48 protein-coding genes and 1 tRNA gene (2 of these 49 cut by a window edge) are annotated in these 57,007 nt (G+C 68.8%); 23 read left to right on the top strand and 26 right to left on the bottom strand.

Features of this window, described 5'->3' with window-relative positions; genetic code table 11:
- The 3 genes in view from kdpC to BZG35_RS16240 are tightly spaced (at most 6 nt apart) and all read left to right on the top strand, a layout consistent with a single transcriptional unit that may run on beyond the window.
- On the top strand, positions 1–489 hold the 3' portion of the coding sequence (gene kdpC, locus BZG35_RS16250; RefSeq protein ID WP_077357257.1) for a potassium-transporting ATPase subunit KdpC. 90 nt of this gene lie to the left of the window's left edge; only the last 489 of its 579 coding nucleotides appear in the window; its start codon lies off the left edge, out of view; its stop codon occupies positions 487–489.
- Positions 489–3,170, top strand: a complete 2,682-nt coding sequence (locus BZG35_RS16245; protein ID WP_077357255.1) for a sensor histidine kinase KdpD — start codon at positions 489–491, stop codon at positions 3,168–3,170. Before kdpC ends, BZG35_RS16245 begins: the two co-directional genes overlap by 1 nt.
- A 6-nt stretch (positions 3,171–3,176) precedes the next feature.
- Positions 3,177–3,866, top strand: a complete 690-nt coding sequence (locus BZG35_RS16240; RefSeq protein WP_077357253.1) for a response regulator — start codon at positions 3,177–3,179, stop codon at positions 3,864–3,866.
- Positions 3,867–3,927: 61 nt separating this feature from the next.
- Here the strand turns inward: BZG35_RS16240 and BZG35_RS16235 are convergent, their stop codons facing one another.
- Positions 3,928–4,974 (bottom strand): SDR family oxidoreductase, encoded by a 1,047-nt coding sequence (locus tag BZG35_RS16235; protein WP_077357251.1) that lies wholly within the window; start codon positions 4,972–4,974, stop codon positions 3,928–3,930.
- Positions 4,975–5,172: 198 nt separating this feature from the next.
- Between BZG35_RS16235 and BZG35_RS16230 the strand changes: the two genes are divergently transcribed.
- Entirely contained in the window at positions 5,173–6,171 is a 999-nt protein-coding gene (locus BZG35_RS16230; RefSeq protein ID WP_077357249.1) for a class 1 fructose-bisphosphatase, read from the top strand.
- A gap of 76 nt (positions 6,172–6,247) precedes the next feature.
- A complete protein-coding gene (locus tag BZG35_RS16225) occupies positions 6,248–7,543 on the top strand; it encodes a sodium:proton antiporter (RefSeq protein WP_171981989.1) in 1,296 nt (431 codons plus the stop codon).
- Positions 7,544–7,550: 7 nt separating this feature from the next.
- Here BZG35_RS16225 and BZG35_RS16220 read toward each other — a convergent pair whose 3' ends face one another.
- From BZG35_RS16220 to BZG35_RS16190, 7 genes are all read right to left on the bottom strand, one after another.
- Complete coding sequence (locus BZG35_RS16220; protein WP_077357245.1) at positions 7,551–7,985, bottom strand: Na+/H+ antiporter subunit G; 435 nt, start codon at positions 7,983–7,985, stop codon at positions 7,551–7,553.
- Complete coding sequence (locus BZG35_RS16215; protein WP_077357243.1) at positions 7,982–8,263, bottom strand: K+/H+ antiporter subunit F; 282 nt, start codon at positions 8,261–8,263, stop codon at positions 7,982–7,984. The genes BZG35_RS16220 and BZG35_RS16215 overlap by 4 nt, the downstream gene beginning before the upstream one ends.
- The gene (locus BZG35_RS16210) at positions 8,260–8,751 is read right to left on the bottom strand and encodes a Na+/H+ antiporter subunit E (RefSeq protein ID WP_077357241.1); all 492 of its coding nucleotides are present in this window, start codon (positions 8,749–8,751) and stop codon (positions 8,260–8,262) included. The genes BZG35_RS16215 and BZG35_RS16210 overlap by 4 nt, the downstream gene beginning before the upstream one ends.
- Positions 8,748–10,289, bottom strand: a complete 1,542-nt coding sequence (locus tag BZG35_RS16205) for a monovalent cation/H+ antiporter subunit D (protein ID WP_077357239.1) — start codon at positions 10,287–10,289, stop codon at positions 8,748–8,750. The genes BZG35_RS16210 and BZG35_RS16205 overlap by 4 nt, the downstream gene beginning before the upstream one ends.
- Complete coding sequence (locus tag BZG35_RS16200; RefSeq protein WP_077358219.1) at positions 10,286–10,627, bottom strand: Na+/H+ antiporter subunit C; 342 nt, start codon at positions 10,625–10,627, stop codon at positions 10,286–10,288. The genes BZG35_RS16205 and BZG35_RS16200 overlap by 4 nt, the downstream gene beginning before the upstream one ends.
- 5 nt (positions 10,628–10,632) lie before the next feature.
- Positions 10,633–13,491 (bottom strand): monovalent cation/H+ antiporter subunit A, encoded by a 2,859-nt coding sequence (locus tag BZG35_RS16195; protein WP_253189360.1) that lies wholly within the window; start codon positions 13,489–13,491, stop codon positions 10,633–10,635.
- A 228-nt stretch (positions 13,492–13,719) separates the two neighbouring features.
- On the bottom strand, positions 13,720–14,577 hold the full coding sequence (locus tag BZG35_RS16190; RefSeq protein ID WP_077357235.1) for a hypothetical protein: 858 nt from the start codon (positions 14,575–14,577) through the stop codon (positions 13,720–13,722).
- Between the two features lie 89 nt (positions 14,578–14,666).
- Between BZG35_RS16190 and BZG35_RS16185 the strand changes: the two genes are divergently transcribed.
- Complete coding sequence (locus tag BZG35_RS16185) at positions 14,667–15,965, top strand: SLC13 family permease (RefSeq protein ID WP_077357233.1); 1,299 nt, start codon at positions 14,667–14,669, stop codon at positions 15,963–15,965.
- 10 nt (positions 15,966–15,975) lie between these two features.
- Here the strand turns inward: BZG35_RS16185 and acs are convergent, their stop codons facing one another.
- On the bottom strand, positions 15,976–17,883 hold the full coding sequence (acs, locus tag BZG35_RS16180; RefSeq protein WP_253189359.1) for an acetate--CoA ligase: 1,908 nt from the start codon (positions 17,881–17,883) through the stop codon (positions 15,976–15,978).
- A gap of 72 nt (positions 17,884–17,955) precedes the next feature.
- Positions 17,956–19,308 (bottom strand): DcaP family trimeric outer membrane transporter, encoded by a 1,353-nt coding sequence (locus BZG35_RS16175; protein WP_077357229.1) that lies wholly within the window; start codon positions 19,306–19,308, stop codon positions 17,956–17,958.
- Between the two features lie 162 nt (positions 19,309–19,470).
- On the opposite strand from BZG35_RS16175, the gene BZG35_RS16170 reads away from it, so the two are divergent.
- On the top strand, positions 19,471–20,088 hold the full coding sequence (locus BZG35_RS16170) for a response regulator transcription factor (protein ID WP_077357227.1): 618 nt from the start codon (positions 19,471–19,473) through the stop codon (positions 20,086–20,088).
- 22 nt (positions 20,089–20,110) lie between these two features.
- Here BZG35_RS16170 and BZG35_RS16165 read toward each other — a convergent pair whose 3' ends face one another.
- The gene (locus tag BZG35_RS16165; protein WP_171981987.1) at positions 20,111–23,512 is read right to left on the bottom strand and encodes a PAS-domain containing protein; all 3,402 of its coding nucleotides are present in this window, start codon (positions 23,510–23,512) and stop codon (positions 20,111–20,113) included.
- 99 nt (positions 23,513–23,611) lie between these two features.
- A complete protein-coding gene (locus tag BZG35_RS16160) occupies positions 23,612–25,285 on the bottom strand; it encodes an MFS transporter (RefSeq protein WP_077357223.1) in 1,674 nt (557 codons plus the stop codon).
- Positions 25,286–25,623: 338 nt separating this feature from the next.
- On the opposite strand from BZG35_RS16160, the gene BZG35_RS16155 reads away from it, so the two are divergent.
- Positions 25,624–26,793, top strand: coding sequence for an alpha/beta fold hydrolase (locus tag BZG35_RS16155; RefSeq protein WP_077357221.1), 1,170 nt, complete (start codon positions 25,624–25,626; stop codon positions 26,791–26,793).
- Here the strand turns inward: BZG35_RS16155 and BZG35_RS16150 are convergent.
- Entirely contained in the window at positions 26,790–27,191 is a 402-nt protein-coding gene (locus tag BZG35_RS16150; RefSeq protein WP_171981986.1) for an STAS/SEC14 domain-containing protein, read from the bottom strand. The genes BZG35_RS16155 and BZG35_RS16150 overlap by 4 nt on opposite strands.
- A gap of 174 nt (positions 27,192–27,365) precedes the next feature.
- On the opposite strand from BZG35_RS16150, the gene BZG35_RS16145 reads away from it, so the two are divergent.
- Both BZG35_RS16145 and BZG35_RS16140 read left to right on the top strand, forming a co-directional pair.
- Complete coding sequence (locus tag BZG35_RS16145; protein ID WP_077357217.1) at positions 27,366–28,427, top strand: SDR family oxidoreductase; 1,062 nt, start codon at positions 27,366–27,368, stop codon at positions 28,425–28,427.
- 70 nt (positions 28,428–28,497) lie between these two features.
- A complete protein-coding gene (locus tag BZG35_RS16140; protein ID WP_077357215.1) occupies positions 28,498–29,301 on the top strand; it encodes a tryptophan 2,3-dioxygenase in 804 nt (267 codons plus the stop codon).
- Between the two features lie 43 nt (positions 29,302–29,344).
- Here the strand turns inward: BZG35_RS16140 and BZG35_RS16135 are convergent.
- Both BZG35_RS16135 and cpdR read right to left on the bottom strand, forming a co-directional pair.
- A tRNA-Val gene (locus tag BZG35_RS16135) sits at positions 29,345–29,419 on the bottom strand.
- A 243-nt stretch (positions 29,420–29,662) separates the two neighbouring features.
- Positions 29,663–30,022, bottom strand: a complete 360-nt coding sequence (cpdR, locus tag BZG35_RS16130) for a cell cycle two-component system response regulator CpdR (protein WP_077357213.1) — start codon at positions 30,020–30,022, stop codon at positions 29,663–29,665.
- Between the two features lie 57 nt (positions 30,023–30,079).
- Here cpdR and BZG35_RS16125 point away from each other — a divergent pair, with 57 nt between their 5' ends.
- Positions 30,080–31,024, top strand: a complete 945-nt coding sequence (locus BZG35_RS16125) for an N-formylglutamate amidohydrolase (RefSeq protein WP_253189204.1) — start codon at positions 30,080–30,082, stop codon at positions 31,022–31,024.
- A 254-nt stretch (positions 31,025–31,278) separates the two neighbouring features.
- On the opposite strand, the gene BZG35_RS16120 is transcribed toward BZG35_RS16125, so the two are convergent.
- Entirely contained in the window at positions 31,279–31,980 is a 702-nt protein-coding gene (locus BZG35_RS16120) for a DUF599 domain-containing protein (protein ID WP_077357211.1), read from the bottom strand.
- Positions 31,981–32,085: 105 nt separating this feature from the next.
- Between BZG35_RS16120 and ppa the strand changes: the two genes are divergently transcribed.
- Both ppa and BZG35_RS16110 read left to right on the top strand, forming a co-directional pair.
- On the top strand, positions 32,086–32,655 hold the full coding sequence (gene ppa / locus BZG35_RS16115; RefSeq protein ID WP_077357209.1) for an inorganic diphosphatase: 570 nt from the start codon (positions 32,086–32,088) through the stop codon (positions 32,653–32,655).
- A gap of 34 nt (positions 32,656–32,689) precedes the next feature.
- Complete coding sequence (locus BZG35_RS16110; protein ID WP_077357207.1) at positions 32,690–33,691, top strand: LLM class flavin-dependent oxidoreductase; 1,002 nt, start codon at positions 32,690–32,692, stop codon at positions 33,689–33,691.
- 4 nt (positions 33,692–33,695) lie between these two features.
- Here the strand turns inward: BZG35_RS16110 and BZG35_RS16105 are convergent, their stop codons facing one another.
- Both BZG35_RS16105 and BZG35_RS16100 read right to left on the bottom strand, forming a co-directional pair.
- Positions 33,696–35,012, bottom strand: a complete 1,317-nt coding sequence (locus BZG35_RS16105) for a glycosyltransferase family 1 protein (RefSeq protein WP_077358215.1) — start codon at positions 35,010–35,012, stop codon at positions 33,696–33,698.
- A 170-nt stretch (positions 35,013–35,182) separates the two neighbouring features.
- Positions 35,183–36,193: an SIS domain-containing protein gene (locus BZG35_RS16100; RefSeq protein ID WP_077357205.1), complete on the bottom strand. Its 1,011-nt coding sequence runs from the start codon at positions 36,191–36,193 to the stop codon at positions 35,183–35,185.
- A gap of 111 nt (positions 36,194–36,304) precedes the next feature.
- Between BZG35_RS16100 and otsB the strand changes: the two genes are divergently transcribed.
- From otsB to BZG35_RS16085, 3 genes are read left to right on the top strand one after another with little or no spacing between them, the layout of a single operon-like run.
- Complete coding sequence (gene otsB / locus BZG35_RS16095; protein ID WP_077357203.1) at positions 36,305–37,072, top strand: trehalose-phosphatase; 768 nt, start codon at positions 36,305–36,307, stop codon at positions 37,070–37,072.
- On the top strand, positions 37,069–38,871 hold the full coding sequence (locus tag BZG35_RS16090; protein WP_077357201.1) for a glycoside hydrolase family 15 protein: 1,803 nt from the start codon (positions 37,069–37,071) through the stop codon (positions 38,869–38,871). The genes otsB and BZG35_RS16090 overlap by 4 nt, the downstream gene beginning before the upstream one ends.
- Positions 38,868–40,295 (top strand): trehalose-6-phosphate synthase, encoded by a 1,428-nt coding sequence (locus tag BZG35_RS16085; RefSeq protein ID WP_077357199.1) that lies wholly within the window; start codon positions 38,868–38,870, stop codon positions 40,293–40,295. Before BZG35_RS16090 ends, BZG35_RS16085 begins: the two co-directional genes overlap by 4 nt.
- 6 nt (positions 40,296–40,301) lie before the next feature.
- Here the strand turns inward: BZG35_RS16085 and BZG35_RS16080 are convergent, their stop codons facing one another.
- Positions 40,302–40,910: a glutathione S-transferase family protein gene (locus tag BZG35_RS16080; protein WP_077357197.1), complete on the bottom strand. Its 609-nt coding sequence runs from the start codon at positions 40,908–40,910 to the stop codon at positions 40,302–40,304.
- Between the two features lie 102 nt (positions 40,911–41,012).
- Here BZG35_RS16080 and BZG35_RS16075 point away from each other — a divergent pair, with 102 nt between their 5' ends.
- Positions 41,013–41,714: a YafY family protein gene (locus BZG35_RS16075; protein WP_077357195.1), complete on the top strand. Its 702-nt coding sequence runs from the start codon at positions 41,013–41,015 to the stop codon at positions 41,712–41,714.
- Here BZG35_RS16075 and BZG35_RS16070 read toward each other — a convergent pair.
- Together BZG35_RS16070 and BZG35_RS16065 are read right to left on the bottom strand one after the other, a co-directional pair.
- Positions 41,708–42,910, bottom strand: a complete 1,203-nt coding sequence (locus BZG35_RS16070) for an acetyl-CoA C-acyltransferase (protein ID WP_077357193.1) — start codon at positions 42,908–42,910, stop codon at positions 41,708–41,710. The genes BZG35_RS16075 and BZG35_RS16070 overlap by 7 nt on opposite strands.
- Positions 42,911–43,062: 152 nt before the next feature.
- Positions 43,063–43,968 (bottom strand): SDR family NAD(P)-dependent oxidoreductase, encoded by a 906-nt coding sequence (locus BZG35_RS16065; RefSeq protein WP_077357191.1) that lies wholly within the window; start codon positions 43,966–43,968, stop codon positions 43,063–43,065.
- A gap of 195 nt (positions 43,969–44,163) precedes the next feature.
- Between BZG35_RS16065 and BZG35_RS16060 the strand changes: the two genes are divergently transcribed.
- The 5 genes from BZG35_RS16060 (at position 44,164) to aguB (ending at position 52,081) form a co-directional block, all read left to right on the top strand.
- Complete coding sequence (locus BZG35_RS16060) at positions 44,164–45,324, top strand: OmpA family protein (protein ID WP_077357189.1); 1,161 nt, start codon at positions 44,164–44,166, stop codon at positions 45,322–45,324.
- A 463-nt stretch (positions 45,325–45,787) separates the two neighbouring features.
- Positions 45,788–46,423, top strand: coding sequence for a peptide-methionine (S)-S-oxide reductase MsrA (msrA, locus tag BZG35_RS16055; protein WP_077357187.1), 636 nt, complete (start codon positions 45,788–45,790; stop codon positions 46,421–46,423).
- Positions 46,424–46,593: 170 nt separating this feature from the next.
- Entirely contained in the window at positions 46,594–50,028 is a 3,435-nt protein-coding gene (locus BZG35_RS16050; RefSeq protein WP_077357185.1) for a TonB-dependent receptor, read from the top strand.
- A gap of 167 nt (positions 50,029–50,195) precedes the next feature.
- Positions 50,196–51,200, top strand: a complete 1,005-nt coding sequence (locus tag BZG35_RS16045) for an agmatine deiminase family protein (protein WP_077357183.1) — start codon at positions 50,196–50,198, stop codon at positions 51,198–51,200.
- A complete protein-coding gene (gene aguB, locus BZG35_RS16040; protein WP_077357181.1) occupies positions 51,200–52,081 on the top strand; it encodes an N-carbamoylputrescine amidase in 882 nt (293 codons plus the stop codon). The genes BZG35_RS16045 and aguB overlap by 1 nt, the downstream gene beginning before the upstream one ends.
- 8 nt (positions 52,082–52,089) lie before the next feature.
- Here the strand turns inward: aguB and BZG35_RS16035 are convergent, their stop codons facing one another.
- The 5 genes from BZG35_RS16035 to BZG35_RS16015 all read right to left on the bottom strand — a co-directional run bounded on the left by BZG35_RS16035 (position 52,090) and on the right by BZG35_RS16015 (position 56,552).
- The gene (locus tag BZG35_RS16035; RefSeq protein ID WP_077357179.1) at positions 52,090–53,043 is read right to left on the bottom strand and encodes a right-handed parallel beta-helix repeat-containing protein; all 954 of its coding nucleotides are present in this window, start codon (positions 53,041–53,043) and stop codon (positions 52,090–52,092) included.
- An 18-nt stretch (positions 53,044–53,061) separates the two neighbouring features.
- Entirely contained in the window at positions 53,062–53,556 is a 495-nt protein-coding gene (locus BZG35_RS16030; protein WP_253189203.1) for a hypothetical protein, read from the bottom strand.
- A gap of 72 nt (positions 53,557–53,628) precedes the next feature.
- Positions 53,629–53,982, bottom strand: a complete 354-nt coding sequence (locus BZG35_RS16025; RefSeq protein ID WP_216351860.1) for a ribonuclease — start codon at positions 53,980–53,982, stop codon at positions 53,629–53,631.
- A gap of 117 nt (positions 53,983–54,099) precedes the next feature.
- Positions 54,100–55,158 carry a deoxyhypusine synthase gene (locus BZG35_RS16020; protein ID WP_077357176.1) on the bottom strand — a complete coding sequence of 353 codons (1,059 nt, stop codon included), beginning with the start codon at positions 55,156–55,158 and terminating at the stop codon, positions 54,100–54,102.
- 128 nt (positions 55,159–55,286) lie between these two features.
- Positions 55,287–56,552: a type III PLP-dependent enzyme gene (locus BZG35_RS16015; RefSeq protein ID WP_077357174.1), complete on the bottom strand. Its 1,266-nt coding sequence runs from the start codon at positions 56,550–56,552 to the stop codon at positions 55,287–55,289.
- 298 nt (positions 56,553–56,850) lie between these two features.
- Here BZG35_RS16015 and phnC point away from each other — a divergent pair, with 298 nt between their 5' ends.
- On the top strand, positions 56,851–57,007 hold the 5' end (the start) of the coding sequence (gene phnC, locus BZG35_RS16010) for a phosphonate ABC transporter ATP-binding protein (protein WP_077357172.1). Its footprint extends 653 nt past the window's final position; only the first 157 of its 810 coding nucleotides appear in the window; it begins with the start codon at positions 56,851–56,853; its stop codon lies off the right edge, out of view.

Raw genomic sequence — 57,007 nt, 5'->3', positions numbered from 1 at the left:
GCGCAAGGCCTCTTCCCGGCCCAGGCCAACGGCAGCCTGATCCGCGACGCGGACGATCGCATCGTCGGCTCGGCCCTGATCGGCCAGCCCTTCGTCCAGGCCGGCTATCTGCACCCGCGCCCCTCGGCCGCCGGCGACGGCTATGACGCCTCGGCCTCGTCGGGCTCCAACCTGGGACCGCTGAACCCCGGCCTGGCCGACCGCATCCAGACCGACGCCGACGCCCTGCGCGCCGAGACGGGGGCGACGGTCCTTCCGGCCGACGCCGTCACGACCTCGGCCTCGGGCCTCGACCCCCACATCTCTCCGGCCTACGCTCGCCTGCAGGCGGCGCGGGTGGCGCGGGCGAGAGGGATCGACGTGGCGACGGTGCAGCAGGTGATCGATGCGAATACCGAAGGGGCCCTGCTGGGCTTCATCGGCCAGCCGCGCGTCAATGTGCTGCTGACGAACCGGGCGCTAGACGCCCGCTTCCCCGCCGCGACCTGATCTTGGCGGACCAGCCGCCTCCGCCCGATCCGTCCAAGGTCGCCGCCCGACGGCCGAAGCGCGGCCGGCTGAAGGTGTTCCTCGGCATGTCGCCGGGGGTCGGCAAGACCTATGAGATGCTGCGCGCCGCCCGACGCCGAAAGGCCGAGGGCGGCGACGTCGTGGTCGGGGTGGTCGAGACCCACGGTCGGCGCGAGACCGAGAGCCTGCTGCGCGGCATGGAGGTGATGCCGCGCGCCCCCATCGACTACAAGGGTCGGGCCCTGATGGAGTTCGACCTTGACGCGGCCCTGGCGCGCAAGCCTGACCTGCTGCTGGTCGACGAATACGCCCATTCCAACGTGCCCGGCTCGCGCCACCCCAAGCGCTGGCAGGACGTCGAGGAAATCCTGTCGGCCGGCATCGACGTCTGGACCACGCTGAACGTCCAGCATCTGGAAAGCCTGTCCGACGTGGTGCTGCGCATCACCGGGGTGCGCCAGCGCGAGGCCGTGCCCGACAGCGCGCTCAGCGGGGCGGACGACATCGAGGTCGTCGACATCACGCCCGACGAGCTGCGCAAACGCCTGTCCGAGGGCAAGGTCTATGTGCCCGAGACGGCGCGCTTGGCTTCAGAGAATTTCTTCAAGGTCGAGAATCTGACGGCCCTGCGCGAGATGGCGCTGCGCCGGGCGGCCCAGACGGTCGACGACCAGCTGCTGGCGACGCTGCGCGAGCGGGGGGTCGAGGGGCCGTGGGCAGCGGGGGAGCGGATCCTGGTCCTGGTCGGGGGCAACGCCATCGCTACCTCCCTGGTCCGGGCCGGGCGACGCCTGTCCGACATGACCATGGACGCCCCCTGGACCGTGGCCCACGTCGAGCGGCCCAACCGGCCCGTGTCCGGCCCCGGCGGCCGGACCCGGATCAGCGAGGCCTTCGCCCTGGCCGAACAGCTGGGCGGCCGGACTTTGGTCCTGACCGGGGACGACGTCGTCCGGTCGGTGATGGACTACGCCCACCGCAACAACGTCACCCAGATCGTCATCGCCAAGGGCAGGGACAGCCGCCTCAGCGAGATCCTGGGGCAATCCCTGGCCGCCGAGCTGCTGCGCTCCGCCCGGGGCGTCGCCCTGCACATTATCACCGAGCCGGCCGGCGTCGCCACCGAGCGGCCGACCCGGGGCCCCGCGACGGCCCGGCTCGCGCACTGGCCCGGCTATGCCGCCGGCGCGGCCTTCATCCTGATCGCCACCGCCCTCGCGCTCGGGCTCGACCGGGTGTTCGAGCGGGTCGATCTGGGCGTCCTCTACCTGTCCGCGGTGCTGGCGGCGGGGGTTCTGTACGGGCTCAGGCCGGCGCTGGCGGCGGCGACGGTGGCCTTCCTGACCTACAATTTTCTGTTTCTGGAGCCGCGCTACTCTCTCCTGATCGGGTCGCCAACCGATATTCTCACCCTCATCGTCTTCTGGGCCGTGGCCTTGGCGACGGGCGGACTGGCCGGCCGGGTGCGCGATCAGGCGCGCAATGCCCAGCGCCGGGCCGCGGCGGTCTCGGCCCTGCTGGCCGCCAGCCAGGCCCTGGCCGACGCCGAGGACCGGCTGCAGACCGCCCAGGTCCTGGCCGAACAGACCGCCGCCGCCGCGGGCGGGAAGGCCATCGTGTTTCTGCCCCAGGACGACGACATCGTCCCCGTCGCCGGGGCGCCCGACCTCGAAGCGCTGGACGCCGCCACCCTGGCCGCCGCCCGCTGGGCCTGGGAGCGGGGCGAGCCCGCGGGCCGCGGCACCGGAACCCTGCCGCAAAGCGGCTGGACCTTCCGTCCGCTGCAGGGCGTCAAGTCCCGGGCGGGCGTGGCCGGGATCGAGGCCGGGGCCCTGGCCCCCGGATCGGACGAGGAGCGGCTGGCCCTGGCCCTGCTGGATCAGGGGGCGGTGGCGCTGGAGCGGGCTCAGCTGGCCGGCGATGCGGTGGAAACCGAGACCCTGCGCCGCACCGATCGCTTTCGCGGGGCCCTGATGAACTCGGTCAGCCACGACCTGCGCACCCCGCTGTCGACCGTGCTGGGGGCCGCCACCACCCTGATCGACTATGGCCCGACCCTGAAGCCCGAGGTGCGCCGGGACCTGCTGCTCAGCATCCGCGAGGAGGCTGAACGGCTCGGCCGCTACGTCGGCGACCTGCTGGACATGACGCGGCTCGAAGGCGGGGCGCTGAACATCAAGGCCGACTGGACCGACGTCCGCGATGTCCTCAACGCGGCGGCCGAGCGGGTGTCGCGCCGACTGGGCGCGCGCCAGCTGACGCGCGACTTCCCGGCCCGGCTCAGCGCGGTCAGCGTGGATCAGGGGCTGCTGGAACAGGCCCTGGTCAACATCCTGGAGAATGCGATCGCCTACAGCCCCGACGGCTCGACCATCGAACTGGCGGCCTATGAGGACCGGGGCTCGGTGGTCATCAGCATTGAGGACGAGGGCCGGGGCATCCCGACCGCGGCGCTGGAACTGGTGTTCGACAAGTTCCGCCGCATGCAGGAACAGCCCGACCGCTCCAAGGGCGCCGGCCTGGGCCTGGCCATCGCCAAGGGGTTCGTCGAGGCCATGAACGGGAAGATCGCCGCCGCCAGTCCGATCGCGGACGATCGCGGCACCCGGATCCTGATCCGCCTGCCGAAATCGATCTCCACCCATCCGGACCTGCTATAGGACCTCATGTCGGCGACCAGACCCCGCATCCTCGTCATCGACGACGAACCCCAGATCCACCGCTTCCTGTCGCCCGCGCTGGACGCCGCAGGCTATGAGCCCAAGCGCGCCGACAGCGGCCAGGAGGGTCTGCGCGGCATCGCCCTGTGGAGCCCGGACGCCGTGGTTCTGGACCTCGGCCTGCCCGACATGGACGGCAAGGACGTGCTGAAGCGCGCCCGCGAGTTCTACGCCGGCCCGATCATCATCCTGTCGGCGCGCGACCGCGAGGCCGAGAAGATCGAGGCCCTGGACCTGGGGGCGAACGACTATGTCGAGAAACCCTTCGGCGTCGGCGAACTGCTGGCCCGTCTCCGGGCCGGCCTGCGGCGGGGGGCGGACCCGACAGCGCCCAAGGGCCCCATCGTCGCCGGCGACGTGACCATCGACCTGGATCGCCGGCTGGTGACGCGGAACGGCGCGCCCGTGCGTCTGACGCCCAAGGAGTACGACCTGCTCGGCCACCTCGCGCGCCATGCCGGCAAACTGGTCGGCCACGCCGATCTGCTGACCGCCGTCTGGGGCGCGGCCCACGCGGCCGACAGCCAATATCTCCGCGTCGTCATCGGTCAGCTGCGCCACAAGCTCGAAGCCGACCCGGCCCAGCCGATGCTGATCCTGACCGAGCCCGGCGTCGGCTACAGACTCACCACCTGAGCGAACCTCAGCGTCGGCCGATGCCGAGAATGTCCTGAGCGCGGTCGGCCCGGAAGGAAGCCTAGCGCCGCGAGCCTTTGCCGAAGGCGCGGGCGGTCAGGGTCTGTTTCAAGCCGGCCAAGGCCCCCAGACCGGCGACGGCCACCAGGCCGGCGGCCAGCGCAGGATGGGTGTGAGCCCCGGTATAGAGGCTGAAGGGACGACCCTTCTGCTCGCCCTGTTCCAGACGGGCGCCGTCGTTGGTCGATGTATCGAGGTTGTCGGGGCGGGCCGACGGCTCGGGACGGGCGCGGTCCAGCAGGGCCAGGTCGGTGAAGCCGGCCAGTCGGTCGAACAGGTCGGGGGAGAGGGTCGAGGCGATCACCTGCAGCCGCCCCGCGGCGCCGACCGTCAACGCGCGCACCGGGGTCTGCGCCGCGTGAAGCACCGCTTCCGCCACCACGTTGGGGGCATAGAGCGGCGGCGGCAGCCGGGCCTTGGAGCCCGTGAGATTTCGCCCGTGCTGGGGGAAGGGGGTGCCGATGGCGCTGGGCTTGATGAGGCTGACGGAGATCGGGGCTTTCGCCCGCAGCAGTTCGATCCGAAGCGCGTCGGTGTAGCCCTTCACCGCGTGCTTGGAAGCGGTATAGGCCCCCAGCAGCGGCCCGGCGAAGTCCGACTGGATCGATCCCATGTTGATCAGGGCACCGGACCCGGGCCGGGACTGGAAGTGGCGGACCGCGGCTGTGGAGCCGTGCACGACGCCCCAGTAGTTGGTCTGGAACAGGGCCTGATGGTCCGCCAGGGGCGTGTCGATCAGGGGCGCATAGATACCGACACCGGCATTGTTCACCCACGTGTCGAACCCGCCGAACGTCGCCACGGCGAAGGCGCTGATGGCCTCCACCTGGTCCGCATCCCCCACGTCGGCGGCGAAGCCGGCCGCGCGCAGCCCGTTGGCCTTCAGCGCGTCCGCTTCCGTCTCGGCCGCCGCGCCATCGCGCGCGACCAGAACCACGGCGGCTCCGGCCGCGGCCGCGCGGCGCGCCGTCGCCAGCCCGATGCCCGAGGTGGCACCCGTGATGACGATGGTCTGCTCAGCCAGAGGCTTCAGCGTGATGGCGCTCATGATCGCTCCTTGGGTCGCTGAGCAAACGAGGGGTCGCCGGGCCCGTTCCTGCGACACGTTGGCCGCACCGCGGGCATCATGCGGATCAGCGATCGCTCGCATAACCCCGCGACGGATGGCTATAACGACGACCTGGCCTCGGTCCTGACGGGGCTGAGGTCCGCGACGTTCGACCTGTAGCCCCGCGCCGGAGCGATGATGACACAGCCCACGACCCTTGCTGATTTCCTCCAGGACGCCGGAATACCGGCCGCGCTGCGCGAGGGGCTGCTGAGCGTCGCCGACGCGTGCCGCGACATAGCCGACCGGGTCGAACGCGCGCCCCTGACGGGTCATCTGGGGGCCCTGCAGCAATCCAATGTGCAGGGCGAGACCCAGAAGGCGCTGGACGTCATCGCCAACGACATCTTCCTGGATGTGTGCGGAGCCTCGTCCGCCTTCGCGGCCCTGGCGTCGGAAGAGATGGAACAACTTTGGGCGCGGGAGGGCCGGTCCGACGGCCCCTATCTACTGGTCTTCGACCCGCTGGACGGGTCCAGCAACATCGAGATTTCCGCGCCGGTCGGAACGATCTTCTCGATTCTGCCGCGCCTGGACGACCGGATCGGCGGCACCGTGCTGGAGGCCGAGTTTCTTCAGCCCGGATCCCGTCAGGCGGCGGCGGGCTATGCCCTCTATGGGGCCCAGACCCTGTTCGTGTTCAGCGTTGGATCCGGGGTCGCGGGATTCACCCTCGACCGCGCCGATGGCAGTTGGCGGCTGACCCACCCGGACATGCGGGTGCCGCCCCTGAGCGCTGAATACGCCATCAACGCCGCGCACCGTCGGCACTGGGATCCGGGGATCCTGTCCTATGTCGAGGCCTGTGAAGCCGGGGCCTCGGGGCCGCTGGGCCGGGACCGGAACATGCGCTGGAGCGGGGCCATGGTGGCCGACGTCCATCGCATCTTGGTGCGCGGCGGCGTCTTCCTGTATCCGGCCGACCGCCGGCCGGGGCAGGCGGCGGGCAAGCTGAGACTGCTGTACGAATGCGCCCCGGCGGGGTGGCTGATCGAGCAGGCCGGGGGACGCGCCAGCGATAGTCGAACGGCCATCACGGCGATCCGGCCCGGGACGCTGCATCAGCGCGTCCCGATCGCGCTCGGCTCCGCGGATGAGATCGCGACGTTCGAAACCTATGCCGGCGCCGAGGACTGAGGGCCAGCGGGATCGTCGCGCGTAACCTCTCGGCCGCTGGCGCATTGAGCGGGGTCTGAAGCCTGTCCGGAACGCCATGCCCGATCCCTATATCCTGATCCTGTTCGTCGTCGGATCGCTGATCGCGCTCGTGGCCTGGCTGCCGCTGGTGTTCCGGCGCGCGCCCCTGTCGCTGCCGATCGTCTGCGTCGCCCTGGGGGCCGGCATCTTCAGCCTGCCGCAGGTGACGATCGACCCCACACCGCAAGCCTATCCGGACATCACCGAGCGACTGACCGAGTTCGTCGTCATCATCGCCCTGATGGGGGCCGGGCTGAAGATCGACCGCGTGTTCAATCTGAAGCGCTGGGGTGTCACCTGGCGCCTGCTCGGCATCACTATGATGATCTCGATCGCCGCCATCGCGGGGTTGGGTTACGGCCTGCTGGGCCTGGGCCTGGCCGGAGCCATCCTGCTGGCCGGCACCCTGGCCCCGACCGATCCCGTTCTCGCTTCCGACATTCAGGTCGGGGCCCCGCAGGAAGGCAAGGAGGACGAGGTCCGCTTCGGCCTGACCTCGGAGGCCGGGCTGAACGACGGCCTGGCCTTCCCGTTCGTCCATCTGGCCATCGCCCTGGCCCTGGTCGCGGCGGGCCAGAAGACGGACTGGTTCGTCGAATGGTTCACGGTCAACGTGCTGTGGGAGACCGGGGCGGGCCTTGTGATCGGCTGGGCGATGGGTTGGCTGTTCGGCCGCCTGACCTTCATGGAGCCGTCCGATACCGGTTTGGCGGCGACGCGCGATGGCTTCATCGTGCTGGCGGCGACCTTCATCTCCTATTCGGTGACGGAGATGCTGCATGCCTACGGGTTTCTGGCGGTCTTCGTCACGGCCCTGGCCTTCCGCCACGCGGACCGGGACCATGAGTTCCACGTCCAGATGCACGACTTCATCGAGCAGATCGAACGCATGGCCATGATGGTCGTGCTGGTGCTGTTCGGCGGGGCCCTGGTGTCCGGCCTGCTGGCCCCGCTGCGCCCGATCGACGTCCTGGCGGCCGTGATCATCGTGCTGGTGGTGCGGCCGGTCGCGGGATTGATCGGCTTCATCGGCTGGCAGGCACCGATGCGCGAGAAGCTGATCATGGCCTTCTTCGGCATCCGCGGCGTGGGCTCGTTCTACTACCTCGCCTATGGGCTGAACGCCGCGCCCTTCGCGGGCGGCGACCGGCTGTGGGCCCTCGTCGGCCTGATCTGCCTGATGTCCATCCTGCTGCACGGCATCACCGTCACCCCGGTCATGCGATGGTTCGACCGCAGCCAGGGGCGCGACCCGGACGCGGACGCGGACACGGACCAGGCGACGAACTCGGGTCGAGGGGCCTCGGCCTGAGGCTGGCCTAGGCTTGGGTCTTGTCGACCGGGTCTCTCGAAGCGGAGTCGAACCGCTCGTCCGCGCCGCCGAAGGTCGCCCAGTCCGATCCACCGGGGGGCGACGGCAGGCTGTCGAGGATGTCGTCGCTCGGATTGGCGTCGATGCCGCGGCCCTGGCGATGGATATGGGCCTTGGCGATCATATTGGCCGACACGGGGGCGGTCAGGAACAGGAACAGAGCGATCAGAAGTTCGTGCGCCGAAAAGTCCCCGCCCCGGGCCGGGAAATAGATCATGGAGGCGATCAGACAGGCCCCGACCCCCAGGGTGGTGGCCTTGGTCGGTCCATGCAGCCGGGTCATGACCGAGGGCAGCTTGGCCAGGCCCCAGGACCCGATCAGGGCGAACGCCCCGCCGACCACTAGCAGCAGCGAGATCACAATTTCGGCGAACAGGTTCATTCGACGATGTCCCCCCGCAGCAGGAATTTGCAGTAGGCCACGGTGCCGACGAACCCGACCATGGCCAGCAGCAGCGCCGCCTCGAAATAGGCCGAGGTCGCATAGGCGATGCCGAACAGCACGATCAGGGCGATGGCGTTGATGGTCAGGGTGTCGACCGCCAGGATCCGGTCCGCCGATAGGGGCCCTCGCCACAGGCGGAACAGGTTCAGCAGGATCGACAGGCTGACGCAGACGAAGGCGAAGCCCAGCGCGACGGGCAGGATCGATCCAATCATGTGAATACCTTCAGGAGACGGCCTTCATATCGGCGTTTCATGCGGGCGACCTCGGCCTCCGGATCGGCCACGTCCAGGGCATGGACCAGCAGGAAGCGGCCGCAGCTCGAGATGTCGCTGGAGACCGTGCCGGGCGTCAGGCTGATGGTGGCCGCCAGGGTCGTGATCGCCTCAGGCGAGCGGAGCGCCAGCGGGATCACCAGCCACTGGGCCCGTAGATCCCGATTGCGTCGTGCCAGAATGATCCCGGCGACGTGGAAATTGGCGATGACGATGTCGAACAGGACGATGCCGACATACCCGATCAGGGCACGGCCGAACCGCACCTTGGGTTGGTCCGGCCAGAAGCGGCTGATGTAGAGCGGCACCAGAACCCCGAAGACAAGGGCGAGGAACAGGGCCCCGAAACTGAAGGCGTTGACCAGCAGCATCCAGACCACGACCAGCATCGCGCTCAGGCCGGGATGAGGGAAGAGGCGGCGGATCATCGGCGGCCTCCGGACTGCGGACTTAGGACGGCCTCGATGTACGGGCCCGGCGCGAACAGCTGCGCGGCGGTCGCCGCCGTGTAGCGGCTGATCGGCCCGGCCAGCATCGTAAGCCCGGCCAGCGTCAGCAGCAGGGCGGCCGCCGCCCCGATCCCCCCGCGCGTCCCACGCAGGGCCCGCAGTTCGATCTCGCCCTCGACCGACGCGCTCTTCCAGAAGATCAGGCTGCCGGCTCGTGCGAAGGCCAGCACGCCGATGACGGTGGTGATCAGGATCACGCCCCAGATCCAGGCCGCCTGCGGTGCGGCCCGCACCCCGTCCAGCACCAGCAGCTTGCCGACGAAACCGGACAGGGGCGGCAGGCCGACGACGGCGATGGCGGCCAGGAAAAACAGACCCGACAGGATCTCGCTCTGGCGGAACCGGGGAGCCAGGGTGATCGCGTCGCCATGCTGGGCCCGCCGCTGGGCGATCAGGTCGACGATCAGGAACAGGGCGGCCCCCACGAGGGTCGAATGCAGGATGTAGTAGAGCGCCGGTCCCATGGCCTGGACGGTGAACACCGACACCGCGCACAGCACCGTCCCCATCGAGCCGACCACGGCCCAGGCGGCGAGATCCCGCAGCCCTCTGGCCGCGAACATCCCGAGGAAGCCGATGACGATGGTCACCAGCGCGGCGGGCAGCAGCCAGGGCCCCGTCAGGAAGGCCAGCCCGCCCGCGTCTTCGCCGAAGATCAGGGTGCTGGTGCGGATGATGGCATAGGCCCCGACCTTGGTCATGATGGCGAACAGGGCGGCGACCGCCCCCGTCGTGGCCGCATAGGTGCCGGGCAGCCAGAAATGCAGCGGCACCAGCGCCGCCTTCAGCGCGAAGACCGTGGTCAGCAGCAGGGCGGCGGCGGCGATCAGGCCCTGATCCCCCGCCGGGGCGGCGGCCACGCGCACCGCCAGATCGGCCATGTTGAGCGTGCCCGTGACCCCGTACAGCAGGCCGACGGCGACGAGGAACAGCGTCGATCCGACCAGGTTGATGATCACATACTGGACCCCCGCCTTCAGCCTCTGGCCGCCCTGGCCGTGCAGCATCAGGCCGTAGGAGGCGATCAGAAGGACCTCGAAGAAGACGAACAGGTTGAACAGGTCGCCGGTCAGGAAGGCGCCGTTCAAACCCAGAAGCTGGAATTGGAACAGGGGGTGGAAATGCCATCCCTTGCGATCCGTCCCGGTGCTGATGGCATAGACCATGACGATCAGCGCCAGGACCGCGGTCAGCAGCAGCATCATCGCCGACAGGCGGTCGAGCACCAGGACGATGCCGAAGGGCGCGCGCCAGTTGCCCAGGGCATAGCTCTGGACCCGGCCCCCATCCGCCTCGTTCACCAGCACGGCGGCGACCAGGATCAGGATCAGGCAGGACCCGATCGAGCCAAACCGCGACAGGGTCAGGCGATGGCGCAGCAGCAGAACCATGCCGGCACCCAGGACGGCGGGCAGAATGAGGCTGGCGACCACCCACCAGGAGACCATCAGGCTCATTGGTCGGCCTCCGCATCCGGGCGGCCGTCGACGCGATCGACGCCGGTCTCCAGATAGCTGCGCAGGGCCAGGACGACGACGAAGGCGGTCATGCCGAAGGCGATGACGATGGCGGTCAGGACCAGGGCCTGGGGCAGGGGATCGGTGTAGCTTTCCGCCGCCTTGTCGTAGAGCGGCGGCCGGTCGATCACCAGCCGCCCCATGGCGAACAGGAAGACGTTGATCGCATAGGACAGGAAGGCCAGGCCCAGCACGACGGGGAAGGTGCGTCGCCGCAGGACCAGATAGACGCCCGCCGCCGTCAGGACGGCGATGGCCGAGGCGATCAGGAACTCCAGGCTGATCATGGCTGCGCCTCGGTCGAGGGCGCGCGCAGCGTCGCGCGGGACGGGTCGACGTCCATCGCCGCATCGGCCGGTAGCGGCTGCTGTTTCTCGGCGCTCTGGGCGACCCGGGACAGCTGCGCCAGGGCCAATATGACGGCGCCGATGACCGTCAGCGCCACCCCGACGTCGAACAGCATCGCGGTGGCCAGCTCGAACGTGCCGATCACGGGCAAACTGAAATAGCCGAAGGCCGTGGTCATGAAGGGGGCCCCGAACAGCAGCGACCCCAGGCCGGTCGCCGCGGCGATCAGCACCCCCAGCCCGATCAGGGTGTGGTGGTCCGCCCGCAGCCGCTGCGCCGCGAACTGGTAGCCCGAGGCCATGTACTGCATCAGGATGGCGATGGAGATGATCAGGCCGGCGATGAAGCCGCCCCCCGGCTGGTTGTGTCCCCGCAGGAAGATGTAAAGGCCGACTATCACCGCCAGCGGCAGCAGCAGGCGGGTGGCGACCACCAGCATCATCGGGTGATGCTCGGGCGAACGCGGCGTCTCCGGCACCCAGGCCAGGATCCGGCGTCCGCTGGCCCCCGTCCCCACGGTTTCGAGCAGGGAGAAGATGGCCAGGGCGGCGATGCCCAGGACGATGATCTCGCCGAAGGTGTCGAAACCCCGGAAATCGACCAGGATGACGTTGACGACATTGGTCCCGCCGCCGCCCGAATAGGCGTTCTCCCAGAAATAGCCGGAGATGCTGTCCAGCGGCCGGGTCATGACGGCCCAGGCCGCGCCCCCCACGCCCAGGCCCGACAGCACGGCCAGACCGCCGTCGCGCAGGCGGCGGGGCAGGCCGCTCTCGCGCGGGCTGGTCTTGGGCAGCAGGTTGAGGGCCAGCAGCATCAGCAGGATGGTGACCACCTCGACCGAGATCTGTGTCAGGGCCAGGTCCGGCGCGGACAGGTGGACGAAACCCAGCGAGATCACCAGGCCGACGATGCCGATATAGATCAGCGACAGGTAGCGCGCGCGGTGATGGCGCAGCACCAGAACCGTCGCCGTGATCAGCGCGGCCCAGGCGACGATCGCCATCGGTGAGGCCGGAGTCGTCGGCCGGTCGCCGGCGACGAATTCGAAACCGGAAAAGCCGGCGAAACCGACCACAACGGCGGTGCCGATGAACAGGGCGATGTAGCGCTCGAGCGAGCCGTTCTGGGTCCGGTCGGTGAAGGCCACCGCCGCCCGGGTCGCGGCCCCGAGCGCGCGATCGAATAGGGCCTTGGCATCCGCCAGCACCAGACGATGCCACACAGCGGCGATCGGTCGATGCGCGGCCAGAATGATCGCCCCAAGCCCGATGGCCGCGAGGCTCATGAACAGGGCCGGGGTCACGCCATGCCACAGCGACAGCGAATAGTAAGGGGTCTCGCCCCCGATGACAGCCCGCGAGACGGCCTCGACCAAGGGGCCGGCGACGACGGCGGGAAACAGACCGATGGCGACGACCAGGCCGACCAGAACAGCGGGCGGGCCCCACAGGCCGATGCCGGGATCATGCGGAGGCTTCGGATAGTCCGTCCGCATTCTCCCGAAATAGACGTGGACGATGTAGCGCAGTGAATAGGCCACCGAGAATGTCGCGCCGAGGGTGGCCAGGGCCGGCACCAGCCAGGGCTGGCTCCACCAGACGGTATGGGCCGCCTCCTCCAGCATCATCTCCTTGGAGATGAAGCCGTTCAGCGGGGGAATCCCCGCCATCGACAGGCCGGCGACGACCGCCAGGGTCGCCGCGATCGGCATCAGGGTCGCCAGACCGCCCAGCCGCTTGATGTCGCGCGTCCCCGCCTCGTGATCGACGATGCCCGCGTTCATGAACAGGGCGGCCTTGAAGGTGGCGTGGTTGAGGATGTGGAACACCCCCACGACCGCCGCCATCGGCGTGCCGAAGCCGAACAGCATGGTCAGGAAGCCCAGATGGCTGATGGTCGAATAGGCCAGCAACCCCTTCAGGTCGTCCTTGAACAGGGCCACGACGGCGGCGAACACCATGGTCACCAGACCCGTCGTCGCCACGAGGTAGAACCATTCTTCCGTGCCTGACAGCACCGGCCACAGCCGCGCCAGCATGAAGATGCCGGCCTTCACCATGGTTGCGGAATGCAGATAGGCGCTGACCGGCGTCGGGGCGGCCATGGCGTGGGGCAGCCAGAAATGGAACGGGAACTGGGCCGACTTGGTGAAACACCCGCCCAGGATCAGCAGCAGGGCCGGCAAGTACAGCGGCGAGGCCTGGATCGCCTCGCGGTTCTGCAGGATCGCCGTCAGGTCGTAGGAGCCGGCGATGTCGCCCAGGATCAGCAGCCCGCCGATCAGCGACAGCCCGCCCGCGCCTGTGACCGCCAGCGCCATCCGCGCCCCCTGTCGCCCCTCGGGCAGATGCCGCCAGAAGCCGATCAGCAGGAAGGACGACAGGCTGGTCAGCTCCCAGAAGATCAGCAGCAGCAGGACGTTGTCCGACAGGACGATGCCCATCATCGCCCCCTGGAACAGCAGCAGATAGACGAAGAACCGCCCCATCGGATCGGCCTTGGCCAGGTAGAACCGGGCGTAGACGATGATCAGCAGGCCGATGCCCAGGATCAGGCCGGCGAACATCAGGCCCAGCGCGTCGAGGAACAGGTTGAGGTTCAGCCCCAGCAGTGGAATCCAGTCAATCCGCACCTGAACCACCTCGCCCGCCAGCACGGCCGGGGTGAGCGTCCCAAGGATCACCAGCGCGGCCAGGGTCACGGTTCCGGCCGCCAGGGCGCTGGCATTGCGACCCGCGCGAATGGCCACGGCCGGTGCGAGGGCACCGATCAGAGGCAACAGGGCAAGCACAAGCAGCAAGGATCGACCTTTTCGGCGCTAGGGTTCGAGTCTGGAGCGCGCTCCGTCCGGAGACGTCGCGGAGACCTTAGGCGAGACGTCCCCGGGGTGGCGACCCCGAAGCCCCCAAAAGGGCCGGCGAGCACCAGCGGGCCGGTGTCATGGGCCCGAGCGGCTGGAAAGCGTCGGCGTTACAACGGGCGGGGACCAAGCCGTTGCGCGCCTTTTCCCCGATCCCGCCTAACCCGGTCGCCACTCGCTCAGGGTCGCCCCCGACGCGTCCTCGAAGGCGACCTTGTCCAGCTGAACGGCGGCGACGCACACGGGGCGCTGGTCGGGTCCGGCGGCACGGCACTGGATCGCGCGCCCACCCGGGAAACCCACGATCCGCCCTTCCAGAAGCAGTCGATAGCCCTGAGACGGAGAGGCGAGAGGCTGATCGCCCTGCGGCCGCACGGTGTGTTCATAGGCCTTGCCGTCGCGCCGGCCCAGGCGGGATCCGCCCGCCTCGAAAACGGCCGCCAGGCCCAGGGTCTGCGGCGAGGGCGCACCCTGGGTTGGCGTCAGCGGATCGAGATGAACCACCGGACAGGCCTCGGTCGTCAACCAGGGGCGGGCCACCCAGAACCCCTCGACCGCTTCCCAGCCGGAAGGCGAGGCCGTCGCGCCCGCTGGCGTGACGAGGTTCGAGCCGGTCCAGTCGGCCGGAGCGAGACGGATGCGGATCGTGCGCTGGTCGGGCCCCCAGGCCCATTGCGCCAGTCCGGTCGCGGGGGCGTCCGGGGTCGAGGGGCCGTTGCAGGCGAAGGCCATGCGGATGGCGAAACTCCGGCCGATCAAGGGATCGGGCTGTGTCTCGACCCGACCCTCGGCGTAGGCCTGCTCGGCCCGTCGCGCGGCGTTCAACAGATCGACGCGGCTCAAGGCGGTCGCCGGAACCGGAACCAGGGCCGGTGCAGGGGCGGCCTCCGGGCTGGGAACCACCTCGGGGCTTTCGGGGGCGGGGCGGTCGCACTGGATCAGCAAAAGGCTGACGGCGATGGCGGCGGCCGTCGTCGAGACGGACCGGCCGCACGCATGCGGGGACTGACGTGCCATGTTGTCTTTCCTAACACGCGGCCCCGCGCCTTTGGGACATTTGACCGGTGACGCTTGACGCAACGCGGTTCGAAGGGTCTGGCAGCAGGATGGAATTCAATCAGATCGCGGCGCTCGTCGTCCTGGTCGCGGTCGTCGGGGTCCTGATCCACGGCAGGATCCGGTCCGATGTCGCGGCCCTGGCGGCTGCGGCCGCCCTGCTGGTGATGGGGGTCATCCGCCCGGTCGAGGTGCAGGCGGCCTTCGCCAGTCCCGCCGTCATCGCCCTGGCCTGTCTGTTCGTCATCGCCTACGCCATCGAGCTGTCGGGCCTGCTCGGTCTGCTGATCCGCCAGGCCACCGCCCTCTGCGCGCGGCTGGGTGCCGCGGGGCTGTGGCTGGTCATCGTCCTGTGCGGCGGGGCCTCGGCCTTTCTGAACAACACCCCGATCGTCGTCCTGGCCGCGCCGGTGGTGAAGGATGTCGCGACCTCGCTGAAGCTGTCGCCCAAGCGGTTCCTGATCCCGCTCAGCTACATCACCATCATGGGCGGCGGCTGCACCCTGATCGGGACCTCGACCAACCTGCTGGTCAACGACATGGCGCGCAATGCGGGCCAGCCGGTCTTCGGCCTGTTCGAGATCACCCCGGTGGGCCTCGTCATCGCCGCCGTGGGCGGCCTGTATCTGTTCCTGATCGGGGGGCGGCTGCTGGCCGGGCGGGCCGATGAGGAGACCGCGCTGCATGGTCCGCATGAACAGACCGGAGACGGCCTGCTGGGGGACGCCCAGTTGTTCGCCATCGACCGGCCCTTCGACCTTCGCAAGGCGGCGATCTCGCTGGCGGTGTTCGTGGCCGTGGTCGCGGCGGCCGCCCTCGGCATCGCCCCGATCGCCGCCGCCGCCTTCGCCGGCGCTGTCCTGCTGATCCTGCTGCGCGTCATCAGTCCGGAGGAGGCCTATGCGGGATTGCGGCCGGAGGTGCTGCTGCTGATCGCCGGCATGGTCGTGGTCGGGCTGTCGATCGAGGTCACCGGACTGGCGGCCTCAGGCACCGCCCTGCTGATCGATGTCATCCGGCCCTATGGCCCCCTGGTGGCCCTGGCCATCCTGTACGGCGTCACCCTGTTCGCCACCGAGTTCCTGTCCAACGCGGCCGTGGCGGTGCTGATCACGCCGGTCGCCGTCGCTCTGGCCGAGAGCCTGGGCGTGGATCCGCGCCCCTTCCTGATCGCGGTGATGATGGCCGCCAGCGCCGCCTTCGCCACGCCGTTCGGCTACCAGACCAATGTGCTGGTCTTCGAGCTCGGCAAGTACAGATACATGGATTTCGTCCGCGTCGGCGTGCCGCTGAACCTCGTCACCTGGGTGGCCGGGGTGATCGCCATTCCGATCTTCTTCCCCTTCTGAACGGACCCGATCAGGCTTTCGGATCGGCCGGCACGGCGCGGTTCCTGACCAGGTCCTCGACCACGCCCGGATCGGCCAGGGTCGAGGTGTCGCCCAGGGAGTCGACCTCGCCCTCGGCGATCTTGCGCAGGATTCGCCGCATGATCTTGCCGGACCGGGTCTTGGGCAGGCCGGGGGCCCAGTGGATCACGTCGGGGGCGGCGATGGGGCCGATCTCCTTGCGGACATGGGCGATCAACTCGCGGTGCAGGTCGTCATGCGGCTCGACCCCGGCGTTCAGGGTCACATAGGCGTAGATGCCCTGTCCCTTGATGTCGTGGGGGAAGCCGACCACCGCCGCCTCGGCCACGGCCCCGTGCAGGACCAGGGCGCTCTCGACCTCGGCCGTGCCCATGCGGTGGCCCGAGACGTTGATGACGTCGTCGACCCGGCCGGTGATCCAGTAATAGCCGTCCGCGTCCCGGCGGCAGCCGTCGCCGGTGAAATACTTGCCCGGATAGGCGCTGAAATAGGTGTCGAAGAAGCGCTGGTGGTCGCCCCAGACGGTGCGCATCTGGCCCGGCCAGCTGTCGGTGATGCACAGGTTGCCGGACGCGGCCCCCTCCAGGACGGTGCCCTCGGCGTCGACCAGCTGCAGCTGAACGCCGGGCAGGGGCCTGGTCGCCGAGCCCGGCTTCAGGTCGGTGGCCCCGGGCAGGGGCGAGACCAGGATGCCGCCGGTCTCGGTCTGCCACCAGGTGTCGACGATGGGGCAGCGACCCTCGCCGACGACCTCGTGATACCAGCGCCAGGCCTCGGGATTGATCGGTTCGCCGACGCTGCCCAGCAGGCGCAGGGACTTGCGGGACGTCGCCTTCACCGGGCCGTCGCCCTCGCGCATCAGGGCCCGCAGCGCCGTGGGGGCGGTGTAGAAGATCTCGACCTGGTGCTTGTCGATGACATGCCAGAAGCGGCTGTAGTCGGGATAGTTGGGCACGCCCTCGAACATCAGGGTCGTCGCCCCGTTGGCGAGGGGCCCATAGACGCAGTAGCTGTGACCGGTGACCCAGCCGACGTCGGCGGTGCACCAGAAGACCTCGCCGGGGCGGTAGTCGAACACCAGCTCATGGGTCCAGGCCGCCCAGAACAGATAGCCGCCCGTGGTGTGCAGCACGCCCTTGGGCTTCCCGGTCGAGCCCGAGGTGTAGAGGATGAACAGCGGATCCTCGGCGTTCATCGGCTCGCACGGGCAGTCGGCGCTGACGCCGTGCTTGGCCTCGCCGTAGCGGACGTCGCGGCCTTCGATCATCGGGATGTCGGCATTGGTGTGGGACACGACCAGCACCTTGTCGACCGCCCCGGCCGGCAGCTTGTCGAGCGCGGCGTCGACATTGGCCTTCAGCGGAATGCGCTTGCCACCGCGCACGCCCTCGTCGGCGGTGATGACGAAGCGCGAGCCGCAGTCCTCGATCCGGCCGCACAGACTGTCGGGCGAAAAACCGCCGAACACGACCGAGTGCACGGCCCCGATCCGGGCGCAGGCCAGCATCGCCACGGCGGCCGCCGGGATCATCGGCATGTACAGGGTGACGCGATCGCCCTTGGCCACGCCCATGCCCTTCAGGACATTGGCCATTCGGCAGACCTCGGCGTGCAGCTCGCGATAGGTCAGGCCGCCGGACTGGGTCGGTTCGTCGCCTTCCCAGATCACGGCCGTCTGGTCGCCGCGCTCGGCCAGATGCCGGTCCAGACAGTTCCAGGCGACGTTCAGCACGCCGTCCTCGAACCATTTGATGCGGAAGTCGGCCTTGTCGAACGACACGTCCTTGATCCGCGTCGGCGCGGTCATCCAGTCGAGACGCGCGGCCTGCTCGGCCCAGAAGGCGTCGGGCGTGTCGCGCGCCGCGACGCAGGCCGCATCATAGCCGGACGCCGTCATGCGGGCGCGGTCGGCCCATTCGGACGGGACGGGGTAGAGGTCAGGATCAGTCAAATCGTCGGCCTTTCAGCCCTAGAAGCCGTATTTCACGAAGACCTGCAGGCGGGTCAGTTCTCCCGATGCGCCCGATTCCAGCTCGCGCTCACCGAACATCAACTCCGCCCCGACGTCCAGCGCGGGCAGGGGGGTCCAGATCAGGTTGCCGCGCACGCTGCTGGCCGACTTGTTGCTGGCCAAGCCGATCAGGGAGCGGTCGTTGTCGACGGTCTGGAACGAATAGGTCAGGTTCGACCGCCACTGTGGGCCCCAGATGTGGCGGTAGCTGGCGAAGCCGGCGACCAGGCCGATCGCTTCCAGCTCGCCCGACGCATCGAGAACGGCGTCGTTGGCGAAGTTCAGCCCGACGTAGCGGCCGATGCCCTCGCCGCCGGACAGCATGACCCGCAGGTCGTCCTTCTCGCCGACCTTGATCTTGGCCGCCGCCGACACGCCCCAGCCGGTGGTCGAGGAATCGATCGCCGCGGTGCCGGTGGTCTCATAGGCCAGCTGGCGCACGATGCCGGCGATCGAGGCCTCACCCCACGGCCTGACCACGGCATAGCGGGCGGTGACGTCGGGCAGGCGGTTGTCGTCGGCGATGATCCGCGTCGCGGCCAGGTTGGGCGTGACGGTGGTCTCGGGGTTCTCGATCGAGATCGAGAACGGGCCGCGCGTGTAGCGGGCCTGGACCTGACGGGCGAAGACCGTGCCCTCGCTGGGGCCGATATAGTCGGCCGTGTCGGGCAGGACGGCGAGGTTCTGGAAATTGGTCCACTCCTGGCCGAACAGCCAGTTGTCGACGGTGACGAAGGCGCGGCGCAGCGACAGGGTCGACGGGCTGGTGGTCCGCTGGTCGCCGGTGCCGGGCAGGACCTGGAAATCCATCTCGACCCGGGTACCGACCTTGCGGCCGCCGAGCATGCCGTCGGTGGTCAGCCAGAACCGGGTCTGACGCGCATTGAAATCGGTCGCCGTGCTCTCGTCCGCGCCCCCGACCGGGATCGAGCCGGGCAGGTAGAAATCACGAAGCAGGTCACCGTTGGCCGGGTCGCCGCCGTCGTAGTTGGAGGCCATGAAGTCGGCCTTGACGAAGCCACCGAACTTGACGGTGTTGTTGCCGATCCGGAAGCCGTCGGCGGGGGTGGGCGCGGGCGCGGGCGGGGCCGCCGCCACCTGTTCGATGCGGAGGATGTCGCGGCTGATCGCCTCTTGCTGCGCCGTCTGCTGGTTGCGCGAGGCGACGATCTCGGATCTCAGCTCGGCCAGCTGCGCTTCCAGCTGGGCGATGCGGGCCTCCAGCGCCTGGCTGTCCTGCGCGAAGGCCATATTCGGCAGGGCCAGCAGCGCCAGGGCAGCGGTGCCGCCCATCAGGGTCGTTCTGATCATGGTGTCCTCCCGGGTTCGTCTGATGCGATCCTCCGAAGACACTCTCTTGCCGCTTGCCCCTGCGCGGCCATTAGCCAATGGTCTACTTTCGACCAAAGTCGGGGGGTGGCACAGTCTCGCGCGACCGCGGCGTCACCTCAGCACGCCCAGGAGAAGCGCCACATGGACCGCATCATCGTGGCCGATGATCATCCCCTGTTCCGCGCCGCCCTCGGTTCAGCCCTGGCGCGGGCCGCGCCCGGAGCGGCGGTGGAAGAGACCCCCAGCCTGGCCGGCGCGCGCGAGGCGCTGGGGCGGGGGCCGGTGGACCTGCTGCTGCTGGACCTGCGGCTGTCCGACAGCGAGGGGTTCGCCGGGCTGGCCGGGGTGCGCGGCGACTTTCCCGCCGTCCCAGTGGTGGTCGTGTCGGCCAGCGAGGACGCGGCGACGATCACCCGGGCCCTGGCCTTCGGGGCCGCGGGCTTCATTCCCAAGTCCGCGACGCTGGAGGTGATGGTCGAGGCCCTGACCGCGATCCTGGCCGGAGAGACCTGGGCGCCGGTGGTCCCCGCCCCGCTGGACAGCGAGCCGATCGAGCAGCGGATCGCCACCCTGACGCCGTCGCAGCTGAAGATCCTGATCGGCCTGCAACAGGGGCGGCTGAACAAACAGATCGCCTTCGACCTCGGGGTCACCGAGGCGACCATCAAGGCGCATCTGACCGGCGTGTTCCGCAAGCTGGGCGTCCAGAACCGGACCCAGGCCGTCATCGCGGCCCGCGCCCTGTCGCTCGAAACCTGATCCCGGACAGGCGCGAGCAGGCTCAGCGATCGCGGACATCCCGCCGGGACAGGAAGGCCTTCAGCGCCGCCGGTTTGACCGGTTTCGACATCAGGGCGGCCCCGCAGGCGGCGGCGCGCGCCGGTATGGTCTCGTCCGCGTCAGCGGTGATCAGGGCCAGATGGCTCAGCCCCCGGGCGCGCAGGGCGGTGATCAGGGCCAGGCCGTCCGGTCCGTCGCCCAGGTGCAGATCGATCAGGGCGGCGTCGAAGGGCCCGGCCAGGGCCAGGGCCGCCTCGGCGTCGGGGGCGGTGACGGGCGTCAGTCCCCACCGGCCCAGCAGGGCGACCAGGCCCTGGAGGATGGCCGGCTCGTTGTCGACGCACAGCACCCGCAGTCCGGTCAGGGCCGTGCGCGGCCGGTCGTCGGCAGCGCCGGGCTCCGTGGTTTGAAGCTCCGCGGGCGCCGCCCTCGGGGCGCTGATGGCGAACCGCGTGCCTCGCCCCGGCTCAGACCACAGCCCGAGCGGATGCCCCAGCAGATCGGCGACCCGTCGCACGATGGCCAGGCCCAGTCCCGCCCCGGGTTCGTCGCCGCCGCGACCGGCCAGCCGGGTGAATTCGGTGAAGATCAGCTCCCGCTTGTCGGCGGGAATGCCCCGGCCGGTGTCGCGGACCTCGATGCGGACATCGGCCCCCGCGCGACGGACCCCGACCACCACCCCGCCCCGGTCGGTATAACGTAGGGCGTTGCCGATCAGGTTCTGCAGCAGGGATCGCAGCAGGTCGCGATCCGACGCCACCCAGACCCGCGACGGCAGGATGCGCAGCTTCAGCCCCTTGGCCGCCGCGACGGGCGTGAACTCCCGCCGCAGGTCGGCGAACAGGGTCTCGATCGACAGCGGGACCACGGTCGGGCGCACGCCGCCGGCCTCCAGACGCGACAGGTTCAGCAGGGCCATCAACAGGCCGTGCGCGCTCTCGATCGAGCGGTCGGCATTGTCGGCCAGGGTGCGAGCACCCAGCGCACTGTCTCCTGCGGGCTCGGCCTTGAGAGCGGCGATGAACAGCCGCGCGGCATGCAGGGGCTGCAGCAGGTCGTGACTGGCGGCGGCGAGGAAGCGGGTCTTGGAGGCGACGGCGTCCTCGGCGGTCTGCAGCGCCTCGTTCAGCCGCTCGGTGCGGTCGGCGACCCGGGCCTCGAGCTGTTCATTGGCCTCTTCCAGGGCCTGGGCCGCGCGGCGCAGCTCGGTGATGTCGGTGTAGGAGGTGACATAGCCCCCGCCCGACATCGGCGCGCCCGTCGACTTCAGGATCCGCCCGTTCGGTTGGGCGCGTTCATGGTCGTGGGGTTCGCGCCGGCGCAGGGCCTCGAGCCGGCGCTCAACCCAGGCCTCCATGTCGGCGGTCTCGACCTCGCCGCGCTCGGCGTTCAGGCGATAGACCGCGGCGACCGGCTGGCCCACGTGGACGAAGCCGGCGGGCAGGTCGAACAGGTCCACATAGCGCGCGTTCCAGGCGATCAGCCTCAGGTCCTCGTCGACCACGCTGACGCCCTGGTCGATGTTGTCCAGCGTGGCCTGCAGCAGTTCGCGGTTGAACTGGACCGCCTGGGATGCCTCGTCCAGCATCCGCACCACGTCCTCGGGCGCGCGACCGCCCCCGGCCAGGGCGGCGGAGATAACGCGGCGGGCGGACGACGCCCCGACCGCCCCGGCCAGCATCCGCTCGGCCGCCCGGGCCAGGCCCGCATCGGCCGGATCGCTGTCGCGGAAGGTCTGACCGGTTTCGCGCGCGAAGGCGTCGAAGGCGCGGTTGGCCCCGGCGTCGCCGACGAACCGCGCCACCAGGGTCCGCAGGTCGCCGATCGAGGCCCCGGACGGGGCCGTGCTCTGGTCGCGCCAGTCCGGGCTGATCCGGTCGACGAAGGCGCGGGCCTGGACCCGGTCGATCAGCCGGGGCCGGACGGCGCGCGACACCAGCACGAAGACCAGGCTGTTGGCGGCCAGGCTGAACAGCACGCCGAACGGCAGGGGGTCGGCCAGCCCAAAGGGGGTGATGGGGCCGCTGCCCAGGGCCGCCCCGATCTGGGGCAGGGCCAGGAAGACCAGCCAGATCAACGATCCGACCACCAATCCGGCGAAGGCTCCGGTCGCATGGCCGCCCCGCCACAGCACCGCCCCGAACAGGGCCGGGGCCAGCTGGGCCAGGGCGGCGAAGGAGGTCAGGCCGATGGAGGCCAGGCCGGACGACCGGTCGATGGCCTGGAAATAGACCCAGGCCAGGAACAGGATCACGCAGATGACGATCCGCCGGACCTGCAGGATCGCGTCGGCCATGTCGGAGGCCCCCTCCCGCGCGCGCCAGCGGTCCCGGGCCAGCAGCGGCAGGATCAGGCTGTTGGAGGCCATGGCGGACAGGGCCACGGTCTCGACGATGACCATGGCCGTCGCCGCCGAGAAGCCGCCGACGAAGACGACGGCGGTCAGGGCCCGCGCTCCCTGCTGGAACGGCAGGCCCAGGACGAACAGGTCCGGATCCCCCACGCTCGCGAACAGCCGGCCGGCCGCGACGATCGGCAGGACCGCGACGCTGGTCAGCAGCAGATAGGCCGGAAAGGCCCAGCGCGCCCGGCGGATGTCGGCCGGCTTCACGGCCTCGACGAAGCCGACGTGGAATTGCCGCGGCAGACAGAAGATGGCCAGGGTCGCCAAAAGGGTGATGGCGACGAAGCGGGCGTCGACCACCGGTGGGGCCCCCAGCTGGCCGAGCGCCGCACCGATCGCCGCGCGATCCGGTACACCCATCAGCAGGATCACGGCGAAGACCGCGACCGCGAGCAGGGCCGCCAGCTTGATCAGGGATTCCAGCGCCACGGCCCGGATCAGCCCGCGATTGTGTTCGGTCAGGTCCGGTCGGCGGGCCCCGAACAGGATGGTGAAGCCGGCCAGGATCACGGCCATGACGCTGACGGTCAGGCGCTCCGATCCCGCCACCGGCGTCCCCGCCGTCAGCAGCTGCCACGCCATGGACAGGGAGGTCAGCTGCAGGGCGATATAGGGCAGGGAGCCGACGATGGCGACGCAGGCCACCAGGGCCCCCAGCGACTGGCTCTTGCCGTAGCGCGACGAGATGAAGTCCGCGATCGAGCCGATGTTCTCGCGCTTGGCCGCGGCCGCGATCCGTCGCCAGACCGGGAACAGGAAGACCACGCCGATGACCGGGCCGAGATAGATCGGCAGATAGTCCCAGCCGTCGCGCGCCGCCGTGCCGACCGCGCCGTAATAGGTCCAGGAGGTGCAGTAGATGGCGAGGCTGAGGGCGTAGGCCCAGGGGCCGAGCCGGGACGGCCCCGTCCGGTGGCCGCGCCGCTCGCTGCGCCAGGCGACCGCGAACAGCAGCGCCATATAGGCGGCGACCAGCGTCAGGATCAGCGGCGCGAACATGTCGCCCATCTTGAGCGGACCGGAGCCGATCGCACAAAGGAAAAGGGCGGGCCGACCGTTTCCGGCCGCCCCGCCCCGCCCTCTCGACCCGAAGCAGGATCAGGCGTTAAGATCGACGTCCTTGCCTTCCTTCACGAACAGGAAGCCCACGACCACGGTGATCAGCGCCACCACGATCGGATACCAGAGGCCGTAGTAGATATTGCCCGTGGCCGCGACCATGGCGAAGGCCGTGGTCGGCAGGAAGCCACCGAACCAGCCGTTGCCGATATGGTAGGGCAGGGACATGGAGGTGTAGCGGATGTTGGTCGGGAACATCTCGACCAGGGCCGCCGCGATCGGGCCGTAGACCATGGTCACGTACAGGACCAGGATGAACAGGATCGCCACCACCATCGGCCGGTTCACCTCGGCGCTATCCGCTTTCAGGGGATAGCCGACCGCCGACAGCTGCTCGCCCAGGGCGGTGTCCCAGGTCTTCTTCTGGGCGGTGAAGTCGGCGGTCGACAGGGCGTCGCCGCGGAAGCTCGGGATCACCGCCTGATCGCCGATCCGGACCTCGGCCACCGTTCCGGCCGGGGCCTCGACGTTGGTGTAGTTGATCCCGGCCCGCGCCAGATAGGATTTGGCGACGTCGCAGGACTGGTTGAACACCGTCTTGCCGATCGGATCGAACTGAACGTTACAGTCCGCCGGATCCGCATAGACGATGATGGGCGCCGACGCCGTGGCCTCGGCCAGCCGCGGGTTGGCCGCGGTGGTCAGGGCCTGGAACAGCGGGAAATAGGTCAGGGCCGCCAGCAGACAGCCGGTCAGGATGATGGGCTTGCGCCCGACCTTGTCCGACAGCCAGCCGAAGAAGACGAAGAAGGGCGTGGCCAGCAGCAGGGCGACGGCGATCAGGATGTTCGCCAAAGGCCCGTCGACCTTCATCACCCGCTCCAGGAAGAACAGGGCGTAGAACTGGCCGGTGTACCAGACCACCGCCTGGCCCGCCGCCAGACCGACCAGGGCGATCAGCACCAGCTTGAGGTTCGGCCACTTGCCGAAGGAGTCCTTCAGCGGCGTCGCGGAGCCCTTGCCCTCGGCCTTCATCTTCTTGAACGACGGGCTCTCGGCCAGCTTCAGACGAATCCACAGCGAGACCGCCAGCATCAGGATCGACAGCAGGAACGGAATTCGCCAGCCCCAGTCCGCGAAGGCTTCCTCGCCCACGGCGGTGCGCACCCCCAGGATCACGACCAGGCTGAGCATCAGGCCGGCGGTCGCGGTGATCTGGATGAACGAGGTGTAGAAGCCGCGTTTCCCGCGCGGCGCGTGCTCGGCGACATAGGTGGCCGCGCCGCCGTATTCGCCGCCCAGGGCCAGACCCTGCACGAGCCGCATCACCACCAGGATGATCGGGGCCGCGATGCCGATGGCCGCGTATGAGGGCAGCAGCCCGACCACGAAGGTCGACAGACCCATCAGCAGCATGGTGACCAGGAAGGTGTTCTTGCGCCCCCACAGGTCGCCCAGCCGTCCGAAGAAGATCGCACCGAAGGGGCGAACGGCGAAGCCCGCCGCGAACGCCATCAGGGCGAAGATGAAGCCCGTGGTCTCGTTCACGCCGGAGAAGAACTGGGCCGAGATGATCGCGGCGAGCGATCCGTACAGATAGAAGTCGTACCATTCGATCACGGTGCCGACCGAGGAGGCCAGAATGACCAGCTTGTCATTCTTGCCGACGGTCTCCGTTCCATCGCCTGGCGCACCGATGGTGCTGTCTGTCATTTGGTAGCCTCCCAAGCTCGCCGTTTTCGGCTGTTCTGCGACGGCCCCGCCGACGGCGGACGTCAAGCCGACTGTGTCAGCCAAGCGCGGGCTTGGAGAGAGCGACTTTGGTCGAAGGACGCCGCGTTGGACCCCGTCGGCTTGTTGGGAAAGTTCGCCAGCGAACACAGTCCGATAGGGTGGAACAAAGGGTCGCAGGGGCGGTTACGGGGCCACCATCCAGCGGCCCTTCAAACGGGCCCGCCCGGCCCACCTCCCCGTTCCACCTCGGCACCCCCCCCCGGACCGCCTCGACCGACCGACCCGGCCACGCGCAGGCGCGCGGACCAAGGACAGCCATGCCCCCGATCATTCTCCTCGTCTATCTCTTCAACCTGGTGTCGCTGGCCGTCCTGGCCGCCGCGGGCTGGTTCGGCTGGTCTTGGTACCAGGGACAGATCGTCGCCGACCTGGAGGGGACCCTCAGTCTGGTCCGTCAGGACTGGCAGCTGTGGACGGCCCTGGCCCTGCTGGGCTGGTCGTTCCTGGGCCGGTTCGTCGTGCTGCGTCTGCTCGCGCGCGGAGACACGGTGGCGACGCGCCCGGTTCGGGCCGATGGCCGGACCGTCGACGGCGTCGACGGGGCCAGCCTCTATGTCGAATCCGTCGGCGTTCCGGGCGCGCCGACGCTCATCCTGACCCACGGCTGGGGCATGGACAGCACCATCTGGAACTATGCCAAGGCCGCGCTGGGTCGGCGCTACCCCGTCATGGCCTGGGACCTGCCCGGGGTTGGGCGTTCCAAGGCCGGCGCCCCCAACGGCGTCAGCCTCAGCGCCTTCGCGGCCAATCTGCGGACCCTGATCCTGTCGGTCGATGGCCCGGTCGTCCTGGTCGGCCACAGCATCGGCGGCATGACCATCCAGACCGTGGCCCGCGACTATCCGGAGCTGCTGGGCGGCAAGGTGATCGGGGCCGTCCTGGTCAACACGACCCACATCAATCCTTTGCGGACCATCGTCTTCAGTCCCCTGGCTCAGGCCCTGCGGATCCCTCTGCTGATCCCTCTGTTCCGCCTGACCATGCTGCTGCAGCCCCTGGCCTGGCTGATGGGATGGCAGAGCTATCTCAGCGGCATGGCGCATGTCGCCAATCGCATCGGCTTCGGGCGTTTCGTGACGCGCAGCCAGCTGGACCACACCACCCTGCTGGCCATCCGCAACCCGCCGGGCGTTCTGGCGCGGGGGAACCTGGCCATGTTCGAGTGGGATGCGACCGCAGCCCTGCCGACCATTCCGATCCCGGTCCTGGTCCTCGGCGGCACCGTCGACATCGTGACGAAGCTGGAAGCCAGCCAGACCATCGCCAGGCTGATCCCGCACGCCCGGCTCGAGGTGGTCGAGGGCGTCAACCACATGGGCTTTCTGGAGCGGGCGGACCTCTACAACGCCGCCATCGCCGAGTTCGCCGATGACCTGGCCAAGCCCGATGCCTATCCGGCCCAGACGGCAGCCGCTTCGGTGCACTAGGGGCGGTTGATCCAGGCCAGGGCCTGGGTTTCCTCGCCCTGGTCGAAGGTTCGCGAATCGATCGGGGACATCCATCCCCCGACGGTGATCGCGGCGTCGGCCCAGCCCGGGGCCCCCACCACGCCGTAGCGCCGGACGTGAAGCAGGGATGCCGCCTCGACCTGAAGCGCCTTCGGCTCGACCAGGGCGCCCGCGGTCGCTCCGTCGAAACGCTGGAACAGGATCAGGATGTCGATCAGGCCCTGGGCGTCGAAGCGCTCCGCGACCCGTTCGCCCATCCAGCGCATGTCGTCCGTATGCAGCTCGGCGTCGATTTCGAAGATTAGCAGATCGGACCGGTCGCTGTGCTTCAGCCGGATCGCCGGTGAGGCGGGGGCCGGGTCGAGGGGATCCGCCATCACATGCTCCTTGGATTGATGCCCACCGTCCTCAATCCCGCGCAACGGCCCGTGTTCCGCCCCATCCGCGGTCCGGAGGGAACGGGTTGGGTCTAACGGAGCTTGATGCGGTCCAGCCGTTCCGGCGGGCGATCGGTGCACCATCTGTGGGCGCAGACCGAAACGGAGAAGACAATGTCCAAGACAGCCCTGGTCGTCGGCGCGAGCGGCATCGCGGGAAGCGCCGTCGCGGCGGAGTTGAAGGCCCAGGGCTGGCGGGTACTGGGTCTGGCGCGGCGGCCGACGGCGCAGGCCGGCGTGGAGCCTGTGGTCGCCGACCTACACGATCCGGAGGCGACGCGGGCGGCGCTGACCGGCAGCCGTCCCGATGCCGTCTTCTTCACCACCTGGGCGCGTCAGGCGACGGAGGCCGAGAACATCCGGGTCAATGCCGCCATGGTGCGAACCGTCCTGGACGCGATCCGGCCCGAGGCCTCGGTGCGCCACGTCGCCTTGGTGACCGGCTTGAAACACTACCTCGGCCCGTTTGAGGCCTATGGAAAAGGCACGCTGCCGCAGACGCCCTTCCGCGAGGAGCAGGGTCGGCTCGACATCGACAATTTCTACTATGCCCAGGAGGACGAGGTCTTCGCCGCCGCCGAGCGCGACGGCTTCGCCTGGAGCGTCCACCGTCCGCACACCATCATCGGCCAGGCTGTCGGCAATGCGATGAACATGGGCACCACCCTGGCGGTCTATGCCACCCTGTGCCGCGAGACCGGCCGCCCGTTCGTTTTCCCGGGCTCCGAGGCGCAGTGGAACGGCCTGACCGACATGACCAGCGCCCGCCAGCTGGCCCGACACCTGGTCTGGGCCGCGACCACGCCCGGCGCGGCCAACCAGGCCTTTAACGTCGTCAACGGTGACGTCTTCCGCTGGAAATGGATGTGGGGCCGGATCGCGGAGTGGTTCGGCGTCGAGGCCGCACCGTTCGACGGCGTGGTGACGCCGCTGGAGGTCCAGATAGCCGAGGACGGCGCGCTCTGGAGCCAGATCGCCGCGCGCGAGGGGCTGGTGGAGCCCGATCTGGCCCGCCTGGCCTCGCCCTGGCACACCGACGCCGACCTGGGGCGGCCGATCGAGGTCGTCACCGACATGGGCAAGAGCCGGCGGCTGGGCTTCACCGACTACGCCCCGACCGACGACGCCTTCTTCGACCTGTTCGCGACGCTGCGGGCCGAGCGTCTGATCCCCTGAAGGTCCTGAGCCGAGCCGGCGGGCCACCCCGCCGGCTTGAGGTTCGGCGGCGGGCGGCCGATACAGCCCCATGACCGATACCCCCGCCGCCGACATGACCTATGCCCGCTATCTGGATCTGGACCAGCTGCTGGCGGCCCAGAACCCGATCAGCGACCAGCACGACGAGATGCTGTTCGTGGTCATCCATCAGGCCAAGGAGCTGTGGCTGAAGCAGATCCTGCATGAGGTGGCCCTGGCCAAGACCCTGGTGCGGGCCGGCGACCTGGTCCCGGCCTACAAGAGCCTGGCCCGGGTCAGCCGCATCCAGGCGGTCATGACCCAGAGCTGGGATATCCTGGCCACCATGACGCCCGCCGACTATCTGCAGTTCCGCGGCGTGCTGGGGTCCAGTTCCGGCTTCCAGAGCGACCAGTTCCGGCGGCTGGAGACGATGCTGGGCCTGAAGGATCCCAAATTCCTGGTCTTCCAGGAGGACCGCCCCCACGCCCACGCGGCTCTGTCGGCCGCCCTGGCCGCGCCCAGCCTGTATGACGACGCCCTGACCCAGCTGGCGGCGGCGGGGCTGCCGGTGCCCGAGGCCGTGCTGTCGCGCGACGTCAGTCAGCCCTATCAGGCCGACGAGGCCGTCGAGGCCGCCTGGCTGGAGGTCTATCGCGACACGACCCGATGGTGGCCCCTGTATCAGCTGGCCGAGAAGCTGGTCGACCTGGACGACGCTCTGGTCACCTGGCGGCACAAACATGTGGTGACGGTGGAGCGGATCATCGGTCGCCGGCGCGGCACCGGCGGTACCGACGGCGTCGGCTACCTGGCCTCGACCCTGGAGCGGCGCTGCTTCCCCGAGCTGTGGTCGCTGCGGACCCGGCTGTAGAGACCGCGAACCCCGGACGGGCTCGGATAAGGAAGGGAAGGAATGGTGGACGCGACAGGGATTGAACCTGTGACCCCCTCGATGTCAACGAGGTGCTCTCCCGCTGAGCTACGCATCCGCCAAGACGGTTCCGAACGGGTCCGGAACGGGAAGGAGGGGTCTATACCCCAGCCCATGCGACGGCCGCAAGGGCGAAACGGGGGCGAATGTTCGACCGCCGTTCGACGTCCGGCCTTCGCACCAGGAGGTCATTCCCGCGTTCAAGCAGCGAGGGACCGCGTCGTGAACGATAGCGCCCCTCGGACCCCGCGCTCGAGCAGCGAGGCTCCGCGAGCCGAGCGATCGCGCTCCTACTTATGCATCACGCTGCGGCGCACATCTTTTCGACTTCGCTGACCAGGTCGCGCAGGTGCACGGGTTTGGACAGGACCTTGGCCTGGGGGCTGGCCTGGGCGGCGGACAGGGCCACCGCGGCGAACCCGGTGATAAACATGATGCGCAGGCCCGGCTGGCGCGCGGCCGCGACGCGCGCGACCTCGATGCCGTCCGCGCCCGGCATGACGATGTCGGTCAGCAGCAGGTCGTAGGGTCCGTCCTCCAGGGCGTCGATGGCGTCGTCGCCATTCTCGCAATCCACCACCTGGTGGCCGGCGCGTTCGAGCGCGCGGGTGAGAAAGCCTCGAAGCGAAGCGTCGTCCTCGGCCAGCAGTATGCGCGCCATGCGTTGAAAGTCCCCGGATGCAGGCGGCCAAGCTAAAGGACGAAGAGTAAACCGGCCATGAAATTCGCCGGTGCGGGGACTCGACGGCTGTGGATGCGGACGGCGGAAACGGTCTATGCCGGGCCGATGCCAGCCGACCCGCGATCCATGTTCGAAGCCGCGTTTCCGGGCGGCGAGGTCTTCGACGTCCGCTGGCCGGCGGACGGTGCCGGACGGCTCGTGTTCGCTTCGCCGCACTCCGGCGGCCATCGCCCGTCGGACATGGGCGCGATCGCCGGCCTGTCGGCGACGACGCTTCGCAGTGCCGAGGACGTCGCGGTCGATCGCCTGATCGCCGTCGGCGCCGATCACGGGGTCCCGGTCCTCAGCGCCCGGATCTCGCGCGCCTATCTGGATCTGAACCGGGCACCCGGCGAGCTGGACCCGGTCCTGATCGAAAACGTGGTTCCCCATACGCCCAGCGGCAAGGTGGCGGCCGGCTTCGGGGTCGTGCCGCGGCGCGCAGGCGACGGGACCGATCTCTACGACCGGCGGCTCTCCTTGCGCGAGGCCGAGGCCCGGGTCGCCCAGGTGCACGGCCCCTATCACGCCGCCCTGGAGCGCCTGATGCAGGACGCCCGGGCGCGCTGCGGGACCGCCATGCTGATCGACTGGCACTCCATGCCGTCGCGCGCGGCCGGCGTGCCGACACGGGGCCAGAGGGGCGTGGACATCGTGCTCGGCGATCGCCACGGCGCGGCCTGTCGCTCTGGGACGACGCGTCGGGCCCGCGCCCTGTTCGAGGCGCAGGGCTGGCGCGTGGGGCTGAACGTCCCCTATGCGGGCGGATATGCGACCCATCATTGGGGGCGACCCGGCGACGGGTTCGAAGCCCTCCAGGTGGAGATCAACCGCGCCCTGTATCTGAACGAGAACACCCTGGAGCCGTCGGGCGACTACGACCGGTTCAGGGTGGCGCTGGCGCGCGTCGTCGTCGCGCTCAGCCGCGAACTGGCTGTCTAGGCGCGGACAGAAAAAAAGCCGCGCCCGAGGGCGCGGCATTAAAGTCTATAGGGAGGAAACGCCCAGGAAGGGCAAGACGCCCGGAGGCGTCGAAGAGAAATCTAGGTTGCGACGCACAATCCGTCAAGGTCCGATCGTGTCGTAGGCATCACGCCTTGTTACCGCTAACAATCTCTGTACGGCAACATTTGTCGCATAGGACGCACAATTCTGCCACGGTTGAGCCCGGACTCGAATGCTGCACTGCAGCAGGATCAGGTTTGCCGCTCGCGATTCACCTCCAGCAGGCGTCGGGCGGTCCGGATCGCCCGCGCGGCGGGAGAGGCCGACTGACGCCAGACCAGCAGCGAGAAGGCCGACAGCACGCCCGCGGCCAGCCAGAGCGGTCCAAACAGCCACGCCGCCGCAGCCAGGGCGAAATAATAGCCTCGCACGCCCTGGCTGAACGCCCCGAGCGCGGGGTTCAGGACCTGAGCCGTGGCCTCGCCGAAGGCCATTCGGTCGGCTTCCGTATGCACCTCCGGCGCGGCGCCGATCAGGGCCAGGGCATAGTTCATCTGGCGGATCGACCAGATGAAATCCAGCAGGCCGCGCGCCAGGCACAACAGGACCAGCCCCAGCTTGGCCTCCAACAGCTGGATCGGCACCGCTTCCGCCCCGACGTCGGTAAAGCCCTGCAGCGCCTGGTCGCCGCCGAACAGGATGCCCCCGACACCGGCGATCAGCAGCAGGTTGGATGAGGCGAAAAAAGATCCCGAGTTGATCGAATGCCCCAGCAGCTGGCTGTCCAGCAACCGGATCTCGCGATGGGTCATGGCCGTCATCCAGGCGTGACGGACCGTCAGCATGTCGGAGTTGAGCGATCCGCTGCGGTGCGCCAGGAGTCGCAGAAGGGGGTCGTATCCCAACCAGCACAGGAAAAAGAGCGCCAGGCCCAACCAGTCGAATGCCGTCATGTCTCGCCGTCTCTCATTGTCGTGTCGCGCCTCGCGGCTTGCCGTGCGTCGTCTCAGGGCTTATCACGCCTGCCACTCTTTCGCAGTCGCACAAGCGGACATCCCATGAATCTCGATGCCATCCCTGTCGGCCCGAACCCGCCCTGGGACATCAATGTGGTGATCGAGATTCCGCAAGGCGGTCTCCCGGTCAAATACGAAATGGACAAGGCCTCCGGTGCCCTGTTCGTGGACCGGTTCCTGCACACCTCGATGTACTATCCCGGCAACTATGGATTCATCCCCCACACCCTGTCGGACGACGGCGATCCCTGCGACGTCATCGTGTTGAATCCGACCCCGGTGGTGCCGGGCTGCATCATCCGCTCGCGCCCGATCGGCGTGCTGAAGATGATCGACGAGGCCGGCGGCGACGAGAAGATCCTGGCCGTGCCGGTCGACAAACTGAACCCCTACTACACCGACATCGCCAGCTATCGGCAGCTGCCGACCATCCTGGTCGAGCAGATCGAGCACTTCTTCAGCCGCTACAAGGATCTGGAAAAGGGCAAGTCGGTCACGGTGCAGGGCTGGGGCGATGCGGGCGAAGCGGCCGAACTGATCTCGGCGGGCATGCGCGCCCACGACGACGCCATGGCGGCCAAGGGCAAGTCGAAGGCCGTCAGCGCCGCCTGATTGCCTCGGCCCCGGTCCTCCCCATATGGCGGGGATGACCCTGCTCTCCATTCTCGATCTCGCGCCCGTGCCGCAAGGCTCGGACGTGTCCCAGGCCCTGGCCAACACCATCGACCTGGCGCGCCAGGCCGAGCGGCTGGGCTATAATCGGTACTGGCTGGCCGAGCACCACAACATGGAGGGCATCGCCTCGGCGGCGACCTCGGTGGTGATCGGGGCCGTCGCGGCGGCGACGTCGTCGATCCGCATCGGTGCGGGCGGCATCATGCTGCCCAACCATGCGCCCCTGGTGATCGCCGAGCAGTTCGGCACCTTGAACGCCCTGTATCCCGGCCGGATCGATCTGGGCCTGGGCCGCGCGCCCGGCTCCGACATGGCGACCGCGCGGGCCCTGCGGCGGACCCTGCAGGGCGACGTCGACAACTTCCCGCAGGACGTCATGGAGCTGATGCACTGGTTCGAGCCGGCGAATGACGACCAGCGCATCCGGGCCAACCCCGGCGAAGGCCAGTCTGTGCCCGTCTGGATCCTGGGATCGTCCACCTATGGCGCGCAGTTGGCGGCCCACCTGGGCCTGCCCTATGCCTTCGCCAGCCATTTCGCCCCGACCGAGCTGATGTCCGCGATCCGTATCTATCGCGAGACCTTCCGACCGTCCGCCCGTCTGGCCAAGCCCTACGTCATGCTCGGCTTCAACACCTTCGCCGCCGACACCGACGAACAGGCCCAGGCCCTGTTCTCCTCCGTCCAGCAGGCGTTCGTGAACCTCCGCTCGGGCCGGCCGGGCAAGCTGCCGCCCCCGATGGACGGCTATGCCGACCGTCTCAACCCGGGCGAGCGGGCGATGATCGATCAGGCCCTGGCCTGTTCGGCCGTCGGGGCCCCGGCCGCGGTACGGGCCGCGATCGAAGCCTTCGTGGCGCAGACCGGAGCCGACGAACTGATGCTGACCAGCCAGATCTGGGATCCCGCGGCACGGATCCGGTCCTATGAGATCGTGGCCGACATCATGCGGCCGATGGCGCTCGCGAGCTGATCGCTCAGAGCGGCTGCGGAGCCTCGCAGCAGCCGCAGGCCGGGGTGGCGATCGGTCGTTGGGCCCGATCCGCCGGGAGCCCCAGGCAGACCGCCAGCTCGGCGAAATGGTCCACCCACGACGGTGCCGCATAGGCCGACAGGGCGGGTCTCGCGCGCATCATGTCCTGGATCGCCGTCAGCCAACCGGGGCCGTCCATCGGGTCGATCAGGATGGCGTCGCCGACCAGTTCGCGGTGCGCCGGAATGTCGGACGCGATCAGGGGGATGCCCAGGGCGCGCGCCTCCACCGCCGGCAGGTCGAACCCCTCGACCGAAGACGGGGCCAGCACCGCTTTCGCGCCCGCCATCAGCGACGCCAGGACGGTATCCGGCAGGTCGGAGGCCTGGTGCACCAGGCCGCGCAACGGCGGCGACCGCTGCAGGTGGTCGAGCACGGCCTCGTTCTCCCAACCGTATCGCCCGACCAGCAGCAGTTGCGGGGCCTCCTTGCCCATCTGCTCGGCCAGACGGCGCCACAGGGTCAGCAGGAAGGCCAGATTCTTGCGCGCCTCGATCGTCCCCACGTGCACGAAATAGGTGCCCGGCTTCACCGGCGGCATGGCCCGCTGGAAACTGGGTTCCAGGCCCAGGTGGATGGCGGTGATGGGCGGGGGAACAAGACCTTCGCGCGCGGCGAACGCCGTCAGTTCGTGCGCCGTATAGTCGGAATTGACGATGACGTGCGACGCATGGCGGACCGTGCTCAGCACCCGCTGACGGTGCTTGTCGCCGTCTCCGGGGCGGCAGAACTCGGGATGGGTGATGGGGATCAGGTCATGGAGCATGATGATCCTGGCGATCCCCCGCTCCGCCAACGCCGCCAGGATGGCGTCGTCCGCCAAGCCCGTGTGGCCGACGTTGATGTAGAAATCGCTCGCCGGCAGGTCGTTCGCCCATCGGGGTCCGAACATCGACCGCCAGACCTTGGCGGTCCGGCGTTTGGCCGGCGTCTTGGGCAGCGGCGGCAGGCCGATGACCGATTCCGCGGCCCGGCCGGGTGTCCCCAGCGCCGCCATCAGCCGCTGCTCGTCGTCGGTCAGGGCGCGCTCCGTCGCGCCGCCCGTCCAGCGTGCCCGCAGGGTCCGCACGCAGTCCTCGAACCAGCCGCGTTCCAGGGTCACCAGCTGATCGCGTCGACCACGCACCGGTGTAACCAGGATGTCCGGGCGCGACAGGAGCCACTCCGCATAGGCCAGACACACGCGGTCGACCCCGGTCGGGGCCGTGCGCTCGGCCCGGCTGACCAGCCGACTCGCATCGAACAGAACGGAGATGGTCATGATCGGGCGCGGCTGGCGGGTCGCGAAGGACCCCACATGGGCGGGCTTACGATCTCGTGATCCTCAATCAAATCCAGCCCTTCGCCGTGGTTGCCACTGCCGCCGGGGTCTGGACCACCGGAAGGATCGGGGTAGACCCTGGACCTGGAACGGTCAACCGGCCGCCCCCGTCAGGAGAGGTAGCCCGCCTGCATCAGTTCGGCGACGTGAACGATCGCCCTGGGCCGGCCGTCTTCCACCACGAACAGGTTCGAGATCCGGTTCGCCGTCAGAAGATCGACGACATCGCTCATCCGCTGCTCCGGGCTGACCGTGATCGGCTGGCGGTTCATGACGTCGGCGGCCTTGACGTCGGTCAGGTCGCTGGCGAAGGCCCGCCGCACGTCGCCGTCGGTGATCATCCCCGCCAGGCGCCCGTCCCCGTCGAGCACCGCCACCGCCCCCTTGCGGCCTTCCGTGATGGAGGCGACGACGTCGGCGAACGACGCGTCGAGCGCCACCGTCGGCGGCGGGGCGTGGTTGTCGCCCATCCATTCGCGCACGATCTGCAGGCTCATTCCCAGGGCGCCGCCCGGGTGGTGCATGCCGAAGGCCTCGGCCGAGAACCCCCGCTGCTCCATCAGGACCATGGCCAGGGCATCGCCGAGCGCCAGGGTCATCAGCGTGGACGTCGTGGGGGCCAGCCCCTGGGGGCACGCCTCGGCGACGCTGGGCATGACCAGGGCCACGGCCGACATGCGCGCCAGGAAGGAGGAGCCGCGCTGGGTCATGCCGATCACAGGAATCCCGTTCCTGTGGCAGAACAGCAGCGGATCGCGCAGCTCGCGGCTTTCGCCCGAGTTCGAGATGGCCAGCAGCGTCGTGTCGTGACGCAGCATGCCCAGGTCGCCGTGGCTCATTTCGGCGGGATGCACGAAGAAGGCGTTGGTGCCCGTCGAGGCCAGGGTGGCCGCGATCTTGCCACCGATATGGCCCGACTTGCCGATGCCCGTCACCACGACATAGCCGGGGCGGGACAGGATGATGTCGCAGGCTCGGGCGACGCTGGCGTCGACCGTCCGCTCCAGCGCCTGAAGGGCCTCGATGTTCAGCTGGATCACCGAGCGGGCGTGATCGGTCATGGCCCCGATGGCCTCGGGCGAGGAGTGTTTCGAGGCTGGAAATGGCGCGTTCAGTGGCATGGTCACGGTTTAGCGACGCGCGCGGCTGTAACGCAAGTTCAGCGATCCGGCTCAACCTTTACCGTAGTCGCGCGTTTACGACGTTGCCCCCGCAAACACAGTCTGGACCGAATGCCGTCTCTCGCCGCACCCGCACGTCTGTCTCTTCCGCCGGTCACCATGAGCCGGCCGGTCGCCCTGTTCCTCGATCTGGACGGCGTGCTCGCGCCGCTGGCCGAGACCCCGGACGCGGTGCTTTCTGATCCCCGTCGCACCCGGGCGGTGCAGGCGCTCGATCAGGCCCTAGCCGGTCGTCTGGCCGTCGTCAGCGGACGCACCCTCGTCGAGATCGATCGGATCGCGGGCGGAGCCGCTCCGGCCGCCGCCGGGGTTCACGGTCTGGTGCGCCGACGCCGCGATGGGTCGATCGTCGAAATCGAACCCTCGGCGGCGGTCATCGACGCCGTATCCGCGTTCAGGGACTTCGCCGCCGCGCACCCCGGCGTGGTCGTCGAGGACAAGACCGTCTCGGCCGGCCTGCACTATCGCGCAAAGCCCGGGGTGGAGGCCGAGGCCCTGGCCCTGGCCCATGCCCTCGCCGAACGGACCGGACTGGTGGCCCAGCCGGGCAAGCTGGTGGTCGAGCTGAAGACCCCCGGGGCCGACAAGGGGACCGCCGTCGCGGCCTTCATGGCCGAGCCGCCGTTCCTCGGGGCCATGCCGATCATGGTCGGCGACGACCTGACCGACGAGGCGGGCTTTCGCGCCGCCGAGGCCCTGGGCGGATTCGGTATTCTGGTCGGCGACCCGCGCGAGACGGCGGCCCGCCACGGCCTGCCGGACGTGGCCGACGTCCTGACCTGGCTCGAAGCCCTGGCCCTGGAGGGGCAAGCCGCATGACATCCCTGACCCCACCCCGTCCGTCGCTGGACCTCGCCCCGATCGGCAACTGCGCCATCTCCGCCCTGATCGACCGCCAGGGCTGCTTCGTCTGGGCCTGCGCGCCCCGCGTCGACGGCGACCCGGTCTTCTCCGCCCTGATGGACGGCGACGCACCCGAACACGGTTTCTGGGGCATCGAACTCGAGGACCTCGCGTCGGTCGAACAGGCCTATGTCCGCAACACGCCGGTGCTGCGGACCGTGCTAACGGCCGCGGACGGCGCCTCGGTCGAGATCATCGACTTCGCCCCCCGCCACGCCAAACACGCCCGCACCTACCGCCCCCTGGCCTTCGCCCGCATCGTGCGGCCGCTCGCGGGCACGCCGCGCATCCGCGTCCGTCTGCGACCGTCCGCCGACTGGGGCGGCCGGCGGGCCGAGGTGACGTCCGGTTCCAATCACATCCGTTATCTGTGCACGGACATCACCCTGCGGCTGACGACCGATTGCCCGGTGTCGCACGTGCTGGAGGAGCGGACCTTCCGGCTGGAGTCGCCGCTGCATTTCTTCCTCGGCCCGGACGAGGGCTACGATCAGGAGGTCGGCCCCGGCATCGGCGCGACGCTGGAACGGACCGTCGCCTATTGGCGCGACTGGGTCCGGACCCTCTACCTGCCGCTGGACTATCAGGACGCGGTCATCCGCGCGGCCATCACCCTGAAGCTGTGCGTCTATGAGGAGACCGGGGCCATCGTCGCGGCCATGACCACTTCGGTGCCGGAGTTCCCCGAAAGCGGCCGCAACTGGGACTACCGCTACTGCTGGGTCCGCGACGCCTATTATACCGTGCGCGCCCTGAACCGCCTGGGCGCGGTCGACATCCTCGAGAACTACCTCGTTTATCTGCGCAACCTGGTCGACCAGTCCGCCGGCGGCCACGTTCAGCCGGTCTACGGCGTGGGGCTGGAAGAGGATATCGACGAGCGCATCGTCACTTCCGTCGCCGGCTACCGCGGCATGGAACCGGTGCGCGTCGGCAACCAGGCGCGCGAGCACCTTCAGCACGACGTCTATGGCCAGATCGTCCTGCCCCTGGTCCAGAGCTTCTACGACAGCCGCCTGTTGCGCCCCGGCACGATCGACGACTTCTACTCGCTCGAGAAGGTCGGCGAGCGGGCATTCGCCATGCACGACCAGGTCGACGCGGGCCTGTGGGAGTTCCGCACGATTGCCCGCGTCCACACCTATTCCTCGGTGATGTGCTGGGCCGCCTGCGATCGTCTGGCCAAGGCGGCGGACAGGCTGGGTCTGCAAGACCGCGTGGCCGTCTGGACCGAGCGGGCCGCGATCATCCGTGCCCGGATCGAAGCCGAGGCCTTCATCCCCGAGGAGGGCCGTTTCGGGGCCAGCTTCGGCGGCCAGGAGCTGGACGCCTCCCTGCTGCAACTGGTGGATCTGGGCTTCCTCGACCCCGCCGATCCGCGCCAGGTGGCGACCTTCGATGCCATCGAGCGGGACCTGAAGAAGGGGCCCTACCTGTTCCGCTACGTCGAACCGGACGATTTCGGCGAGCCGGAAACCGCATTCAACTTTTGTACGTTCTGGTTCATCGAGGCCCTGCACCTGAACGGCAGGACCGAGGAAGCGCGCGAGATCTTCGATCAGATGCTGAGCCGTCGGACCCATGCCGGATTGTTGAGCGAGGACATTTCGCTCGGCGACGACGAACTGTGGGGCAACTACCCGCAGACCTATTCCCTGGTGGGCATCATCAACTGTGCGGTGCTGCTCAGCCGCTCCTGGACGGACGTGCGATGAGCCGCCTGATCGTCGTCTCCAACCGCGTCTCCGCCCCGGTCGATCCGGCGGCGGGCTCCGCCGGGGGCCTGGCCATGGCCCTGTCGGCCGCCCTGAAGAAATACGACGGCCTGTGGTTCGGCTGGTCCGGAGAAACGGTCGAGCATTTCACGGGCGACCTGAAATACGAGGACCGGGCCGGGGTGACCGTCGCCCTGGTCGATCTGGAAGCGCAGGATGTCGAGGAATACTACAACGGCTACGCCAACAAGACGCTGTGGCCGCTGTTCCATCATCGGGTCGATCTGACGGCGTACGAGCGGTCCTATGGCGAGGGCTATGAACGGGTCAATCGCCGCTTCGCCGAGGTCCTGGCCCCGCTGATCCAGCCGGACGACGTCCTGTGGATCCACGACTACCACCTGATCCCGATGGCGCGGGACCTGCGCCGCCTGGGGATCAAGAACCGGATCGGCTTCTTCCTGCACACGCCCTGGCCGGTGCGTCAGCTGCTGGTCACCCTGCCGCATCACCGGCGGCTGGTCGAAAGCCTGTTCGCCTACGACCTGATCGGCTTCCAGACCCAGGAATGGCTCGACCTGTTCCGCGACTATGTGATCTCCGAGGCGAGGGGAGAGCTGGCGGGCTACGGGGGGCTCGAGGCCTTCGGTCGTCGGGTTCGCGTCGGCGTCTTCCCCATCGGGATCGACGTGGAGGGCTTCATCGACGCCCGCAATTCGCGCGAGGGAACGCGCACCTATGACCGCATGGCGGCGTCGTCCGCCTTCCGCTCCATGATGGTCGGCGTCGACCGGCTCGACTACTCCAAGGGTCTGGAGGAACGCATGCTCGGCTACGAGCAGTTCCTGCACGACAACGCCGACATGCGGGGCGACGTCTTCCTGGTGCAGGTGACGCCGATCTCGCGTGACGACGTCGACACCTATCAGGACATCCGCGCCCGCCTCGACGCCCTGGCCGGACGGATCAACGGCGAATACGCCGACATGGACTGGCAGCCGATCCGCTATCTCAACCGCAGCTATCGCCGCGACCAGCTGGCCGGAATCTATCGCGCCGCCCGGGTCTGTCTGGTGACGCCGCTGCGCGACGGGATGAACCTGGTGGCCAAGGAGTTCGTGGCGGCCCAGAACCCGGACGATCCGGGTGTGCTGATCCTCTCCCGGTTCGCCGGGGCGGCCGAGCAGATGGGCGAGGCCCTGCTGGTCAATCCGTTCAGCCGCGAGGAGCTGTCCGACGCCATCCAGAAGGCCCTGACCATGCCGCTCGAGGAGCGTGTTCGGAAGTGGGAGTCCCTGATGCAGGTGGTCCGCGACACCGACGTCGGGATCTGGCGCGACGACTTCGTCGGCACCTTGAACGATGTCGAGATCACAGGCGATGACGCCGCCCCGTTCGATCATGATCGGGCCGACGCGGCGTAACCCGGATCAGGCGGCCTGCTGGCTGCCGAGGGCACCGTCGCGCCCCATCGCCCGCTGGTGCGCGGGCCGCGCCTGGATCCGCGTTAAATAGGCGTCGATCAGCGGACTGTCCGGCAGATGCTCGCGGCCCCACCCCAGGGACGCGCCGATCAGCACGTCGGCCACGGTGAACCGGTCGCCCATCAGCCAGGGTCCGACCCACAGGGCCTCCAGGATGCGGGCCATGGCCGCGTCATAGCGATCCCGCGCATGAGAATCCGCCTCGGTCGCCCCGGTGATCTTGCCCCACATCGCCGGCTCCATCTCGCCCGCCGCCCAGCAGATCCAGGTCAGCAGGGGACCCTGCTGCGGCGACGTCGGTTCAAAGCCCAGCCCGGCCTCCGGGTGCAGCCCGGTCAGATACAGGGCGACCGCAGCCGACTCCGTGATCAAGGCCCCGTTGTGGACCAGCGCGGGAACCTTGCCGTCGGGATGCGGATTCGTCGGATCGGCCGCCCCGGTGCCGTCCCTGCGGCGGATGTCGCAATACGCGATCCGGACGTCGGCCCCCAACTCCTCGACCAGCCAGACCAGACGCGACGAGCGCGACTGCGGCGCATGATACAGCGTCAGCATGATCTTTCCCTCCTCAGCCGACAACCGCGTCGGCCCGTGGAGATTGACTACCGCCACCCTGCTGCCAGCATGCTGTCAGCAGTCGCCCGGTAGGGAGCAGACATGAGACGCGCCGACCGCTTGTTCCAGATCGTCCAGCTGCTGCGCCGCAGTGCGCAGCCGGTCACGGCCGACGCCATCGCGACCGAGTTGGAGACCTCAAAGCGCAGCGTCTATCGCGACATCGCGGCCCTGATGGCCCAGCGTGTGCCGATCCGCGGCGAGGCGGGCATCGGCTACGTGCTCGAATCGGGCTTCGACATGCCGCCGCTGATGCTGACCTCGGACGAGATCGAGGCGGCGGTTCTGGGGGCCCAGTGGGTGGCGGGACGGGGCGACCCGGCCCTGGCCCGCGCCGCCCGCGACCTGATCGCCAAGATCGCCGCCACCGTGCCCGAACGGCTGCGGCCGGTGGTGCTGGAGCCGGCCCTGTCCAGCTTCGGCGGCTGGAAGGTGGTGCCGGACATTCTGGATATGGCCGCCATGCGCGGTGCCATCCATGCCGCGCGCAAGGTGTCTCTGCACTACCGCGACGAACGCGAGGCCGAGACCCGGCGCATCGTCTGGCCTTTTCAGGTCGCCTATCTCGACACCACGCGGCTCGTCGTCGCCTGGTGCGAGACCCGCGACGACTTCCGCATGTTCCGGACCGATCGGGTGCTGACCGCCGAGGTGCTGGACGACCGCTACCCGGCCCGCCCCGCCGCCCTGCGCGCCCGCTGGCGGGCGCACCTGCGGACCCGGTACGGCGCGCTGGATCAGTAGATCTCGAACAGGCCCGCAGCCCCCATTCCGCCGCCGACGCACATGGTGACGACCCCGTACTTGGCCCCGCGCCGCTTGCCCTCGATCAGGACGTGGCCGGTCATCCGGGCCCCCGACATGCCGTAGGGGTGGCCGATCGAGATGGCCCCGCCCGACACGTTCAGCCGGTCCATGGGAATGCCCAGGGTGTCGGCGCAGTACAGAACCTGAACCGCGAAGGCCTCGTTCAGCTCCCAGATGCCGATGTCGTCGACGGTCAGGCCGTGGCGCTTCAACAGCTTGGGCACGGCATAGACCGGGCCGATGCCCATCTCGTCCGGCTCGCAGCCCGCCACGGCCATGCCGCGATAGGCTCCCAGCGGGGTCAGATTGCGCTTCACCGCCTCGCCCGCCTCCATGACCACCGAAGCAGAGGCCCCGTCGGATAGCTGGGAGGCGTTGCCGGCGGTGATGAACGCGCCCTGCTGGATCTCCTCGCCGCCGCCGAACACCGGCTTCAGACCCTTCAGCCCCTCCAGCGTCGTCTCGGGCCGGTTCCCTTCGTCCTTCGACAGCGTGACCTCTTTCGACGACGTCTGCCCTGTGGCCTTGTCCGCCACCAGCATGGTCGTGGTCATCGGCACGATCTCGGCGTCCAGCCGCCCGTCCGCCTGGGCCTGGGCCGTGCGCTGCTGAGACTGCAGGGCGTATTCGTCCTGGCGGTCGCGCGAAATCCCGTAGCGGCGCGACACCACCTCGGCCGTCTCCAGCATCGACATATAGATGTGCGGGGCGAGCTTCAGCAGCGCCTCGTCCTTCATCCGGTACAGGTTCATATGCTGGTTCTGGACCAGGGAGATCGACTCCAGCCCGCCGCCGACCGCCATCTTCTGCTGGTCGAAGATCACCTGTTTCGCGGCCGTGGCGATGCCCATCAGGCCGGAGGCGCACTGGCGGTCGATCGTCATTCCGGGGACGGAGGAGGGCAGGCCAGCCGCGAGCACGATCTGGCGCGCCACATTGGTGCCGGTCCCGCCCTGCTGCAGCGCCGCGCCCAGGACCACATCCTCGATCTCGGCCGGATCGACGCCCGCCCGCGCCACGGCATGCTTCACCGCATGGGCGCCCAGTTGCTGGGGGGCGGTGTCGTTGAAGGCCCCGCGATAGGCGCGGCCGATCGGGGTGCGGGCGGTGGAAACGATGACGGCTTCACGCATGGCGGGCTTCCTTGTTCTGGGGCGCTATCGCTCGGTGGGCGGTGCCTCTTGGCTTCAGCGCGGTTTCCTCTGGACGAACGCTAGGCGCTTGCCGTTGGGGCAAGGCAAGGCCCGCGGCGTCGATACACTCGCGGGCGGGCGGGCCGCCGCCCTCAGCCCTGCGCCTTCTGCGCCTTCATCAGCTCGATCATGCCCTGGGCCGCGCCCATGTCCGGGACGATCTCGTCGGCGCGGTCGGAAATCGCGTCGAAGCGCGCCGCCACCTGTTCCGGCGCATCGGGTCCGACGACGCGGATGCCTTGGGTCAGGGTCACATAGGCCCGCTCGAACCCGCCGGCCCCGGCGCCTAGGATGCAGCGCGTCGGCGCCTCCTCGCTGACGAGATATAGGAGCCCGGGCGACACCAGGTCCGGCCCCAGGGCCTCCAGCGGCAAGGCTGCCCCCAGGTCCTCCGTCATTCGGGTGTGGGCGGTCGGGGCCAAGCAGTTGACCCGGATGTCGTTCTTCGCCCCCTCGATCGCCAGGGTCTGCATCAGCCCCACCAGCGCCATCTTGGCGGCCCCGTAGTTGGCCTGGCCGAAGTTTCCGTACAGGCCCGACGACGAAGTGGTCATCACGATCCGGCCATAGTTGCGGGCGCGCATCCCGTCCCAGACCGCCTTGGTGCAGTTCACCGCGCCCATCAGATGGACGTCGACGACGAAGCGGAAGTCCTCTATCTCCATCTTGGCGAACGACCTGTCGCGCAGCACCCCGGCATTGTTCACCAGGATGTCGATCGCGCCCCAGCGTTCGGTCGCCTCGGCCACCATCTGGCTGACCGCGGCGAAATCCGTGACCGACGCGCCGTTCGCCAGGGCCTCTCCGCCCAGGGCCTCGATTTCGGCGACGACGGCCTCGGCCGCGCTTTGCGACGATCCCGATCCGTCTCTGGTGACCCCCAGGTCGTTGACGACCACCTTCGCCCCCCGGGCGGCCAGGGCCAGGGCATGCGCGCGTCCCAGCCCGCCGCCCGCGCCCGTGACGAGCGCCACTCGGCCGTCGAACCGGATCGTCATGGGGTGTCTCCTTGATGCAGCCAGGGCTGATAACAGCCACTGCGGTTTCGCCAAGTGGCGCCCATGTGTTGAAACGGCGCCACAGTTGCCCAAATGCGGACTCGGAAGCGGAACCGCGCCGCAATGGTGCCGTTCGGCTATCCGAGTGCCACCTGTAGGGGTGGCTCTACGGCAATCAACGATATGAGGACGGATATGAAGATTAAACTTCTCGCCAGCGTCGCAGCGATGGGGCTGATGGCCGCCGGTGCTGCTTCGGCTGAGCCGGACGGCTGGTACGGCGCGGTTGACGCGGGCTACCACTTCGCCCAGGGCCAGTATAACGTCGAGGCGGCCGGCAACGGCGTCAACTGGCAGATCGACGCCAACGACGGCTGGGCCGCGTTCGCGCGTCTGGGCTACCGGTTCAACCCGAACTGGCGCGTCGAGCTCGAGGGCGGCTACCGCTCGGGCGACGTCGGCACGATCCGTCACTCGACCGGCACGGTTCCGTCGGGCGTGTGTAACTTCACCCCGGCCACGGGAGCCTGCTTCTCGCCGGAAGGCGACGTCGAATCCACCACGCTGATGGCCAATGTCATCTATGACATCGGCGGCGAGTACTGGGGCGTGCGTCCGTTCGTCGGTCTCGGCGTCGGCGTGAACCGCGTCAACACCGACTTCACCGGCACCATCCGCGGTCAGCGCGGCGTGTCGATCGTGGCCGACGACTCCTCGACCAAGTTCGCGGCCCAGGCCCTGGCCGGCCTGAGCTATGCGGTCGGCGACCGCGCCAACATCGACCTGACCTATCGCTATCTGACGGGTGAGTTCGAGTTCGACACGACCACGTCGTCGGCCCTGGCGGTCAACAACTACGGCACGTTCGAAGGCGACTACGACGACAGCCACACCGTGACCCTGGGCCTGCGCTATGCGTTCGGCGCCGACGAAGCGCCGATGGCTCCTCCGCCCCCGCCGCCCCCGCCGCCCGCCGCCGCCCCGCCCCCGCCGCCGCCGCCGCCCCCGGCCCCGCGCCCGACCGCGCGTGAGTTCGTGGTGTATTTCGACTGGGATCGTTCGGACCTGACGGCCGAAGCCCGTTCGGTGGTGACGCAGGCCGCCACCTACGCCAAGTCGGGTCAACCGACGCGCGTTCTGGTCGTCGGTTACGCCGATACGTCCGGCTCGGCCGCCTACAACGTGGGTCTGTCGAACCGTCGTGCCCGCACCGTGGCCGACGCCCTGGTGTCCAACGGCGTCAACGGCGGCGTGATCGCCCTCGACGGCAAGGGTGAGACCAACCTGGCCCGTCCGACCGCCGACGGCGTGCGCGAGCCCCTGAACCGTCGCGCCACCATCGGCATCAACTTCTAGGACGGTTCCGCCCGGTTCGCCGGGCGACCCGTTCGCCGATGACGCGACACGACCTGACCGCCGGTTCCCGAAAGGGGGCCGGCGGTTTTGTTTGGCCCCGCCCCCTGTCTCCCCCGGGCGGATGGCCCCGGGCCTGTGGCCCGGATCACCCGGGATGCGCGAAAACCCGCCCGTCGCCTCCGCTTTTCTGGACAAGCCGGTTGATCCCGGTCGCGCGGGCGCTGTCCGGTCGATACCCCCCTCCTTAGCCGCCCACGGTCCGGCCGGAGCCCGACGGGTGGCCGAGAGCCATTTTCCTCGACGCCTTCTGGGCCGAACCCGCAACCCCGACCTGTCTACCGCTCCCGCTCGACGCCATCGCCGGACGCGGGCCAAGGCGAGACGGAGCCCCTTGTATCCGGGCCGGTCATTCCGACGTATCTGTCTGGCGCGCCGTGCCGTCGCGCCTCCGTCGGAGTGATTGATGTCCATCCTGTCCCGCTGCGCTCTGGTCGCCGCCGTCGCGCTGGGGGCCTGCTCCCCCGGCGAGCCGGCTGGGGCCACCCCGCCGCCGGTTGTTCAGTCCGGTCCCGACAGCGGCCGTCGCGAGGTCGCCCTGTTCGCCGGCGGCTGTTTCTGGTCGGTCGAGGCCAATTTCGAGGCCATGCCGGGTGTGGTGGCGGCCGTCTCGGGGTTCGCGGGCGGCACGGTCGCCAACCCTTCCTACGAGCGGGTGGTGCGCGGCGGCACCGGCCATCTCGAGGCCGTCCAGGTCACCTACGATCCGGCGCGGATCAGCTATCGCCAGCTGGTCGACCGGTTCTGGCGAACCATTGATCCGACCGATCCCGACGGCCAGTTCTGCGACCAGGGCGAGAGCTATGCCACGGCGGTCTTCGCCACGCCGGCCCAGGCCCCGATCGCCCGGGCCTCGCGCGCCGCCGCCGCCGCCGCTGTGATCGGAGCCGACCGGTTCACCACCCCCGTGCGCGCGGCCGCCCGGTTCTGGCCGGCCGAGGCCTATCATCAGGACTTCGCCCGGCTGAACCCGGTCCGCTATGGGGGCTACACCCGATTCTGCGGTCGCGCGGCCCGCCTCCGGGCCGTGTGGGGGCGCTGAGCGCGGCAAACCGCCTCACTGTTGCCATCGTGTCACCCCCCGTCGTCGTCACACGTCTGTCATATCACTGTCGCTGAGGCATTGCGGCTCGCGCCTTAAAGCGGGCGGGATTGAGACGGGCCGGTGTCCCGTCGCCCCGGGCGCGTGCCCCTCACTGTGGGAAACAGACAATGACGAACCGCTCTCGAGCGATCTGGGCCGGCACGGCCCTCGTGACATCGCTGGCGATGTCGACGGCCGTTTACGCTCAGGAAACGACGTCGGCCGTGCGCGGCACCGTCGTGGCCAACGAGGTGCCGGTGGCCGGCAGCCAGGTCACCCTGACCCACCTTCCCTCGGGCACGACGCTTTCGACCGTGACCGACGGTGCCGGCGTGTTCACCGCGCGCGGCCTGCGTCCGGGCGGACCCTACCGGATCGAGGCGACCACGGACGCCGGGATCGCCGTCCTCGAGGACGTCAGCCTCCAGGTCGCCGAGACCACGCCCCTGACCATCTCGGTCGGCGGTTCCACCCTTGACGACGTCGTCGTCGTCGGCGTGCGCGACGTCACCGCCGACAACACCGGCGTGACCTCGGTGCTCGACCGCGCCGGCGTGCAGAGCGTCGTCTCGGTCAACCGCGACATCCGCGACCTGGCCCGCCGCAACATCCTGGTCTCGCAGAACACGCGTGGCGACGGCGGCATCTCCATCGCCGGCTCGAACCCCCGCACGAACCGCATCACCATCGACGGCACCCAGGCCCAGGACGATTTCGGCCTGAACACGGGCGGCACGCCGACCCGTCGCGGCCCGGTCTCGCTGGACGCGATCGAACAGTTCAGCGTCAGCGCCGTTCCGGTCGACGTCGAGAACGGCGACTTCTCCGGCGGTGCCCTCGACGTGGTCCTCCGCTCGGGCGGCAACGACTTCCACGGCTCGGCCTTCGTCAACTATCTGAACGACGGCCTGGTGGGTGACAGCATCCGCGGGCAGGACATTCCCACCGCGATCACCCAGACCAACTACGGCTTCTTCGTCTCGGGTCCGCTGTGGCAAGACCGGCTGTTCTTCGCCAGCTCCTACGAGCTGTACGAAACGGCCGACCAGACGTCGACCGGCCCGACCGGCGGCGGCTTCGCCAACTCGATCCGCGGCATCACCCAGCAGGACCTCGACGGGTTCGTGAGCCAGTTCAACTCGGTCTACGCCAGCGAGTTCGACATCGGCGGCATCACCCGCACCAAGCCGATCACGGACGAGAAATACACCGGCAAGCTCGACTGGAACATCACCGACAGCCAGCGCCTGTCTCTGACCTACCGTCACGCCGAATCCTCGCTGATCCAGCGCACCAACCTCGGCACGACTTCCGCCGGCTTCGACTCGCAATGGTATCTGACGGGCGAGGACGACACCGCCTATGCCGCCGAGCTGAACTCGCAGTGGACCGACAACTTCTCCACCCAGCTGCGCGTCACCTATCGTGAATACGAGCGCCTGCAGGATCCGCCGTCGGGCCAGGAGTTCGCCGACATCACGGTCTGCTCGGACGCGACCCGCACCCTGACCTCGGGCGTGATTACGGGCTGTGGCTCGAACTCGGTGTTCCGCTTCGGCCCCGACCAGTTCCGCCACGCCAACTTCCTGGCCACGGACAACCTGCAGATTCAGGCCAAGGGCGAGTACGCGCTCGGCGACAACCTGTTCAAGTTCGGCTACCAGAGCCAGAAGGTCTCGGTCTTCAACCTGTTCGTGGCCAACAGCGACGGCACCTACTACTTCGACTCCCGCGCCGATTTCGCCGCCGGCCAAGCCAGCCGCCTGGTCTATTCCAACGCCATCACGGGCGACGCGAACGACGCCGCAGCGGACTTCGAATACACCCTGCATTCGGTCTTCTCGCAGGACACGCTGCAGCTGTTCGACAACCTCAGCCTGCAGGCGGGCGTGCGCTTCGACTGGTACAAGAGCGACGACAAGCCGGCTTTCAACCAGAACTTCGTCAACCGGGTCGGCTTCTCCAACCAGCAGACCTATGACGGCATCAGCCTTCTGATGCCCCGCGCCTCGTTCAAGTGGGACGCGACGGACTGGCTGAGCTTCAACGGTGGTCTGGGCCTGTTCTCGGGCGGTCTGCCGGATGTGATCCTGTCGAACTCGTTCAGCAACACCGGTGTCCTGACCTCGGGCATCCAGATCGAGCGCAACCCGGACGGCACGTTCACCGAAACGACCGGAGTCGCCGGCTTTACGCAAGCGATCGGGGCGGCCGCTCTGAATATCAATGTGGCCGATCCGCGCTTCGGCTACGACCTTCCGACGGCCGTTCAGACGCTTCAGGGCGGTGCCGTCGCGGCCCCGACGTCGGAGGTGAACGCGCTCGCGCCGAACTTCGAACTGCCGTCCGACTGGAAATACTTCCTGACCACAACGATCGAACTGCCGGAAGGCTGGTCGCATCTGGGAAGCTTCGGCGACCGCGCGCTCGACAACTGGCGCGTGAACCTGGACCTGGTCGTCACCCAAGTGAACAAGGGGCTTTCTTTCCGCGACTTCCGCGCCAAGCCCCTGCTGGTCAACGGTGTGCAGCAATACACTCCCGACGGCCGTATCCGTTACGACGGGATCCTGCGCGGAAGCACGGCCCCCACGGCGACCGCGGCCGATAGGGCGACCGCAGGGCGTTTTGCGACGTCCGGCATCAACTCCACCAACCCGGGATCGAACCGCGACATCGTCGCCTTCAACACCGACGAGGGTGAAAGCTACACCTTCGGCATCAGCGCCGAGCGCAGCTTCTTCGACGGCGACCTGGACCTGCTGGTCGGCTATGCCCGCTCCAATATCGAGGATCGCGTCTCGGGCGCGCGCTTCGGCTCCACCGCCAGCTCGCTCTATGGCACCGGTGCCTCGCGCCTCGACCCGAACGAAGAAGCCTACGGCACGGCCTTCGAACAGATCTCGAACCGCTACAAGGCCGAGGTGAACTACACGCACGACTTCATCGACGGCCTGGAGACCCGGCTCAACCTGTTCGGCGAGATCCGCGACGGGCGCCCGAGCAGCTTCACGATGAGCGATACGGCGGCGTCGCGCAGCCCGACCTTCGGCGTGAACCGCGGCAGCCAGCTGCTGTACGTGCCGGACTTCGCCAACGATGCGAACCCGAACGATCTGACGGTCGGCTTCGTGACCTTCGCCGACGCCGCCACCCGCGACCGTTTCCGCAGCCTGGTGGACACCTTCGGCCTCGAATACGGCAAGATCGCCGAGAAGGGCGAAGGCTCCGACGACCAGCCGGAAACCTACCAGATCGATCTGCAGTTCAGCCAGGAACTGCCGGCGTTCTGGCTGCCCGGCCGGTTCCGCTTCGTCGCCGACGTCCAGAACCTCGCCAACCTGCTGAACGACGAGTGGGGCATCGTCGAGGAGTACGGCGACTCGCTGAACCTCATCAACGCCCAGTGCTCGGATGCTAACGGCCAAGTCGCTCCGACGGGCACCCCGGTCTGCACCGGCTATCGCTACAGCAACGCCAGCACCACCGCCGACACGAAAACCCGTGACAACAACGGCAAGTCGTTCTGGGCCGTTCAGCTGGGCCTGCGCTACGAGTTCTAAAAACCGGGTCGCATCCTCGCGATCACAACGACAGGGAGGCGGTCCGGCGACGGGCCGCCTCCTTTCGTTTGAGCCCCGGCTGTTGAACCGGGGGGCAGGGATGGCTATCTGGCCCGCCTGCCCGTCGTCTTCGGGTCCGCCGTTCGTCTGAAAGGGCGCCAGCCATCATGACCCTGTCCCCGATCCCCGCCGAATGGTCGCCGCACCGGGCGATGTGGGTCGGCTGGCCCAGCCATGCGGAGCTGTGGGAAGACAATCTGGAACCGGCCCAGGCCGAGGTGGAGGCCCTGGTGCGGGCCCTGGCCGGTCCGGGCCGCGAACAGGTCAAGCTGCTGGTCGGCAAGGCCGAGGCGCTGGACGATGCGCGCGCGCGGTTCGACGGCGTCCGGGGGGGCGAGGTGATCGACGGCCGCTTCGGCGACATCTGGCTGCGCGACACCGGGCCGATCTTCGGAGCCGGGTCAGAGACGGCGGCCGCCTTTCGCTTCAACGGCTGGGGCGGCAAATATGCGCTGCAGCATGACGACACGGTCGCGGACCAGATCGGGGAGGCCTCCGGCACGCCCCTGACCCGCCACGGCTTCGTGCTGGAGGGCGGGGCGGTGGATCACGACGGTCAGGGCACGATCCTGACCACGCGCCAGTGCGTGCTGAATCCCAACCGCAACCCGCATTGGACCGAGGCCTCGGCCGAGGCCGCCCTGACCGAGGCGCTCGGCGCGAAAAAGGTGCTGTGGCTGGGCGACGGCCTGCTGAACGACCACACCGACGGTCACGTCGACAACCTGGCCCGCTTCGTCGCGCCCGGCGTGGTGGCCTGCCCGGTGGCCTGGGGCCGGGGCGATCCGAACGACGACGTCTATGACGCCGTGGCCCGCGCCCTGTCGGAGATGACCGACGCGACCGGCGCGCCCCTGAAGGTCCTGCGCCTGCCGTCGCCCGGGTTCGTCGGCGACGAGGACGACCGGCCCATTCCGGCCAGCCACATGAATTTCCTGATCGCCAACGGGGCGGTCATCGTCCCGACCTACGGCGACGACCGCGCCGCCCGCCTGGCCTGCGAAGGTCTGGCCACGGTCTTCCCGGACCGCGAGATCATCGCCCTGCCATCGCTCGCCATCCTGTCGGGCGGCGGTTCCTTCCACTGCATCACCCAGCAGGAGCCCGCCTGATGGCCCGCCCAGAGCCGAGAACTGTCTCCGTCGCCGCCCTCCAGACGTCCTACGGCGAGGACATGCCGGCGAACATCGCGCGCACGGCCGACCTGGTGCGCGAGGCCGCAGGGAAGGGGGCCCAGGTCATCCTGCCGTCCGAGCTGTTCCAGGGCCCCTATTTCTGCGTCTCGCAGGAGGAGAAATGGTTCGGCACCGCCTATCCGTGGCGCGAGCACCCCGCCGTCATCGCCATGGCGGAGGTGGCCAAGGACCTCGGCGTCGCCATCCCCGTCTCGATCTTCGAGCGCGAGGGGCCGCACTATTTCAACTCCATCGTCATGCTGGACGCGGACGGCTCGGCGATGGGAGTCTATCGCAAGAGCCACATTCCCGACGGCCCCGGCTATCAGGAGAAATACTATTTCCGGCTCGGGGACACGGGCTTCAAGGTCTGGAACACCCGCTTCGGCCGGATCGGCGTCGGCATCTGCTGGGACCAGTGGTACCCCGAGACCGCCCGCGCCATGATGCTGATGGGGGCCGAGATCCTGATGTATCCGACCGCCATCGGCTCGGAACCCCACGACAAGGAGCTGGACACCGCCGAGCCGTGGCGGCGCGCGATGCAGGGTCATGCCGTGTCCAACGTCGTGCCCGTCGTCGGCTCCAACCGCACCGGCCATGAACAGGTGACCGACGCGGGTCAGGTCTTCTACGGTTCGTCCTTCATCGCCGATCATCGGGGCGACCTGGTCGAGAGCTTCGGCCGGGACGAGGAGGGGGCCTTGGTCCACACCTTCGACCTCGACTACGTCGACCGCCACCGCGCCGCCTGGGGCTTCTTCCGCGACCGCCGCACCGACCTGTACGGGGCTCTGGCCGCGCCTCGGCCGGTCTAGCCCACGGTCTAGAAGAGCCGCCAGCCGCGGCGGACGACGTTGGCGCCGACGACATTGCGGTCGGCCCGGTCGAGGTCGTCCACGCTGGATCCGAAGGGCCAGCCCCGGTCGGCTCCGCAATAGCGCCGGCGGCCCTCGCGCGACCCGACCACGACCGTATTGGGCCACACCCAGCGCGCGCCGGTGAAGGTGTTGCCGGCGATGACATTGTCCGACGGCGTCTGGTGCCGGATCACGGCGTCCTCGCCGCAGTTCCGGTACAGAAAGACCCCGCCCCGCCCACCCAGGGCGAAGCGGTTCTGCTCGATCCGGTTGCGCGCCGACCCGTCGACCGCGATCTGCTCGCGCCCTGTGCGGATGTCGAACGCCACCCGGCGGATCACGGCCCCGGCGCTTTCGGCGTCCAGATAGACGGCTGTGGAGACCGACCGGCCGGTGACCCGGCTGTCTTCGAACACTAGATCCGTGACCCCGGGCCCGACATAGAGCGGGATCGAGCCAGTCGCGATCAGGGTAAGGTTCGTCAGCCGCACGCGCGTCGGGGCGGCGGCCTGGGCGTTCGACGTATGGGCGGGGGTGCGGGACGAGGCGCGCAGGGGCTCGAGATCCCCGCCCGCCCCCATGCCGCGCACCCGGATATTGCCGTGGACCACGCACCCGCGAAGGGTCACGTCGCTGGGCCGACTCCAGCCCGTCGGAGTGTGGCGCGACTGGATCAGGACGGTGGGAGCCTGGACACTGGAGGCCAGGCCTGGCCGACCAACTAGCGCGCCGTTGCAATCGAGCCCCGCCCCGGACGCCTCGGCTCCCTCGAAGACGATCCGTCGGGTGACCGCCTGCTGCGGCGCGAGGACGGCGCGACAGCTCAGGACGATCGGGGCGGGGTCGATGGCCGTCAGGGCCGCGATTTCGGCCGAAGAACAGAGGCGAGCGTCAATGGCGGGGGCAGGGGGCGCCTCCACGTCAGACCCGCCGGCCCGTCACCCGCCCGCGCTCCAGCTGACCTGGACCGAGGTCCCACCCTCTTCCAGCGGAGAGGCCACGACCTGCAGACTGGTCCCGACCCCGGCCTTGGCCGCGCCGTACGACCGGGCCTCCCCCATGTTCATCGCCATCACCGACGACAGGCCGGCGGCTTCGGCGTGGGTGCGGTAGAAGGTGACGATGGTTTCGGGAGCGGCATCCGTCCGGAAGGTCACCAGACCTCCTGAGCCGACGGCATCCGATGCGATCGTCGGCGGGGCCTCGATCTCGCCTCCGGGATAGAGCACGGCGAAGGCCGGGGCACCGGGCACGATCAGGCTCCCGGCCTCGGGTCCTGCGTTTGAGGGTCCGCCGACCGTCTGGCTTGACGCGGCCGCGCCGGGAGCCCGGGCGGCCGGGGTCTCGCCTCCGACCTCGACCTTGTCGGACGCCCTGTCGCACGCCGCCAATCCGGTTGCGCCCGCCATCAGTGCGGCCGCCACTATACGCATCATTCCGGATCGTCCTGAAAAGACTGGGTTGTTCGACTACCGTGGCCTATCGGCGCGGCGACAGCAAGGCGATCAGCCGGTCGCGGCGTCGGCCTCGGGGTCGCGCTTGCCTTCGGCCGGATCGGCCGCCTCGTCGGGGCCGACGCCGGTGTTGGCGATCGGATCGGGATCGACGCCGGATCCCGACTGCGGATCCGCCTCGGAGCGACCTTCATCGGCCATGACGCGATCCACCTCGACCTGGGCCGGGTCGGCGTCGGAGCCGGAGGCGGCCCCGCCTTGCAGCGAGCCCGCCCGGGTGTCCGAGCCCATGCCGCTGCCCGAGACGGCGTCGATCAGGGCATCCTGCATCCTTCCGTGATCCGGGCGTTCGCCCACGCCGTCGGCTTCCTGGGATTCGCGATTGTCGTCGGTCGGGTCGGTCATGGGCGCTCCTTGCGATCTCCCTTGAAAGCCTGCCGGGCGACGTCGTTCCGCAAGGCCCGGCGCAACGACAAAGGGCCGCGATCGCTCGCGGCCCTCCGTCTCATCTCAGGCCGGCGCTCAGGCCTGTTTGTCGAACAGCTTGGCCCATCGGCGCTTGTCGCGGTTCTTCCAGGCTCCGCGGTGATAGGCGTCCGAGCCGATCAGCGGCACGACCGTGGTGGCCTCGGCGAACACCATCTGCTCGTGGGTGGTCTGGACCTTGCCCCAGGAGGCGGCCTCCTTCAGCGTCGAGGACGAGCAGGCCCCGTCGCGGACGTCGGCGACCGTGATCTGGACCGCATAGCGGTGCATCTCGGCCTCGATGCCCAGGATCTCGGCGCAGACCACGGTGTCCTGCGCGAAATTCTTGGGCACGCCGCCGCCGACCATGAACAGGCCGGTGACGCCCGCCGCGATCTTGATGTCGGTCAGCTCGCGGAAGTCGGCGACCGCGTCGATCATCAGATAGGGCTGGCCCGCCGCGATCCGCTCTTTCTGGTGCTTGACCAGGCCGAAGCCGGCCGAGGAGTCGACGAAGGCCGGGCAGAAGATCGGCACGCCCTCCTCATAGGCGGTCTGGATCAGCGAGCCGGGCTTCTTGGCGTTCCCTTCGGACAGCCACTTGCCCATTTCCCAGATGAATTCGCGGCTGGAATAGGCGCGCGGCTCCAGGGCGTTGCAGATCTCCAGGATCGTGTGATCGCAGTTCTGGAGCTCTTCCTCGTCGATATAGGTGTCGTAGATCCGGTCGATGTAGTTGTCGCGCAGGACGTTGTCGTCGACCTCGCCGGCGGCCTGGTAGTGTTTGAAGCCCAGGGCCTCGAAGAAATCCATGTCGACGATAGAGGCGCCGGTGGCCACGATCGCGTCGACCATGCCGAACTTCACCATGTCGCGGTACACGTGCATGCAGCCGCCGGCCGAGGTCGAGCCGGCCAGGATCAGCCACGGCGAGCAGTCCTTGTCCTCGATGGCCATGGAGAAGATGTCGGCGGCGCGGGCCGTGTCGCGCGACGAGAAGCTCATCTTGCGCATGGCGTCGACGATCGGCCGGGCGTCGAAGGACGTGATGTCGATGTGCTCGACGACGTTCTGGAGCAGCTGAGCCTTGGTGTTGGTCTGAACGGGAGCGTTCATTGCAAGGGTTTCCCTTTGGTTTGAGCGCCCGTCGTCAAAAGAAGCAGCGGCCCGGACGGAGCGACGGGCCGCTGCTGATTAGAATGCACCAACCCTAGAAAGGGTCTGTGACGGTTTAGCCCAAGCCCCTAACGACGCGCCTTCTTGCGCTGGCCGGCCTTGCCCTTGGGGCGCGACAGGCGAACGACCTTGCGCGCCTGCTCTTCCGCCGTGGTGCGCACGGTCGGGATGGAGCGGGGGGCCAGACCATAGAGCGAGGCCATCGGGGCGTCCTCGACCACGGCGAGATCATGCTCGCCATAGCCGTTGAAGCCGGTCGACATGGCCACGCCATAGGCGCCCAGCATGCCGATCTCGATGAAGTCGCCCTCACGGATGTCGGCCGGCAGCCAGAACGGACCCGGCATGTGATCGATCGAATCGCAGGTCGGTCCGTAGAACTGGAACGGCTTCAGATCGCTCGACGCATCCCCGTCCCGCACCAGCTTGGTCGGGAAGGGCCAGCGCGAATGGGTCGCGTCGAACAGAGAGCCATAGGACCCGTCGTTCAGATACAGGGCGTCGCCCTTGCGCAGATCGACGCGCGCCAGGATCGAGGACGACTCGGCAACCAGCGCCCGGCCGGGCTCGCACCACAGCTCGGTCGTTTCCGACACGGGCATCTCGTTGAACCCGCGATGGATCGCGTCGGCGTATTCGCTCATGTCCGGCGGCACCATGCCGGGATAGACCGAGGGGAAGCCGCCGCCGATGTCGACGATGTCCACGATCACGCCGGCGCGGGTGATGGCGCGACCGACCTGGGCCATGGCGGCCTGATAGGCGGTCGGACGCATGCACTGCGAACCCACGTGGAAGCACACCCCCATCAGCCCGTCCACCACCGCCCGGCGCGTGGCCAGCAGCAGGGACGAAGCCTGGTCGGCCGGAACGCCGAACTTGCCCGACAGCGAATAGGCCGCGCCGTCGGCCGAGACCGCCATGCGCACGAGCAGGTTCAGATCCGTGGCGCCGCCAGTGGCGTCGAGGATCTTCTGCAGCTCGTCCTCGCAATCGAGCGAGAAGGTGCGGACACCGTGATCGAAATAGGCCTTGGTGATCGCCGACCGGCTCTTGACCGGGTGCATGAAGGCCAGGCGCACGTCGGTGCTGACCGAGCGAACCAGCTCGATCTCCGCCAGAGATGCGACGTCGAACCCGGTGACGCCCGCCTCGACCAGGGTCTCGACGACCCAGCGCGACGGATTGGCCTTCACCGCATAGAAGACGTCAGCCTTTAGATTGTCCTGGAACCAGCGCGCCGCTACGGAAACCGAACGCGGCCGCACGAGTGCGACTGGACGTTCAGGGGACCGCTCGCGGACCAGGTCCAGGGGAAAATGATACGTGCGCAATTCACGTAAACCCCTGTGATTGTTAAACCTAGCCGGCGTTAGCAGCGCAAACGTTAGACCTACGGGGTCCGCCGGAAGCAGCGCATGTAGGGTCACGTGACTGTCATGTAAAGAGGTTTTTTTGTGTTCGGACTCGCTGAACGCTTCGCTGCTCCGGACCCGGATCGTGTTTGATTTGAGCGTCGCATCGTCTGCCGCCCCGCCACGCTGGACGCCGCCTCCGCCCGCGTGGCATTAAGACTGGCCGGACGCCCAAGCGGACTTCGGCGCCTGTTCCACAGCCGCCGTCAGCGAGTTCATGACTTCATCCGCCGTCAGCCCTGCGCCCGGCCTTGTTCTGGTCCGCGACGTGTCCAAGACCTTCGGAGCCCGCAAGGCGCTGAACGGCGTCAGCGTCTCCGTCGACGCCGGCGAGATGGTCGCCCTGATCGGTCCGTCGGGGTCGGGCAAGTCCA

Origin of the sequence: Brevundimonas sp. LM2 (assembly GCF_002002865.1) — a bacterium.
Lineage (GTDB): Bacteria > Pseudomonadota > Alphaproteobacteria > Caulobacterales > Caulobacteraceae > Brevundimonas.
The sequence above is the reverse complement of the archived record's forward strand: the minus strand, read 5'-3'. Positions and strand labels throughout refer to the sequence as shown.

Excerpts from the sequence above, each read along its gene's own strand:
- BZG35_RS16100 (WP_077357205.1), bottom strand. The coding sequence starts at position 36,193 with ATGCCACTGAACGCGCCATTTCCAGCCTCGAAACACTCCTCGCCCGAG.
- BZG35_RS16165 (WP_171981987.1), bottom strand. The coding sequence starts at position 23,512 with ATGTTCGCGCCGCTGATCCTGACGCTGGTCGCCGCCTATATGGCGCTG.
- BZG35_RS16050 (WP_077357185.1), top strand. The coding sequence starts at position 46,594 with ATGACGAACCGCTCTCGAGCGATCTGGGCCGGCACGGCCCTCGTGACA.
- BZG35_RS16210 (WP_077357241.1), bottom strand. The coding sequence starts at position 8,751 with ATGATCCGCCGCCTCTTCCCTCATCCCGGCCTGAGCGCGATGCTGGTC.
- BZG35_RS16225 (WP_171981989.1), top strand. The coding sequence starts at position 6,248 with ATGCCCGATCCCTATATCCTGATCCTGTTCGTCGTCGGATCGCTGATC.
- BZG35_RS16240 (WP_077357253.1), top strand. The coding sequence starts at position 3,177 with ATGTCGGCGACCAGACCCCGCATCCTCGTCATCGACGACGAACCCCAG.
- BZG35_RS16105 (WP_077358215.1), bottom strand. The coding sequence starts at position 35,012 with ATGACCATCTCCGTTCTGTTCGATGCGAGTCGGCTGGTCAGCCGGGCC.
- acs (WP_253189359.1), bottom strand. The coding sequence starts at position 17,883 with ATGACGGCGTCCGGCTATGATGCGGCCTGCGTCGCGGCGCGCGACACG.
- BZG35_RS16090 (WP_077357201.1), top strand. The coding sequence starts at position 37,069 with ATGACATCCCTGACCCCACCCCGTCCGTCGCTGGACCTCGCCCCGATC.
- BZG35_RS16220 (WP_077357245.1), bottom strand. The coding sequence starts at position 7,985 with ATGAACCTGTTCGCCGAAATTGTGATCTCGCTGCTGCTAGTGGTCGGC.
- BZG35_RS16170 (WP_077357227.1), top strand. The coding sequence starts at position 19,471 with ATGGACCGCATCATCGTGGCCGATGATCATCCCCTGTTCCGCGCCGCC.
- BZG35_RS16060 (WP_077357189.1), top strand. The coding sequence starts at position 44,164 with ATGAAGATTAAACTTCTCGCCAGCGTCGCAGCGATGGGGCTGATGGCC.
- BZG35_RS16145 (WP_077357217.1), top strand. The coding sequence starts at position 27,366 with ATGTCCAAGACAGCCCTGGTCGTCGGCGCGAGCGGCATCGCGGGAAGC.
- BZG35_RS16125 (WP_253189204.1), top strand. The coding sequence starts at position 30,080 with ATGAAATTCGCCGGTGCGGGGACTCGACGGCTGTGGATGCGGACGGCG.
- msrA (WP_077357187.1), top strand. The coding sequence starts at position 45,788 with ATGTCCATCCTGTCCCGCTGCGCTCTGGTCGCCGCCGTCGCGCTGGGG.
- BZG35_RS16045 (WP_077357183.1), top strand. The coding sequence starts at position 50,196 with ATGACCCTGTCCCCGATCCCCGCCGAATGGTCGCCGCACCGGGCGATG.
- BZG35_RS16075 (WP_077357195.1), top strand. The coding sequence starts at position 41,013 with ATGAGACGCGCCGACCGCTTGTTCCAGATCGTCCAGCTGCTGCGCCGC.
- BZG35_RS16080 (WP_077357197.1), bottom strand. The coding sequence starts at position 40,910 with ATGCTGACGCTGTATCATGCGCCGCAGTCGCGCTCGTCGCGTCTGGTC.
- BZG35_RS16155 (WP_077357221.1), top strand. The coding sequence starts at position 25,624 with ATGCCCCCGATCATTCTCCTCGTCTATCTCTTCAACCTGGTGTCGCTG.
- BZG35_RS16160 (WP_077357223.1), bottom strand. The coding sequence starts at position 25,285 with ATGACAGACAGCACCATCGGTGCGCCAGGCGATGGAACGGAGACCGTC.
- aguB (WP_077357181.1), top strand. The coding sequence starts at position 51,200 with ATGGCCCGCCCAGAGCCGAGAACTGTCTCCGTCGCCGCCCTCCAGACG.
- BZG35_RS16020 (WP_077357176.1), bottom strand. The coding sequence starts at position 55,158 with ATGAACGCTCCCGTTCAGACCAACACCAAGGCTCAGCTGCTCCAGAAC.
- BZG35_RS16030 (WP_253189203.1), bottom strand. The coding sequence starts at position 53,556 with ATGCGTATAGTGGCGGCCGCACTGATGGCGGGCGCAACCGGATTGGCG.
- BZG35_RS16175 (WP_077357229.1), bottom strand. The coding sequence starts at position 19,308 with ATGATCAGAACGACCCTGATGGGCGGCACCGCTGCCCTGGCGCTGCTG.
- BZG35_RS16110 (WP_077357207.1), top strand. The coding sequence starts at position 32,690 with ATGACCCTGCTCTCCATTCTCGATCTCGCGCCCGTGCCGCAAGGCTCG.
- BZG35_RS16190 (WP_077357235.1), bottom strand. The coding sequence starts at position 14,577 with ATGGCACGTCAGTCCCCGCATGCGTGCGGCCGGTCCGTCTCGACGACG.
- BZG35_RS16070 (WP_077357193.1), bottom strand. The coding sequence starts at position 42,910 with ATGCGTGAAGCCGTCATCGTTTCCACCGCCCGCACCCCGATCGGCCGC.
- BZG35_RS16150 (WP_171981986.1), bottom strand. The coding sequence starts at position 27,191 with ATGGCGGATCCCCTCGACCCGGCCCCCGCCTCACCGGCGATCCGGCTG.
- BZG35_RS16140 (WP_077357215.1), top strand. The coding sequence starts at position 28,498 with ATGACCGATACCCCCGCCGCCGACATGACCTATGCCCGCTATCTGGAT.
- BZG35_RS16205 (WP_077357239.1), bottom strand. The coding sequence starts at position 10,289 with ATGAGCCTGATGGTCTCCTGGTGGGTGGTCGCCAGCCTCATTCTGCCC.
- BZG35_RS16185 (WP_077357233.1), top strand. The coding sequence starts at position 14,667 with ATGGAATTCAATCAGATCGCGGCGCTCGTCGTCCTGGTCGCGGTCGTC.
- cpdR (WP_077357213.1), bottom strand. The coding sequence starts at position 30,022 with ATGGCGCGCATACTGCTGGCCGAGGACGACGCTTCGCTTCGAGGCTTT.
- BZG35_RS16235 (WP_077357251.1), bottom strand. The coding sequence starts at position 4,974 with ATGAGCGCCATCACGCTGAAGCCTCTGGCTGAGCAGACCATCGTCATC.
- ppa (WP_077357209.1), top strand. The coding sequence starts at position 32,086 with ATGAATCTCGATGCCATCCCTGTCGGCCCGAACCCGCCCTGGGACATC.
- BZG35_RS16230 (WP_077357249.1), top strand. The coding sequence starts at position 5,173 with ATGACACAGCCCACGACCCTTGCTGATTTCCTCCAGGACGCCGGAATA.
- otsB (WP_077357203.1), top strand. The coding sequence starts at position 36,305 with ATGCCGTCTCTCGCCGCACCCGCACGTCTGTCTCTTCCGCCGGTCACC.
- BZG35_RS16215 (WP_077357243.1), bottom strand. The coding sequence starts at position 8,263 with ATGATTGGATCGATCCTGCCCGTCGCGCTGGGCTTCGCCTTCGTCTGC.
- BZG35_RS16025 (WP_216351860.1), bottom strand. The coding sequence starts at position 53,982 with ATGACCGACCCGACCGACGACAATCGCGAATCCCAGGAAGCCGACGGC.
- BZG35_RS16085 (WP_077357199.1), top strand. The coding sequence starts at position 38,868 with ATGAGCCGCCTGATCGTCGTCTCCAACCGCGTCTCCGCCCCGGTCGAT.
- BZG35_RS16065 (WP_077357191.1), bottom strand. The coding sequence starts at position 43,968 with ATGACGATCCGGTTCGACGGCCGAGTGGCGCTCGTCACGGGCGCGGGC.
- BZG35_RS16120 (WP_077357211.1), bottom strand. The coding sequence starts at position 31,980 with ATGACGGCATTCGACTGGTTGGGCCTGGCGCTCTTTTTCCTGTGCTGG.